Raw genomic sequence first — 55,536 nt, forward strand, 5'->3', positions numbered from 1 at the left:
CCTGGTTGGACTTGTCCTTGCCCGGCTCCACGTTCAGGTTCGAGGTCGACGGACGCTTCGCCGGGTCCGGGTAGGCGATCACGTGCGCCTGCTCCCTCGCACCGGTGCCCGTCAGGTTGAGGGCGACCGCCGTCGCGTCCGCCGGGATGCCGTTGACGCCCGCGACCTTGACCGTACGGGTCTGGCCTCCACCCAGCACACCACCCGACGTACGGGTGTCCAGGACACGGGTCGGGGCGAGCGGGGAGAACCGCTGCCCGATGTTCGGCTGGTAGTAGCCGACGAAGTCCACGATCAGCGAGGCCTTGCCCGAGTTGAGCTGGGCCGAGAGCTTGCGGTCCGCTCCCACCGGCACGGTGACCGTGTTGGCGGAGGTACCGCCCGCCTGAACGTTCACGTTCGAGGTCGCCGGACGCGGCTGGCCGGACGGCCAGACGGTGAGGTGGGTGTCCTCGGTGGCCCCGGTGACCGTCACGTTGACGACGGCGACGGCCATGCCGCCCGAGAGCGCGTGCCCCGGTACGGAGGTTCCGTTGGGCAGGTCCACCGGAACCTGGCGCCCGCCCTGGACGGGGATGTTGGTGGTGCGGGTGTCGAGCAGCCGGAACGGCTCGGTGGCCACGTACCCCGACGGGGCGTAGTCGACCTTCACGTTCCGGGCGGCCGTGGACTTCGCGCCCGTGGAGTCCTGCAGCGTCAGCGTCACCTTGTAGTCGCCAGGCAGCTCGTAGTCGTGCCCGAACCCGCTCAGGTCCTGGCCGTGGGCCGTGCTGCCGTCGCCGAAGTCCACGTCCACGCTCTTCACCGGCCACGGCGTCGCGCTGCCCTCGGGGGCGACTGAGACGTACAGCGGGCCTTCGCCGCCGATCGGGCTGGACGAGGTCGGCAGGACCCGCTTCGCGGTGAGGGCCGCGGTCAGCGGGCCTGCCGGGGTCACCTTCGTCGACCAGGCGTCGGTGACAGAGTCTCCGACGCCGTTGACCGCTGTCACCTCCACCACGCATTCGCACGGCGAGGCGTACGCGTGCTCGGCGGTGGTCTCCTTGGTGACGACGGGGGCGGTCCCGTCACCGAAGTCGAAGCGGTAGGTCACCCCCGTGGGCCAGTAGTTGTCCACGGCGGCAGTCGCCTTCACCCGCGTGCCGACCGGCGCCCAGTTCTCGCTGACCGACAAGTGGACCGCTCTCAGGAAGTCCTGGGTCTCTTCGGCGCCGCGGTCGATGTACCCGCCGTCCTTGCCGGTGTTGGGCACCCGCGGGTCGTCGGCGGTCGGCTTCCCGTTGTAGTCGACGGGAAGCGCTCCCGGGGCCGTCGGATCACCCGAGTCGACGGTGGGCGAGCCGTCGAACGGGCCGACGCCGTAGGCATCCGTCAGGATGTCGTGGGCGCCCTGCCCGCTGGCGGCCAGGAACGCCGCCGCGCTCTGATGACTCGTGCCGGCCCACTGGTAAGGGGCCAGCCCGACGGCGGGCCCGGCCACGATCAGGTTGTAGTCGGCGCGCGTGCCGGACGTCGCGCTCTGCGCCACCGCGATGCCGGTGCGCTGTTCGGCAGACGTACACGCCTTGGTGGCGGCTGCGGTGAAGAGCAGGTTGTTGAACACCGCCGAGCCGGTCGAGGCACCGCTGACCGAGATGGTCGCCGCACAGCCGCCGGTGAGGGTGTTGTTGGTGACGACGGTGCCGGGCGCGTCCACCACCAGGGCCGCCGGCCGACGGCGCTCATCGATCATGTTGCGGCTGAGCACCGTGCGCTGGGCGCCCTCGATCCGGACGCCCTCGAAGGCCCCCCGGTTGACGTGCACGTCCGTGCTTCCCTCGCCGATCACGAAGGAATCGGGATCGAGCCCGTGGTGGACGTACATCCCTTCCAGCGTGACGTCGTGGGAACGGCCCACGCGCACATCTCCCCCGACCTCCAGTCCGCGGACCACGACGTGGGAGGCCCCGCTGATGGTCAGGCCCTTGTCCATGAAGGCCCGGTAGTCATAGGTGCCCTCGCCTGCGGCAGCGATGGTGATCGGCTTGCCCGGCTCTCCGGAGCGGTCGATGGTGACGGCATCGGAGTAGTCGGTGTTCGGCGCGATCCGCACGGTCTGGCCCGGCAGGACGACCTTGGCGGCCGCGGCGATCGAGCAGAACGGAACGGCCTGCGAGCCGGTTCCGCTGTCGGAGCAGTGGGAGCCCTCGCCGTTGTTCACATAGAGGTTGGCCGGGGTCTCGGCGGCTTCAGCGGCCGGAATTCCGAGATAGGTGACGAGGCCTGCGGTCAGCAGGACCATCGCACGATTGGGTCGCAACAGGGGGATCCCTTCGAGAACGGGCCAGGACCCCGGCCGGGGTCCTGGCCCGTGACTTCGGACTGGTTCGGCTGGACGGCCTAGCTCACGGTGAAGTAGCCGAGGAGGTCGGTGATCACGTGGTTGCCGCCGCCGTAGCTGTTGAAGACGCTGACCTTGCCCGAGGCCACCGGGGTGGTGACGTGGTTCGGGACGGTGGCGCCCGGCAGGGTGTTGAGGCTGCTCGCTCCCGGGAGGGTGCCGCCGAAGGCGTACGCGGTGAGGAATCCGGGGCCGGTGGTGTCCGTGGCGGTGACGTTCAGGACCGCGCCGAGGGCGTTCGCCGGGAGGCCGGAGACGGTCGTGGTCGCGCCCGGTGCGAGCTTGCCGGTGGTGCGGGTGTCGGCGAGGCGCTTGGGGACGACCGGGGTGAAGAGGGCCTTGCCGTCCTTGCCGTAGTAGCCCACCGCGTCCAGCACCAGGTGCGTGGAGCCGGAGTTCGTGTAGAGCGTGATGGTGCCGTTCGGGCCGACCGGGACGATGGCCTGGTTGGACTTGTCCTTGCCCGGCTCCACGTTCAGGTTCGAGGTCGACGGACGCTTCGCCGGGTCCGGGTAGGCGATCACGTGCGCCTGCTCCCTCGCACCGGTGCCCGTCAGGTTGAGGGCGACCGCCGTCGCGTCCGCCGGGATGCCGTTGACGCCCGCGACCTTGACCGTACGGGTCTGGCCGCCGCCCAGCGCACCACCGGCGGTGCGCGTGTCGGCGACACGGGTCGGGGTGATCGGGGAGAACCGCTGGCCCGCATTCGGCTGGTAGTAGCCGACGAAGTCCACGATCAGCGAGGCCTTGCCCGAGTTGAGCTGCACCTGGATCTCACTGGCCGGCGTCGGTCCGCTGCCGACGGGGACCGTGACGGTGTTGGACGAGGTTCCGCCCGCGCGGACGTTGAGGTTCGAGGTGTCCGGGCGGGGCTGGCCCACGGGCCAGACGGTGAGGTGGGTGTCCTCGGTGGCGTCGGTGACGGTCACGTTGAGGACGGCCGAGGCCATGCTGCCCGAGAGCTCGTGCCCCGGGATGCTGAGTCCGCGGGGCAGCATCACGCCGACCGGCGAACCGCCCTGGACGGGCGTGTTGGTCGTACGGGTGTCCTTCAGGCGGAACGGCTCGGTGGCGACGTATCCGGACGCCGCGTAGTCGACCTTCACGCTCCCGACGGCCGTCGACTTCGCGCCCTTGGAGTCCTCCAGAGTGAGCGTCACCTTGTACTCGCCGGACCGGCTGTAGGAGTGCTCGAAGGCGCTCAGGTCCTGGCCGTGGGCCGTGCGGCCGTCGCCGAAGTCCACGTCCACGCTCCGGACCGGCCACGGCGTCGCGCTGCCCTCGGGGGCGACCTTGACGGACAGCGGGGCGACGTGGCTGATCGGGCTGTCCGTGTCCGGCAGGTACAGCTTGGCCGTGACGGCCGCGGTCAGCGGGCCGGCCGGGGTCGCCTTGGTGGGCCGGCCTTCGGAGGCGACCTCCTCACCGATCCCGTTGACCGCCCGCACCTTCACCACGTAGTCGCCCGGCGAGGCGTACGCGTGCTCGGCGGCGGTCTCCTTGGTGACGACCGGAGCCGTCCCGTCACCGAAGTCGAAGTGGTAGGTCACCCCCGTGGGCCAGCGGCTGTCCACCGTGGCCGTGGCCCTCACGCTCGTGCCGACCGGCGCCCAGTCCTCGCTCACCGAGGCCTTGACGCCCCTCAGGGCGTCCTGGAGTTCCACGGCGCCGCGGTCGATGTACCCGCCGTCCTTGCCCGTGTTGGGGACGCGCGGGTCGTCCGCGGTCGGCTTCCCGTTGAAGTCGACGGGAAGCGCTCCCGGCGCCGTCGGATCACCCGAGTCGATGGTGGGCGACCCGTCGACCGCGCCGACGCCCCGGCCGTCCGCGAGCAGGATGTCGTGCGCGCCCTGACCGCTGGCGGCCAGGAACGCCGCCACGCTCGGATATCCGGTGCCCGCCCAGCTGTAGGGGACCTGTGCGACGGTGAGCTGGCCCGCGATCAGGTTGTAGTCGACGCGGGTGCCGGACGTCGCGCTCTGCGCCACCGTGATGCCGGTGCGCTGTTCGGCGGACGTGCACGAGGCGGGCGAGCCCGTGGTGTGGAGCAGGTTGTTGTACAACGCCGAGCCGGTCGAGGCGCCGCTGAGCGAGACGGTCGACGCGCAGGACCCGATGAGGGTGTTGTTGGTGAGGACGGTGCCGGGCGCGTCCACCACCTGGACCGCCGACTGACGGCCGCTGCGCAGCTTGCTGCGGCTGATGACCGTGCCCTGGGCACCGCCCTCGATCCGCACGCCGTCGAACGAACTCTGGCTGACGCGCACGTCCGTGCTTTCCTTGCCGACCACGAGGGCGGGCAGCGGAGCCGCACCGGTGGCCGAGAACCCCTTCATCGCGACGTCGTGGGAGTTCTCGACGCGTACGCCCTTCGAAACGATCAGCCCGCGCACCGCCACGTGGGAGGCGCCGTCGACGGTCAGGCTCGCGTCCAGGAAGGCCCGGGAGCCCCCGTCCGCGCCTTCGACGGCGAAGGTGATCGGCTTGCCCGGCTCTCCGGAGCGGTCGATGGTGACGGCATCGGTATAGATCAGGTCCGCAGCGATCCGCACGGTCTGGCCCGGCAGGACCGCCTTTGCGGCCACGGCTATCGAGCAGAACGGAACGGCCTGCGAACCGGTTCCGCTGTCGGAGCAGTGGGAATCGACACCACTGTTCACGTAGAGGTTGACCGGAGTCTCGGCGGCGAAGGCGGCCGGAACTCCGAGAAGAATGATGAGGCCCGCGGTCAGCGAGGCCGCCGCACGGTGGGAACGCACCAGCAGTATTCCTTCGGGGAAGAAGCGACGTGAATTCAACGCGGGTGCGGCGCCGCACGACTGGTGGAAATGTCCTGTCCCCCCAGAGACAGTCGGGCGCACGCGAACCGCAGAAGCGTTCGACCATCATCCATTGCGCCAAACCCCCCGGTCAACGGCCTGCGCGACGGGCCGGCGCCACCGGAACGTGGAATCCCACGTTCCCGCGCGTCCTGCCCGTGGACCGTGTTCGCGGACCCCGTTGGGGGCCATGTCCGACATCGGGACCACACCTGTGCAAATCCACCCGCGCGGAAGGGAAATCACGTACGAGGAAAAGCGCCCGCCGGATCGTGGGTCGCCGCGACCCGGTGACCCACGATCTTTCTTTTTGCTGCGCAGTACCGGGGAGAAATTACCCACCAACCCCCTCCAAGCCTCCCGCTGCGGCCGCGTCACTCGCACGGGTGACAAAGCCGAACTGGGGTGGATTTCACCGGGGTTGGCTGGCATATGCTCTGGCCCACAACCACAGACATGAGACGGCCCCCGCCGGGACGGCAATCCCGGACGAGGGCCTGACCAACAAGGAAGCAACACCTTCCCCATGGCTCCTGAGCACCCTAACGCGCGCCCGGTCTTCCCGTCCGGGGTACGCCACGCCAATGTCCCCCACACGTCGCACTTCACGGTGATCGGCAACCACCTCGCCCAGCACCGCGAGTTGTCACTGACCGCGATCGGCCTGGCCGTGCACATCCAGTCGCTGCCCGGCGGCTCCCAGGTCGGCATCAGGGAGCTCAACAAGTGCTTCACCGAGGGTGAGATCCGGATCGCTTCGGCGTTGCGGGAGCTGGAGCACCACGGGTACCTGAGCCGGACCCTGGAGAAGCTTCCGGGCGGCAAACTCATCACCCGAACGGTGTCCTACAACCACCCCGAAGCCCGCCCGGAAGCCCGCCCCGAGCCGGACCACGCACCGCCGCTGCCGCCGTTGCCTCCGCCGCCGCCCGCACCGCGGCGACCGCGGCCGCGGCAGTCACCGCCCCCGCAGTCACCGCCCCCGGCGTCACCGCCGCCGTCGCGCCCCGGTGTCCGTACCGAGGAGCCGCCCGCGGCGCCCGATCCCGTAGCCGAGCCCGCGTTCTGGTACGACCCCGCGGCGGAGCCCGAGTTCTGGCACGACCCCCCGGCGGAGCCCGGAGCAGAGCCCGGCCTCCGCCGCGACCCCGAATCCGAGACCGAGTTCTGGTACGACCCCGCGGCGGAGCCCGAGGCCGAGCCCGAGGCGGAGCCCGACCGCGCGGCGGAGCCCGGCCGCGACCCCGAGTCCGCTCCCGAGGCCCCGGCACCCGTACGGGTACCCGCGGCGCCGACCCTCCTGTCCCCGCTGCCCGCTCCGGAGGAGGTCATCCCCTCGCGCCGCGCGGCCGCGAAGGCCCTCCTCGGGCGGCTGCGCCGCATCGACCAGCGCCTCCTGCTCGGCGAGCGGGACATCCACCGGCTCGCGGGCGGCGTCGAGGCCTGGTTGGAACGGGGGGCCTCGACGGACGCCGTGATCACCGCGCTCACCGCGACCCTGCCGGAGAGGCCCCGCAATCCGGCCGGTCTGGTCGCTCACCGGCTGACCGTGCAACTGCCACCGGTCCTCGGACCCGTCTACCGCGAACAGGCCTACGTCGCCCCGGCCCCGTTCCTGAACTGCGAGGACTGCGACCTCGCCTTCCGCAGCCACACCCCGGGCAAGTGCCCCGGGTGCGCCAGAGAATCCGCGGCCTGAGCGCGCGGGACGGCATCAGGCCGTCGCGAGGCTGATCTCGGTGGACTTGATCAGTGCGACGACCGAGGACCCGGCGGCCAGCCCGAGCGCCTCGACGGCGTCCTTGGTGACGGCGGCGGTCAGGGTGCCGGCGTTCACGACCAGCTTGACGGAGGCCATCGCGCCGCCCGTGGTGATGTCGGCGATCGTGCCGGCGATCTGGTTGCGGATGGAGATGCCCTCGACGGCGCCGGTGGCGAGCGCGACCTCGGTGGCCTTGACCAGGGCCTGGACCGCGGAGCCCTCGGTGAGGCCGAGGTCCCTGACGGCCTCGGTGGTGATGGCCGCCGTGATCTCCTCACCGCCCTCCAGGCGGACCTTGACCGTCGCCATGGCCTCGCCGGCGGTGACAGCGGTGACGGTGCCGGCGAGCTGGTTGCGGATGCTCAGGGTCATGAGGGGTTCGACCTCTTCCGTGGACGCTTCGTACGGGCCGGGGGGAACCGCACACAGGCGACGCTATGCGCGGCGCGCCCGAGGTGACCCCAGGGCGTCGCGTCCCCCGGCCGGAACCACCCGGGCGGCTGGCCGACGGCCTCGAAAAAAGAAATCTCCGGGAAGCCGTCACATCCGCCGGGCGGCGCGGGTCAGTGCGGTGAGGAACAAAGAACACCGGCCGGCCACCGGCCGGCCCACCGACCGAGGAGCACCTCATGAACACCGCCGCCACCATCGTCGCCGTCCTCGCCGCCGCCATGTCGGGCTTCTCGGGCTACTCGCTCCTGAGCCGCGCCTCGTGGGTCGTGGAGGCCATGGAGGAGTACGAGGTCCCCCAGGCCTGGTGGACCCCGCTCGGCGCTGCCAAGGCCGCCGGAGCCGTGGGCCTGCTGATCGGCCTCTTCGTCCCGGTCGTCGGCATCGCGGCCGGCGTCGGCCTGGTCCTGTACTACGCCGGAGCCGTCATCACCGTGATCCGCGCCCGCTCGTACAAGCACATCCCCTTCCCGGTGATCTACATGGCCCCGGTCGTCGCGGCCTTCGCCCTGGGCTTCGGCTTCGCCGCCTAGGCTTGCCGTCGACCCGGGTGGCAGGTGGCTCCCGCGCCGTTCGCAGACCGTCAGGAGGGCGCCGCCGTGCACCCCGAACTCCCCGACCCCTCGGTGCTCCACCCGGTGCCCGGGCAGCCCCGCGTGGTGCTCCTCCAGCCGCTGGTGACCTCGCCCCTGATCGAGGTCGGCGCGTACTCCTACTACGACGACCCGGACGACCCCACGGCCTTCGAGACCCGCAACGTGCTCTACCACTACGGGCCGGAGAAGCTGGTCATCGGGAAGTTCTGCGCGCTGGGCACCGGGGTCCGGTTCATCATGAACGGGGCCAACCACCGCATGGACGGCCCCTCGACCTTCCCGTTCCCCATCATGGGCGGCCGATGGGCCGAGCACTTCGACCTCATCACCGGCCTCCCGGGGCGCGGGGACACCATCGTCGGCAACGACGTATGGTTCGGCCACGGCGCCACGGTGATGCCCGGAGTCCGCATCGGCCACGGCGCGATCATCGCCTCCGGCGCCGTCGTCGTCGACGACGTCCCCGACTACGGTATCGTCGGCGGCAACCCGGCCCGGCTGATCCGTACGCGTTTCACCGCGCCGGACATCGCCCGCCTCCTCGCCCTCGCCTGGTGGGACTGGCCGCCCGAACACCTCACCCGCCACGTGCGCACCGTCATGTCCGGCACCGTCACGGCCCTGGAAGCAGCGGCCCCACACCCCTGAGCTCCGGACGCCGTTCGGGCAGGACTCCGGGAGATCCCGGAGCCCTGCCGTCGGACGATCGGGCCCCGTTACGCGAACTTCGGCATCTCGCCCACCGTCTTCGACATGTCGATCACCGCGAACGCCGCGCCCTGGGGGTCCGCGATCGCCGCGAAGCGGCCGAACGGGCTGTCCATCGGGCCGAAGTGCAGCTTGCCGCCGCGGGCCTTGGCCTTCTCGACCGCCTCGTCGCAGTCCGGGACGCCGAAGTAGATCTGGATGTAGGACGGGATCTCCGGCGGGAAATCCTCACCCATGTTCATCCGGCCCAGCACCGGATTCTGCGGACCGCCCAGGCTGAAGACCTTGAAGTCCATCCCGGCCGCCTCGGGAGAGTCGCCGAGGTCCATCTGCTGGGACTCGTACGGGAAGACCTTCGGCAGGAAGGCGTCCGCCTTCGCCACGTCGCGCGTGAACACCTCCGCCCACGCGTACGAACCGTTCTCGCCGATCTTCTCGAAGCCCTTGTGCTCGCCCGGCTGCCAGACGCCGAAGACCGCGCCGCTCGGCTCCTTGGCGATGGCCATCGTGCCGAAGGTGCCGACCTGCATCGGCTCCATCAGCAGTTCGCCGCCGGCCGCCTTGACCTTCTCCGCCGTGGCCGCCGCGTCGGCCGAGGCGAAGTAGAGACACCACTGCGACGGCGCGTCCGCACCGGGCATCGGCGGGACCACGGCCGCGACGGCCTTGCCGTCGGAGTAGGCCTGCGTGTAGTTGCCGTACTCGCTGCTGGCCTCTCCGAACGTCCAGCCCAGCACGTCACCGTAGAAGGTCTTCGCGCCCTCCACGTCGGAGAACATCGCGTCCACCCAGCAGGGTGCGCCTTCCGGGAACTCAGCCATGATCGATCGACTCCTGTGTCGCCGTATCTGTCGGTTCTCACGCTAGGCGCGGGGTCTGACAATCGCGCGGGGAGCGCCGCCGCGCGGGACCCTGGAGGCATGGACAAGGACAAGGACACGGGCGTCGCCATCCGGCTGGCCCAGCAGCCGGAGGCCGACGAACTGCTCGGCCGCAGCCCGCTCGCCGCGCTCGTCGGGATGTTGCTGGACCAGCAGGTCCCCATGGAATGGGCGTTCTCGGGGCCGTACACGATCGCCCGCCGGCTGGGCTCCGACGACCTGGACGCGCACGCGATCGCCGCCTACGACCCGGAGGCCTTCGCCGCGCTGCTCTCCGGGAAACCGGCCGTGCACCGCTACCCGGGAGCGATGGCGAAGCGGGTGCAACAGCTCTGCGCCTACCTGGTGGAGCACTACGAAGGGGACGCGGCGGCCGTGTGGGCCGACGCGGCGACGGGCGCCGAACTGCTCGGACGGCTCAAGGCCCTGCCCGGCTTCGGTGAACAGAAGGCGCAGATCTTCCTGGCGCTGCTGGGCAAGCGGTTCGGGGTGCGGCCCGAGGGCTGGCGGGAGGCTGCCGGCGGCTACGGAGCCGCGAACGTCTACCGGTCGGCGGCCGACATCACCGGGCCGGAGTCGCTGGCCAAGGTACGGGCGCACAAACAGGAGGCCAAGGCGGCGGCGAAGGCCGCCAAGGGGGCTCCCCCCAAGCGGAATTGACCGTTCGGGGGAATGTTCCGGGCTTTGTCAGACCCGGCGTCTAAGCTCGTGATCATGACTGAGAACCTGACGCGCGCCGCCACTGCCGAGTCCATCTCCGACGGCCCCGGCAGCCTCATCACGCTGCTCACCGACACCCCTGATCTCACCTGTAACACGGCGAGCTTCGAGGTCGGCGCCGCCGGCGCCCCCGTGCACTTCCACACCAAGGCGACCGAGTTCTTCCACGTCACGGACGGGCGACTCGACGTCCTCGTGGGCGACGAGATACACACCCTCGCCAAGGGCGACTTCCTCGCCGTGCCGCCCGGCGTGAAGCACGCCTTCGCCCCGGCCGCGGACAGCACGGCCGAGGTCTTCGTCGGCTTCACCCCGGGCATGTCCCGCTTCGACTACTACCGCCTGCTCGGCCGGGTCCGGGCAGGCGAGGCGACGGTGCAGGACATCATCGACAGCCAGCCCGTCTACGACAACCACTACGCGGAGAGCGACGCCTGGGCCGGCCGCCTGAAGCGCAGCGCCGAAGCGTAGATCTCGTCGGCATCGAGCCTTCGCAGCTCCTCCGCGATGAGCTCGGCGCTACTGCGGATCTTCAACGCCACCTTGCGGTCGGGACTGCCCGGCAGGAGCAGCGTGGCCAGGACACCGTCCGGGCGGTCCACCCGTATCTCGCCGCCCGTGGTCTCCAGCCGGACCCGGGTGATGACCGGGCCATCGGTGGCCAGGCGCGCCACGGGCACACCGAGCCGGTCCTCCAGCCAGCGGGCCAGCAGCTCGGCGCTCGCGTTGCCGGGCTCGCTCTCCACCGCCGCGCCCGTCACCGGGAGCGGCTTCTGGTCCAGAGCGGCGGCGAGCAGGGACCGCCAGGGCGTGAGGCGGGTCCAGGCCAGGTCGGTGTCCCCGGGCGCGTAGGAGCCGGCCCGGACGTCGAGCACGCCGACCGGGTCGGCGGCGGCCTCGGCGTCCGTGATCCGCCGCTGCGCGAGGGCGCCCAGCGGATCCAGGGCGGGCGCGTCCGGGGCGTCGGCCGGCCACCACGCCACCACCGGTGCGTCCGGCACCAGCAGCGGGAGCACCACGGAGCCCGCGTGCTCGGACAGCGACCCGTGCAGCCGCAGCAGCACGATCTCCCCGGACCCGGCGTCGGAGCCGATGCGCAGCTCGGCGTCGAGCCGGTTCTGCCGCAGCCGCTGCGAGCCGCGCGCGGTGCGCTTGATCACGGCGATGATCCGGCAGGGGTGCTCGCGCGAGGCCTCTGAGGCGGCGCGGACGGCGTCGTAGGCGTTCTCCTCGTCCGTGGCGATGAGGAGGTTGAGCACGAGACCCATGGTCGGGCTCCCGATGGCCCGTCGTGCGTCGAGCAGGGCCAGGTTGACCTTGCTGGAGGTCGTATCGGTGAGTTCGGTCCGCATACTCCGAGTCTCGCAGCCCGGGCGCGTTCGCGGGTACGGGTTCCCGGCCCGGGGATCCGCCGCGGACCGTCGCCCCGGGCGCCGGTGGCCGGGTGGCGCCCTCGGATTCAGCGGCGGCGCCGGGCCGTGCCGAAGACCGAGCGGGAGATCTCGCGGCCCAGCTGGGTGCCGATCGACTTCGCCAGGGAGCGGAAGAGGCCGCTGCCCACGACCTGTTCCGCCAGCGAGGCGTCCGGCTTCGGTGCGCTCCGGCCACCCGCCGCCGCGCTCTTCCGCGCTTCCTTCGCCTGCTTCTCGGCTTCCGCCCCGGCCGCCGCCGCCTCGGCCTGCGCCTCTGCCGCGGCCTGCTCGGCGCTGATCTTCTCGTAGGCCGACTCGCGGTCGACGGGCTCCGCGTAGCGCGGGTAGAGCGGGGAGGACTTCACGGCCCGGTCCAGCGCCGCCGCGTCGATCGGGCCCATCAGCGACCGCGGGGCCCGCAGCCGGGTCGCCGCCACCGGGGTCGGCGCGCCCGTCTCGCTGAGCACCGTGACCACCGCCTCGCCCGTCCCCAGCCCGGTGAGCAGCTCCTCCAGGTCGTACGGGGAGTTCGGGAAGGTCTTCACCGTCGCCTTCAGCGCCTTGGCGTCGTCCGGGGTGAAGGCGCGCAGCGCGTGCTGCACCCGGTTGCCGAGCTGCGCCAGTACGTCCCCCGGAACGTCCTTCGGGGTCTGCGTGACGAAGAAGACGCCGATGCCCTTGGACCGGATCAGCCGGACGGTCTGCGTGATGGCCTGGAGGAAGGCTTTCGAGGCCCCGTTGAACAGCAGGTGCGCCTCGTCGAAGAAGAAGACCAACTTGGGCTTCTCCAGGTCGCCGACTTCCGGCAGGTCGGTGTACAGGTCGGCCAGCAGCCACATCAGGAAGGTGGAGAACAGCTGCGGTTTGTCCTGGACCGCGGGGAGTTCCAGGACGGAGACCAGCCCGCGCCCGTCCGCCGCCGTCCGGAGGAATTCACTGGTGTCGAATTCCGGCTCCCCGAAGAATTCCGCCGCGCCCTGCTGCTCGAAGGCGGTGAGCGCCCGCAGGATCACCCCGGCGGTCACCGTGGACAGTCCGCCGATGCCCTTGAGCTCGGACTTCCCCTTGTCGGAGATGAGGAAGGCGACCACCGCCCGCAGGTCCTTGAGGTCGATCAGCTCCAGGCCCTTGGCGTCGGCGTAGTGGAAGATCAGCCCCAGCGACTGTTCCTGCGTCTGGTTGAGCTGGAGCACCTTGGACATCAGGACGGGCCCGAAACTCGTGACGGTGGCCCGCAGCGGGATCCCGGTGCCGATCCCGCCCAGCGAGTAGAACTCGCTGGGGAATCCCGTGCCCTCCCACTTCTGGGCCACTTCCTCGGCCCGCGCCTCGATCTTCCCGTTGGCCGCGCCGGGCGCGGAGATGCCCGAGACGTCGCCCTTGATGTCCGCGAGGAAGACGGGAACGCCGTTGGCCGACAGCTGTTCGGCGATGAGCTGAAGCGTCTTGGTCTTGCCCGTGCCGGTGGCGCCCGCGACCAGTCCGTGCCGGTTGAGCATCGACAGCGGGATGCGGATCTGCAGCTCCGGCAGGCAGGTCCCGTCCCAGAGCAGGGCCCCCAGATCGAGCGCTGGTCCGGTGAAGGCGTACCCGGCGGCGATCTGGCCGGCCGGGGACGCGGGGTCGGTGCTCTGGCTCATGTATCACTCCCGAAATAGCACTATTCGCCACCTTTGCACCGCCGTCGCAAGGCTGCGCCCGCAGGCCCCTGCCCGGTAGGCTTTCCGTGTGATCTTCAAGCGCATCGGAAATAGGCGGCCGTATCCCGACCACGGCAGGGAAACCACCCGGCAGTGGGCGGATGTCGCCCCGCGCCCGGTCCGGCTCGACCAGCTGGTGACGACCAAGGGCCAGCTCGATCTCGAAACGCTGCTCGCCGAGGACTCGACCTTCTACGGCGACCTCTTCGCCCACGTCGTGAAGTGGCAGGGCGACCTCTACCTGGAGGACGGGCTGCACCGCGCCGTCCGCGCCGCGCTCCAGCAGCGCCAGGTCCTGCACGCGCGCGTCCTCGAACTGGGCTGACCCACCCCGCCTCCCCACCCCGCCTCCCCACCTGCCGCGCCACCCGTCACGCCGTCACGGCGCCGCGCCACGCGCCGCGCAGCCGACACGCCGTCGCCGCGGGGTCCGGGCGGGCAGTGCCGGGCTCCCACCGGGTGCCGGTTGCGTCCCGGTTGCGCCTTTCGGGTCACGCTTGCCCTATCAACAGATGATTCAGTGGGCATCGGCAGCGGTCGGCATTACGCTGCGCACATGAGCATGCTCACACCCCCTGGCATGGGCGGAAAGTACCGCGTCACGGGAGCGGCCTACCCCCGCATGTCCCGCCCGCGGCGTCGCCGCAGGATCGTCCTCATCGTGCTCGGATCGATCGTCGGGCTCGCCCTGATCGGTTACGGGGCCATGCAGCTCATCGACGTGTTCCGCGGCGACACGGGCAAACGCAACAGCGCGGCCGCGGGCAAGGACTGCGCCACTCCCGCGCCCAAGGCCGGTGCGGCGGCGGCGTCCACCGCACCGCAGGTCGCGCTGCCCCAACCCGGTCAGATCACCGTCAACGTCTACAACGCGACACCGCGCGCGGGCCTGGCGAAGGCGGTCGGCGACGAGCTGAAGAAGCGCGGCTTCGTCATCGGCCAGGTCGGCAACGCCCCAGCCGACTTCGACAAGAAGGTCCCGGGCGTCGGGATACTGGTCGGCGCCCCCCAGACCGACAAGGCGGCCTTCTCGGTACTGGGCACCAACCTGGCCGGCTCCACCCAGCAGACCGACGCCCGCGAGGGCGCGGACATCGACCTGATCCTCGGCGACGCCTTCACGGAGCTCACTGCGAAGCCGGACGCGGACAAGGCACTGGCCGCACTGGCCAACCCCCAGCCCGCACCCGCCAAGAAGTGCTGACCGACTGAACCGGATCGGCCCGCGGGCCGATCGAGAATTCCGGCCGGGACTACTCGGCCGAGCCGTACATGCGGTCGCCCGCGTCGCCCAGCCCCGGCACGATGTAGCCGTGCTCGTTGAGCCGCTCGTCGACCGCGGCCGTCACCACCGTCACCGGCGTGCCCGCCAGCTCGCGCTCCATGATCTCCACGCCCTCGGGCGCGGCCAGCAGCACCACCGCGGTCACGTCGTCCGCGCCGCGCTTGATGAGCTCCCTGATCGCCGCGACGAGCGTGCCGCCGGTGGCGAGCATCGGGTCCACCACGTAGACCTGGCGGCCCGAGAGGTCCTCCGGCATGCGCGTCGCGTACGTGGAGGCCTCCAGGGTCTCCTCGTTGCGGACCATGCCGAGGAAGCCCACCTCGGCGGTCGGCAGCAGCCGGACCATCCCGTCGAGCATGCCGAGACCGGCGCGCAGGATCGGTACGACCAGCGGGCGCGGGTGGGACAGCTTCACACCGGTGGTCGGGCCGACCGGGGTGAGGATGTCGGCCTGCTCCGTGCGCACGTCCCGGGTGGCCTCGTACGCGAGCAGGGTCACCAGCTCGTCGGCGAGGCGCCGGAAGGTGGGGGAGTCGGTGCGCTTGTCGCGCAGAGTGGTGAGTTTGTGCGCCACCAAGGGGTGATCGACGACCTGCAAACGCACAACATCCTCCAAGACTCAGCTGCCGGGTCCACCGCGACCTGCGACCGCGCTACCTGCGAAAATGGCCGCAAATACGCGACCCACGCCCAAAAGGCTACGCGCTGCGGCCGCCCCTTCGTGCCCGAAGCGGCGCCCGCGCCGGGAAAGGCCCGGAGATGCGCCCCGCCCGGACCCCGACCAGGATTGACTGATGAGCGACCCCCTGGTGATCGCAGCCGTCGACGGATCCGAACACAGCCTCAGGGCCCTGGAGTGGGCGAGAGCCGCGGCCGTGCGCCACGGCACGGGCCTGGTCGTCGCCCACGTGCTGCCCGACAGCGTCCAGCTGTACGCGGCACGGCGTTCCTCGCTGCACGACGCCTCCGAGCCGGAAGATCCCGCAGACCCCGTCAGCGAGCGGATACGGGCCCTGCTGGCCGCCGGGGGCCCGCTGCCCTCCCCGGTCCTCTACGAGTCCCTCGAGGGCTCGGTGCCCGAAGCCCTGCGGAGCATCGGGGCGCACGCCCGCATGCTGGTGATGGGCTCGCGCGGCCGGGGCGGCTTCGCCTCGCTGCTGCTCGGCTCGAACAGCCGCGCCGTGGCCACGAGCGCCCCGTGCCCGGTGGTCGTGGTCGCGCACGAGGCACGCGGCGTGGAGGCCGCCGCCGAGCCCTCGGCCGGCCGGGTCGTGCTCGGGCTGCACGCCTCGGAGACAGCCGACGACGTACTCGACTTCGCGTTCACGGAGGCCGCCGCGCGGGGCACGACCCTCCAGGTGGTCTCGGCGTACAGCGTCCCGCCGACGCCGACGCCGCTGGTCGACAGCCCCTTCGCCGTGATCCCGCCCGAGGCACTGGTGGGGGAGGACGAGGACGCGGTGCCGGCCGAGCGGGAGATGCTGCGCTCCCAGACGTCGCGCCTGGCACCCTTCCGCGCCACGTACCCCTCGGTCCCCGTCGAGCAGGCCGCCGTGCCCGGGGACGCGGCGGGACGCCTCGTCGCCACCTCGAACTCGGCCGCCCTGGTCGTCGTCGGCCGCCACCACCCGCGCCGGCACGTCGGGTCCCTGATGATGGGCTCCGTCGCGAACGCCGTGCTCCAGCACGCGCACGGGCCGGTGGCGGTTGTACCCACATTGTCGGAATCCGACTGAATTCTCGCTGAACGGGGATCGGGTCGCGGTCGAGGCTGGCATCAAACGGCTGGTCCGGGGGAAGGTGGGGGTGCGGGGGCGGACCGGACCGGACCATCCAGGGGCGGTGACCCATGCCCGAAGACGACCACGAGACGACGGAGACCACGGCGCAGCGAAGAGCCCGACGCGCGCAGTTCCTCCGCGACCTGCACGAGGCCCGGGAACTGCGCGACCGCGTCCAGCCCAGACGGGCCCGAGCGGCCCGCATGCGCCAGCAAATGCGCATGCGCACCTTCCGCTGGTGAGCACTCCGGGCCGCCCGCGAGCGGCCCCGCCGGAGCCCCGGACAACACGCGCGGCCAGCGCCACGGCGCGGAAGACCTCTCGCAACGCCTCCGTTTCTGCCACGATGCCGATTGGGCGGGGTACGGAACGGCGAGCACGACGGCCGTCCCACCCCCCACCCACCTCCGGCCGGGGGGACCTCCAACCGGCACGCCTATGACCAGTGGGAGAGTCACGGTGTATTTCGCCGCACTGCTCGCGCGCACCGAAGACGGGTGGGAAGCGAGCGACCTGGAACTCGACGACGTCGAGTCTCTGAGTGATCTGATCGATCTCGCCCGCTCCGCCGCTGTCGACGACGACACGGTGGTAGCCCTCATCGAACAGGAGGACGCCTGGTTCGGGGTCGTCCGCGTGGACGGCGAGGAGGACCCGCGCTACTTCGTGTCCAGCGCCTCCGCCGCGTCCCGCAGCTCGTACGGCTCGATGCTGACCGACGAACTGCTCGGCAAGGAGGACGAGGACGACGAACTCGACGAACTGGACCTCGACGGCACCGAGGACGGTGAGGACGAAGTGGCCGCGTCCTACTCGGACGACGGGACCGAGGAGGAAGACGACACGGACGACGAGGTCCTCGTCGGCGCCGAACCGGTGCCCTCCGGCCCGCTCGGCGACCCGAGGCTCCTCGACGACCTCGGGGTGAGCCACAAACAACTGATGACGATCGACGGGGAGGCCCTCTCCGAGATCGCCGACTCGCTCGGCGCCACCGAGGTACTGGAGGGCGTGCGGTAGTGGTCTTCGCGCACCACCCCCACGACACCACCACGCACGCACCCGATCCCGTGCGGGACCCGTGGCGGGACTCCATGCGCCTGGCGCTCCAGGAGGCCGCCCGGGCGGTGCCGGCCGGCGACGTGCCGGTCGGCGCCGTGGTGCTCGGCCCGGACGGGGAACTCCTCGCCACCGGGTACAACGAGCGCGAGGCGACCGGCGACCCCACGGCGCACGCCGAGGTACTGGCGCTGCGCCGGGCGGCCGCCGCGCTCGGGGAATGGCGGCTGCCGGGGTGCACCCTCGTGGTGACCCTGGAGCCGTGCGTGATGTGCGCGGGCGCGCTCGTGCAGTCGCGGGTCGCCCGGGTGGTCTACGGGGCGTCCGACGAGAAGGCGGGCGCGGCGGGGTCGCTGTGGGACCTCGTGCGGGACCGTCGGCTCAACCACCGGCCCGAAGTGATCGCCGGCGTGCTCGCGGGGGAGTGCGCGCGGCAGCTCACCGACTTCTTCCGCGAGCTCTGACCCAGGGCTCCGACTCCCCCGGCTCCACTCCCGAGGGAACGGATTTCAGAGCACGGGTCTCCTTGGGCTAAGCTCTCTCTCGGTAGCGTGTCCGAGCGGCCGAAGGAGCACGCCTCGAAAGCGTGTGATGGTGCAAGCTATCCGTGGGTTCAAATCCCACCGCTACCGCTCTGATCGAGAGCCCCGCCCCGCAAGGGTCGGGGCTCTCGGCGTTTCCCTTGTCTGCCCTCCGGGGGACAAGCGCGTGACCGCCCGCCCCCTCGGCCGTTGTCACGGCATGACCAAGACCCAGCGCATGCTCGCCGCCTTCGCCCTCGCGGGGGCCGCCGCGGGCCTCGCCGCTCCGGCCGCGTCCGCCGCCCCGATCGCCCCGCTCACCCTCCCGGACCTGCCGACGGCCGCCCCCGGCATGCCGCAGGGCGCCATGCCGACCTCGGTGCAGGACATCGGCGGACAGGTGAGCGGCGGCCTGAACCAGCTCAACCAGCTGATGGAACTGCCGAACCAGCTCGCGCCCGTGATCGCCCCGGTCCAGCCGATCACCGACCTGGCCGGCGGCCTGGAGTAGGAGCGACCGGCTCAGCGGCGGGCCCCGGTCTGCGGGTGGCCCGGTCAGCGGGCGGCCCGGTCAGCGGGCGGCCCGGTCAGCGGGCGGACAACGCGAAGAAGGCCCCGACCGGAGTCGGGACCTTCGACGGTGGGGACGGGGGAAGTGGCATCGGGGGGACAAGCCACTTCCCCCGACGCGGACGGAACCTGCCAGTCCGAGCCGCAGTCAGGGGGGAAGCTTGCGGCTCGGACCCCGCAGTGAGGTCCTGTCCCAGCTCACCGATTTCCTGCCAGAACCGGTGGGCTCGTGTTCAATCCTGCGCCCTGACGGGCGCTCGGCGCACCGGCAAAGGGCCCGGGACACCGGGTCATTGGTCCTTAAAGGGCAGGTGAGGGTTCGAACGCGACCGGTTAGACTCCACCGACCTGCAGGACCGGTTGGGGAGGCCGACGCCCACGTGGAAACCAAGAAGCTGATCTCGGGCGCCCTCATCGTCTTCGTCCTCTTCGTCATCATCACTCAGCCCATAAAAGCCGCCGATATGGTCCAAATAGGCTTCCAAGGAATCTCGGATGCCGCGACGGCCATCGGCGAGTTCATGACCGAACTGGTGCGCTGAACCCGTACGCTGAAGCGGTTTCCGGACTCCCCGGCCCCCCACTCCGACGGGTGGGGGGCTTTTTGCGTTCCCATGAGCGAGCAAGTTGTGACGATATGACCAACTTGCCGCCAACACGTGGTTATACGGTGCTTGCACACAGTGCACATCTCTTGTGATGCTATGACCGCTTTTGACGGATGAGTCGACGACTGACGTGAAGGGGTGGCGTGACCGTGCCGGCCAGTACTGCGCCTCAGGTGCCGCCCCAGCAGGACCCGCAGCAAGAACCGCGGCAGGACCCGCGGGAGCACCCGAAGGAGCACCCGAAGCAGGGGCATCCGCAGGAGGGGCACCCGCAGGCGCGGCAGCACCAGGCGCCCCAGACGCCCCATCAGGCGCAGCCTCCGGATCCTCAGCAGGCCCCGCCGCAGGAGTCCCACGTACCGCCCCAGCAGGAGCCCCCGCAGGAGCCGCCGGCCGCCCCGAGGCCGCCGAGCCGGGGCGCCGACACCCGGGCCCTCACCCAGGTGCTGTTCGGGCAGCTGAAGGGCCTGGAGCCGGGCACCAGCGAGCACACCCGGGTGCGCGGAGCCCTCATCGAGGCCAACATCCCGCTCGTCCGGTACGCGGCCGCCCGCTTCCGCAGCCGCAACGAGCCGATGGAGGACGTGATCCAGGTCGGCACGATCGGCCTGATCAACGCGATCGACCGCTTCGACCCCGAGCGCGGGGTGCAGTTCCCGACCTTCGCGATGCCGACCGTCGTGGGCGAGATCAAGCGGTACTTCCGCGACAACGTCCGCACCGTCCACGTCCCGCGCCGCCTCCACGAGCTGTGGGTGCAGGTGAACGCCGCCACCGAGGACCTCACCACCCTGCACGGCCGCACCCCGACCACCCCCGAGATCGCCGAGCGGCTGCGCATCAGCGAGGACGAGGTGCTCTCCTGCATCGAGGCCGGCCGCAGCTACCACGCGACCTCACTGGAGGCCGCCCAGGAGGGCGACGGGCTCCCGGGACTGCTCGACCGCCTCGGCTACGAGGATCCCGAGCTGGCCGGCGTCGAGCACCGCGACCTCGTACGCCACCTCCTCGTACAACTGCCCGAGCGCGAGCAGCGGATCCTCCTCCTGCGGTACTACAACAATCTGACCCAGTCGCAGATCAGCGCCGAGCTCGGCGTCTCCCAGATGCACGTCTCGCGGCTGCTCGCCAGGAGCTTCGCCCGGCTGCGATCCGCAAACAGGATCGAGGCTTAACCGGATCGAGTGGAGATCATTCTCCGCGTTTCCTGACAGACCGGCGACATTCCGCCCTAGAGCAGGCCTTTCGCGTTCTGTCGCTGGAGATACATGTCGACATGGCGCTACAGCGTGTTGCCGACATGTGACATTCTGCTGGAACCGCGTTTGCCGCAGCCCCGCCTCCGGTATTCAGGTGGAGGCTGCGTTCCTCCGACGGGCGCGCAGAGAAACGCGACCGTCCGCGACCTCAAGGGGGTGGCATGTCCGTAGACCAGGGCAGCTCCAAGGTGCTCACGCTCGTCAAGCAGCGTGAAGTGCCGGCAGTGACCCACCGCTCGGAAGCCATCGACACCCGGATCGACACCCGCACCCTCTCCCGCTCCCTCTTCCACCGACTCGCCGCCCTCGACGCGGACAGCCCCGAACGGGTGTACGTACGCGACACCCTGATCGAGCTGAACCTCCCGCTCGTGCGGTACGCCGCGGCCCGCTTCCGCAGCCGCAACGAGCCGATGGAGGACATCGTCCAGGTCGGCACGATCGGCCTGATCAAGGCGATCGACCGGTTCGACTGCGAACGCGGCGTGGAGTTCCCGACCTTCGCGATGCCGACGGTCGTGGGCGAGATCAAACGATTCTTTAGGGACACCTCCTGGTCCGTGCGCGTCCCGCGCCGTCTCCAGGAGCTGCGGCTCGCCCTCACCAAGGCCAGTGACGAGCTCGCCCAGAAGCTCGACCGCTCGCCGACCGTGCCCGAACTCGCGGCCGTGCTCGGGGTCTCGGAGGAGGACGTCGTCGACGGCCTCGCCGTGGGCAACGCCTACACCGCCTCCTCGCTCGACTCGCCCTCTCCCGAGGACGAGGGCGGCGAGGGCTCGCTCGCGGACCGGCTCGGGTACGAGGACACCGCCCTGGAGGGCGTCGAGTACCGCGAGTCGCTCAAGCCCCTGCTGGCCAAACTCCCGCCCCGGGAACGTCAGATCATCATGCTGCGGTTCTTCGCGAACATGACGCAGTCGCAGATCGGCGAGGAGGTCGGCATCTCCCAGATGCACGTCTCCCGGCTGCTCACGCGCACGCTCGCGCAGCTTCGCGTCGGCCTGATCGGCGAATAGTCCGGCCGCCGATCCGGCCCTCGCGCTTCACAATTGACGGTACGTCAGGAAAACTGCCGGGATGCGAAAGGCATCCCCGTCAGCCGCCCTGCTCCTCCTGTGCGCCACGGCTGCCGCCGCCGCCCTGACCGGCTGCGGCGGCCCGGCGCGCGAGGGCTACGTGGCCGTGGGCGCGGTGGGCCCCGGCTCGGAGCCGGGCGCCGGCGCGAATGCCGCGCCGAAGGGCGGGATCGAGTTCCAGCCGCTGCCACCGGCCGCCGGCGGCCCGTCGGCCTCCTCGACCTCTTCCGACTCCCCTGCGGGCGCCCCGCAGGGCACCCCGGGATCGCCGTCCCCGGGCGGGACCGCGGCCAGCGGTCGCGGCGGCTCCGGCGGCCCGCCCTCGGGCGGTCCCGGATCGGCGTCGCCCAGTACCCCCGGCGCCCCTGGCGGCACGCCCGGCGCCGGACCGGAGCCGTCCACGAAGCCGGGTACGACCGCGCCCTCACGGCCCGCGGACACTGCGGCGAAGCTGAGCGTCGGCGCGCCCGTCCGCAGCGCGGCGGCGGACCGCTGGTGCGAGAGGGTCACCGTGTCCTTCAGCAACACGGGAACCACGGCGGCCCGTTCGGGGACGGTCGGGTTCGCGACGCACATCATCGGCGCCCTGGGCGTCGACTGGGCCACGATCACCTCGACCCAGCCCCTGCCGGCCCCCATCGCGGGCGGCACGACGAAAACGCAGACCTACGAGGTCTGCGTCGAGTCCTGGCGCGTGCCCCTCGGGATGCGCGTCGAGACCCAGAAGGTCACGGCCACCTGGAGCTGACGCCCTGACGGCCCGACGCCGCCGACCCGACGCCGGAGCGGTCCTGGCGACGGAGGGTCCCGGCGTCGGAGCGGTCCTGGCGGGTCCCTGCGTCAGCGTTCCGGCGACGCCGGGCGTCCTGCGGGCGGAGGGTCCCGGCATCAGCGTCTCGGCGACGCCGGGCGTCCTGCGGGCGGAGAGTCCTGGCGTCAGAGCGCCAGCCAGGCCACCACGGCGATCAGGACCACCACGCCGACGCCGAGGCCCACCCACAGGCCCGCGCCCGGTCCGGACTTGCGCGCGGCGCGGTTCTGCATCCGTGACCCCGGCACTGCCGGGGCCGGGACCGGCTCGTCGACGAACGCCCGGAACATCTGGGTGCTGCCCGCGGGGTCGTAGTCACCCTCGGGGGCCGGTGAGTTGTGGTTCGAGTCGTGATTCGCAGCCATGCGCAGGACCCTAGCGGGTTTTCCGATTCCTTTACCGCCCGCCCCCCCGATTCATTTGCCTGTAACAACCATCCGCTTCTATGGTTGCCCGAAGCAACGACATTCGGAGGGAGGCAGCCGTATGACCACACCGACCGCACCGGGCCCGCTGAGCGCACCCGCCACGCCCGCCACCCGCTACGCGGAACTGGCCCGCCAGCTCACCGGCATCGGCGCCGTCCGGCGCGACCTCGCCCGCACGCTGCCCCACGACTGCCCACCCGGCCCGGCGGCCGTCCTCACCGTGCTCGACCGGCACGGCGAGATGCGGCTCGGCCGGCTCTCCGAGTACCTGGCCATCGACATCTCCGTGACCAGCCGGCACGTCGCGCACACCGCCGAACGCGGCTGGATCACCCGTGACACCGACCCCGGCGACGCCCGCTGCCGGATCCTGCGCCTCACCGCGGCCGGCCGCGCGCTCCTCACCGAGCTCGGCGTCCGCCACACGACCGCGCTGGAGAAGGCCCTGGCCGACTGGTCCGACACGGACATCGACCACCTCAACATCCTGCTGGCCCGACTCCGATCGAGCTTCTAGTACCGAAGGAAACACATGGCTACGACCACACCCACCGGTGTGCGGGAAGGCGGCCGGTCGGAGACCACGTCCGACAGCACGCCGATGACCCACCCGCAGATCATGAAGGCGCTCTCCGGGCTGATGCTCGGCATGTTCGTGGCGATCCTGTCCTCCACGATCGTCTCCAACGCCCTGCCCCAGATCATCGGCGACCTCGGCGGCACGCAGTCCTCGTACACCTGGGTGGTCACGGCGGCCCTGCTCTCGATGACGGCGGCGACCCCGCTGTGGGGCAAGCTCTCCGACCTCTTCAGCAAGAAGCTGCTGGTCCAGATATCCCTGGTGATCTACGTCCTCGGCTCGATGGTCGCGGGCATGTCCCAGAACACCGGCATGCTCATCGCCTGCCGCGTGGTCCAGGGCATCGGCGTCGGCGGGCTCTCCGCCCTCGCCCAGATCGTGATGGCCGCCATGATCTCCCCGCGCGAGCGCGGCCGCTACAGCGGCTACCTCGGCGCGGTCTTCGCCGTCGCCACCGTCGGCGGCCCGCTGCTCGGCGGGGTCATCACCGACACCAGCTGGCTGGGCTGGCGCTGGTGCTTCTACGTCGGCGTCCCCTTCGCGGTCATCGCCCTGGTCGTGCTCCAGCGGACCCTGCACCTGCCCGTCGTCCGGCGCGAGGTCAAGGTCGACTGGCTCGGCGCCTTCCTGATCAGCGGCGCCGTCTCGCTGCTGCTGATCTGGGTGACCCAGGCCGGCGGCTCCTACGCGTGGATCTCCTGGCAGACCTGGGCGATGACCGGCGGGGCGCTCGCCCTCGGCCTGCTCTTCGTCCTCGTCGAGTCCAGGGCGAGCGACCCGATCATTCCGCTGCGGCTCTTCCGCAACAAGACCATCAGCCTGGCGTCTGCGGCCTCGCTGTTCGTCGGCATCGCGATGTTCTCGGGGACCGTCTTTTTCAGCCAGTTCTTCCAGCTGGCCCGTGGCGAGTCCCCCACCATGTCCGGAATCCTCACGATTCCGATGATCGGCGGGCTCTTCGTCTCCTCCACCGTTTCCGGTCAGGTGATCACCAAGACCGGAAAGTGGAAGGCCTGGCTCGTATCCGGCGGCGTCCTCCTGACGGCCGGCCTCGGCCTGCTCGGCACCCTGCGGTACGACACCCCGTACTGGCACATCGCGATCTTCATGGCGCTGACCGGGCTCGGCCTGGGCATGATGATGCAGAACCTCGTCCTCGCCGCCCAGAACCAGGTGGCCCCCGAGGACCTGGGAGCGGCCAGCTCGGTCGTCACCTTCTTCCGGTCCCTCGGCGGCGCGATGGGCGTCTCCGCACTCGGAGCGGTCATGGCCACCCGGGTCACCCACTACGTCCAGGACGGCCTCGCCGCCCTCGGCCCGAAGGCCGCGGCCATGGGCCACGGCGGCACCGCCGGAGGCGCGATCCCCGACCTCGCCAAGCTGCCCGCACCGTTCCGCGAGGTCATCGAGAGCGCCTACGGGCACGGCGTCGGGGACGTCTTCCTCTACGCCGCCCCCACCGCGCTCCTCGCACTGGTGCTCGTGGTGTTCATCAAGGAGGTCGCCCTGAAGTCGAAGCCGGCGGCCGACGCCCCGACCGCCGCCGGAGCCACGCCGGCCGCCTAGTGCTGTGACCGGAAAGGTTCACCGGGTCACGACGCCCGGCACGGCACCTCGCCGCGTTGTCGGACCACGGAAGTACGTCCAGTACGAGCCGCGGCCCTCCGCCTTGCGCTGCACCGCACCGGACGCCGCGTCCCGGCAAACCTTTCCGGCCACAGCACTAGGTCGTCTATTTCGGAGCTTGTCGGCCGAGCCCGCGGCGTCTGGCGCCGTGCATGGCAAGGCGGAGGGGCGCCCGTGTACTGGAGTACTCGGGCGCCCCGACAATGCGGCCAGGTGCGGTGCCGGCCACCGCGGGCCCGGCAAGATCCGAAAGAGACGACCCTAGGCCTTACGGAGCTGCGGGCGCGGACGGTCCGGCGGGCCGGCCGCAGCGGGCGTACGCCTCGATGCCGGCGATCAGGACGTCGAGCGCGAGGCAGAACTCCCCGTCGGGCGGCCGCCGGACCGTGCCGCAGCAGCCGTGCAGGAACTGCGAGACGGCCAGATGGGCACCGGTCCTGGCGGGGTCCGTCAGGCCGGTGGCGTCCAGCATCCGCTGCAGGGCGGCGTCGAAAGCCCGCGCGTGCGGGCCGATGTTCGGATACGCGGCGGTGAGCGGGGCCACCCACGGATGGTCGCCCAGCAGCCCCCGGTAGCCGTGCGCCAGCGTCCGCAGCCGGCCGGGCCAGCCCTTACCGGGCGAGCCGGGCGGCCGGGGGAGCTCAGCCAGGGCACTGTCCAGAGCGAGCTCGAGCAGATCGTGCTTCGTGTCCACGTACCAGTACAGGGACATCGCGGTGACCCCGAGCCCGGCGGCGAGCCGTCGCATCGAGAACCGGGCCAGCCCGTCGGCGTCGAGCAGCCTCACCGCCTCCGCCGTGATCCGCTCCCGGTCGAGCCCCGAGGGGTCCTCGCTGCGCCGCCTGGGGGGTACCGCGGGTCGCGCGGCCAGCCAGACACTGGTCCGGGCCCTGCCGGGATCGGCCGCGGTCACCATGGAGGCACCCTCCTCACGACAACGGGACCAGCCCGGAATGCCCGGTCCGCCCCCTTGATGCTAGTGCTGTGACCGCAGCGAAGCGCCGGAGAAGCGCGGTGTCCGGTGCGTTGCGTCGAACGGCAGGGGGCGCCCGAGCACCGAGGTGCTCGGGCGCCCCGACAGGGCCCTGCGGGCGGCCCGGAAGTCCGGGAGGGCCGGGAAGGCCGGGCGGTTCCGGAAGTCCGGGCGGGCCGGGAGGGCCGGGAAGTCCGCGTGGTTCGGAAGTCCGGGTGGACCTAGCGGGCCGGGGCGGACCGGGCGGTTTTCTGGGTTCAGGACCGCCCGGACGTCGGCGCCGTCAGGTCGTAGAAGGTGGCGCCACCGACCGTCGAGGCGGCGAAGGTGGCCTTGACCCAGCTCTCGATGGCGCTGCTGACGCCCCCGCCCGGTCCGCCTCCGCCCCGGGCCTGGGTGGCGCTCTCGCCCGCGCCGTCCGCCGCGCCACCGGTTCCCGCGCTGCCCTGGCCGATGAAGTAGTGGATCTCGCCGGCCGCCACGTACTCCTTGAACCGCTCCAGCGTCGGGGAGGGGTCGCTGCCGTTGAAGCCGCCGATCGCCATCACCGGCTCTTGCGACGCCAGCTGGTAACTCGCCGCGTTCTGCGAGCCGACCGCGGCTGCCGCCCACGTGTACCGGTCCGCGTCGGCGCGTAGCGCTGCCGTCGCCTCGGCGCTGGTCCTCGTCCCGCCGAGCAGACCGCCCATGCCGCCGCCCATGCCTCCACCCGGAGCGCCACCGGTCCGCCCGGTCTGGCCGCCGCCGTCGGGCTGGTTGCCGCCCGGAGTCCGGCCGCCGGGGGCCTGGCCGCCCTGCGGGCTCCCGCCCTGGGGCATGCCCTGCGGTGCGGCGCCGCCGCCCGGCATCGCGCCCCCGCCCCGCATCTCGAAGGCGCGCATCCCGCCGCCCGGGCCGCCTCTGCCGCCCGCGACCGCGGGACCGGCCGTGACGATCGACCCCGAGTGCGAGGTGGTCACCGTGGTCAGGGTGTAGGCGAGGGGTCCGGCCAGCGCCGCGGCCAAGCCGACTGCCGCCACACCGAGTGCGACACGGCGGCCCAGCCGCGCCGCGAACGGCAGGAGCACGGCGCTGCCGAGTCCCAGGGCGAGCAGCCCCCAGCGCAACCACGGCACGTACCCGGCGGAGCGCCCGAGCAGCACGAACGCCCAGTACACGGTGATGGCGAGGGCGCCTGCCAGGGTGAGGGAGGCGGCACGGGCGCCCCGCTCCTCCCACAGGACGGCGATGCCCATGCCGACGAGCGCGGCCACGAAGGGGGCCAGGGCGACCGTGTAGTACTCGTGGAAGATGCCCTGCATGTAGCTGAAGACGACCCCGGTGATCAGCAGGGCGCCGCCCCAGGCGAGGAATGCCGCCCGGGCCATGCCCTCCAGGGAGTCGGTGGCCCTGCGGGCCCGCCAGGTGACGACGAGGCCGGCGATGAAGAGGATCAGCGCGGCGGGCAGCAGCCAGGAGATCTGCCCGCCGATGTTGGACGAGAACAGCCGGTCGATGCCCGTCTCCCCCCAGCTCATCCCGCCACCGCCACCACCGCCGCCGCCCGGGGTGCCTGGGGCGCCCTCCACTGCGGCGCGGCCACCGCCGCCGACGCTGCCGGTCTCCTCGCCGTTGATCCGGCCGAGCCCGTTGTAGCCGAGGGTCAGCTCCAGGAAGGAGTTGGTCTGAGAGCCGCCGATGTACGGGCGGGAGGCGGCGGGCCACAGTTCGACGATCGCCACCCACCAGCCGCCGGCCGCCACCATCGCGAGTGCGGAGAGCAGCAGCTGCCCGAGGCGCCGGCGCAGCCGGGTCGGCGCGCAGACGGCGTACAGCAAGGCCAGCGGCGGCAGGATGACGAAGGCCTGGAGGGTCTTGGTCAGAAAGGCGAAGCCGACCGCGACCCCCGCCCACACCAGCCACCGGGTACGCGCCCCGTCGAGGGCCCGCAGTACGCAGTACACGGTGACGGTCATCAGCAGCGCCAGCAGGGCGTCGGGGTTGTTGAAGCGGAACATCAGCGCGGCGACGGGCGTGAGCGCGAAGACCGCGCCGCTGATCAGGGCGGCCGCGGGGCCGAACTGGCGGCGTACGGCGGCATGGAGGACGGCTGTGGTGGCGACTCCCATGAGCGCCTGGGGCACGAGGATCTGCCAGGAGCCGAGCCCGAAGAGCCGGACGGACAGCATCATCGGCCACAGGGCGGCCGGGGGCTTGTCGACGGTGATGGAGTTGCCGGCGTCGGAGGAGCCGAAGAAGAAGGCCTTCCAGCTCTCGGCGCCCGCCTGGGCGGCGGCGGAGTAGAAGGAGTTGGCGTAGCCGGAGGAGCCCAGGTCCCACAGCATCAGGACGGCCGTCGCGAGCAGCAGACCGGCGAGGGCGGGGCGCTCCCACCGGGCCCGGGCGGTGTGCGCCCCGGCCACCGTGGCGGACGGGGGGCGCGGGTGGAGGGGCAGTGCGGCCGTGGTCATCAGAAGTGGTCCTTCGCGGGAGGGGTCCGCCGTTCCGGGAAGACCCAGGCGCGGAAGAGCAGGAACCGCAGCACGGTGGCGGCGAGGTTGGCGGTGACCAGGACGGCCAGTTCGGTGCCGTGCGCCGGCCGGCCGCCCGCGGCCGCGAGGGCGGCGAGCGAACCGCTGGTCAGGGCCAGCCCGATGCCGAACACCACCAGCCCCTGGGCCTGGTGGCGCGCGGCGTGCTCGCGGCCCCGGACACCGAAGGTGAGCCGGCGGTTGGCGGCGGTGTTGGCCACGGCGGAGAGGAGCAGCGCGGCCGCGTTGGCGAGCTGCGGACCGGCGGCGGACCGCCCGGCGGAGTAGAGGAGCAGGTAGAGCAGGGTCGACAGGGCCCCGACCGCGCAGAAGCCCAGCAACTGGCGGGCCAGCCCGCGCGGCACCCCGGGCAGGGCGGTGCGGTCGCGGGGGTCGTCGCCGAAGGGGCGGGCGAGCCGGTCGAGCGGGAGCGCGCCGACGGCCAGCGCCCGGCCCACCCGCCAGACCCCCTTGAGGTCCTCGGCGGCGGTGCGGGCGATGTGGACGGTGGAGTCGGGGTCGTCCACCCAGTCCACCGGAACCTCGTGGATCCGCAGCCCGGCCCGCTCGGCGAGGACCAGCAGTTCGGTGTCGAAGAACCAGCCGGAATCCTCCACGAGCGGGAGCAGCCGCTCGGCGACCTCGCGGCGGATGGCTTTGAAACCGCACTGGGCGTCGCTGAACCGGGCGGACAGCGAGGAGCGCAGGAGCAGGTTGTAGGCGCGGGAGATGAACTCCCGCTTCGCTCCCCGGACCACTCGCGAGGAGCGGGCGAGGCGGGTGCCGATGGCGAGGTCGGAGTGGCCGGAGATCAGCGGGGCGACCAGCGGCAGAAGCGCGTTGAGGTCGGTGGAGAGGTCCACGTCCATGTACGCGAGGACGGGCGCGTCCGAGTCCCCCCAGACCGTGCGCAGCGCCCGGCCGCGGCCCTTCTCCTCCAGCCGGGTGCTGCGTACCCCGGTGACGGAGGCGGCGAGGGCGGCCGCGACCTCGGGGGTGCGGTCGGTGCTCGCGTTGTCGGCGATGGTGATGCGGAAGGGGTACGGGAAGGTCCGGGTGAGGTGCTCGTGCAGCCTGCGCACGCACGGCCCCAGATCCGTCTCCTCGTTGAAGACCGGGATCACCACGTCGAGTACGGGTTCCCCCGGTACGGCTGCGAGGGGCGCCCGCACCGGGAGGGCTCCGGGAGAGGTGTCGGTTGGCATGCTCCGACCCTCCCGGCCGGGCCTGTCAGCGCTGTGTGCTGACCCTGTGCCCCGTCTGTGAGTCCCCGGCGCCGCTACCGCCGGACGGAGCGCGCGCTGCGGGAGTGCTCGCTGCGGGGGTGCTCGCCGCGGCAGCGCTCGCTGTGGGGGTGCTCGCTGCGGCAGCGAGGGGGAGGCGGACCTCGAAGGAGGTGTGGCCCGGGGTACTGCGGACGTCGACGTGGCCGCCGTGGGCCGAGACCACGGCCTGGACGATGGCCAGACCGAGGCCCGTGGAGCCCGCCGACCGGGAGCGGGAGGCGTCCCCGCGGGCGAATCGCTCGAAGACGTGGGGCAGCAGCGCGGGCGCAATTCCGGGGCCGTCGTCCTCGATCCGGAGCCGGACGGCGGATGTTTCACGTGAAACACGAGCCGTGACGGTGGTGCCGGGAGGCGTGTGGGTCCGGGCGTTGGCCAGCAGGTTGACCAGGACCTGCTGGATGCGGGCCGGGTCGGCGCGCACGGGCGCGGGCTCGTCGGGGAGCTCCAGGCGCCAGTGGTGCTCGTGGCCGGCGGCGCGGGCGTCACTGACGGCGTCCACGACCAGCGGGGCCAGGTCGGTGTCCTCGGTGGACAGCGGACGGCCCGCGTCGAGCCGGGCCAGCAGCAGCAGGTCCTCCACCAGGCCGGTCATCCGGGTGGCTTCGGACTCGATGCGGCCGAGGGCGTGCCGGGTGTCGGGGCCCGGCTCCTCCCGGCCCCGGCGGGTCAGTTCTGCGTAGCCGCGGATCGAGGCCAGCGGGGTGCGCAGCTCGTGGCTGGCGTCGGCGACGAACTGCCGGACCCGCGTCTCGCTCTGCTGGCGTGCCGTCAGGGCCGAGGAGACATGGCCCAGCATCCGGTTGATGGCGGCGCCGACCTGCCCGACCTCGGTGCGGGGGTCGGCTTCGGCGTCGGGGACCCGCTCGTGCAGGGCGGGTTCGCCGCTGTGCAGGGGGAGTTCGGACACCCGCGTGGCGGTGGCGGCGACCCTGCTGAGCGGACGCAGGGCGACACCGACCAGGGCCTGGCCGGCGAGCGAGGCCGCGATCAGTCCGGCGAGGGTGACGCAGACCTCCACCGCGATCAGCGTGTGCACGGTGGAGTCGACCTCGGTGAGCGGGAAGCCGAGGACGATGCTCCCGTCGGGCGCGGTCAGCACCCGGTAGCCGCCGAGGCCGGGCAGCCACAGCTCGACCGGGCCTCCGGGACGTCCGTCGGCTGCTTCACGGGCGGCCCCGGCGAGGGTCGCGGCCTGGTCCGCGGTGAGGGGCGGGTGGCCGCTGGGCCCGGCTCCGCCGACGGCGGCACTGCGCTCGCTGCGGACACTGTCGAGGACCTTCCCCGAGGCATCGAGGCGGACGCCGGTAGCGCCCAGCGGAGATCCGGGGGCCAGCACGACGCCGAGGTTGTTCTCCCGGGCGAGCTTGCCCGCGTTGGGTCGGCCGGCCATCTCGACGGCGACGCGGAGCTGTTCGTCGACCTTGTCGACCAGGTACGAGCGCAGCGCGAGGGTGGTCACGGTGCTGATGGCCGCGCCCACGACGGCGATGAGGACCACCGCCGACACGACGAGCCGGGTCCGCAGGGACCACGGCCGGTGGGTCCGGCGGGGGCGGCGGGGTCCGGCCGGGCGCGCGGGGCGGCCCGGCCGCCTGGGCCGCCGGGAGAGCACGGGAGTACGGAAGAGCGGGAGGTGCCGGAGGAGCGGAGGGACCCGGGGGGAGCCGAGCACCACTACTCGGCCGGCTTGATCAGGTATCCGGCGCCGCGCCGGGTGTGGATCATCGGCGGGAGGCCGGTGCCGCTCTCCAGCTTGCGCCGCAGGTAGGAGATGTACAGCTCGACGACATTGGCCTGCCCCCCGAAATCGTAGGACCACACGCGGTCCAGGATCTGCGCCTTGCTGAGCACCCGGCGGGGGTTGCGCATCAGGTACCGCAGCAGCTCGAACTCGGTGGCGGTCAGGTGGACCTCCCGGCCGCCCCGAACCACCTCGTGGCTGTCCTCGTCGAGACGCAGGTCGCCGACCTGCAGCACCGAGCCGCCGCGCGCGGCCTGTGCCGCGCCGGAACGCCGCACCAGGCCGCGCAGCCGGGCCACGACCTCCTCCAAGCTGAACGGCTTGGTGACGTAGTCGTCGCCGCCCGCCGTCAGGCCCGCGATGCGGTCCTCGACGGAGTCCTTCGCGGTCAGGAAGAGCACCGGCACCTGCGGGAGCTCACGGCGCAGCCGGCCCAGGACGGCCAGCCCGTCCATGTCCGGAAGCATGATGTCGAGGACGACGACGTCCGGGCGGAACTCCCGTGCCGCCCGCACCGCGCCCGCACCGTCACCCGCGCTGCGGACCTCGCAGCCTTCGTAGCGCAGGGCCATGGAGAGCAGTTCGGAGAGGGCGGCCTCGTCGTCCACGACGAGGACCCGGCAGGGTCCGCCGTCGGGCCGTACGAGGGCCGTGGGATTGCCGGTGGACGTGGACGCGTGGGAGGTGGTCGTCGCAGTCATGCCTACAAGCTGGCCGCCGCCTCTGAGAGCGTTCTTGCCTGAACCTGTGAATTACCTGAGAAACCCCGGCCGCCGCACCTCAGGCCAGGTGGAAGAGCCGCGCGCCGTTGTCGTGGCAGACGGCGCGCAGCCAGGCGTCGCCGAGGCCGAGCCGTTCGAGGGCGGCGAGCTGGTGCTCGTAGGGGTAGGGGATGTTCGGGAAGTCGGTGCCCAGCAGGATCCGGTCGCCGAGGGCGGCGAGCCGGCCCCGCTCCCCCTGAGGGAAGCCGCTCAGCTCCTCGGAGAAGTCGGTGAAGGCCATCGTGGTGTCGAGGCGGACCTCGGTGTACCGGTCGGCGAAGTCCAGGAAGTCGGCGTACTCCGGCATCCCCATGTGCGCGACGATCAGCGGTAGCCGGGGGTGGCGGGCCAGCACCCGGGCGATCGGCGCGGGGCCGGTGTACTTGCCCGGTGCGGGTCCCGAACCGCAGTGGACCACGGTCGGGATCCCGGCCTCGGCGAGCAGCCCCCAGACCGGGTCAAGCCGGTCGTCGGCGGGGTCGTACCCGCCCACCTGGAGATGTGCCTTGAAGACCCGGGCCCCCGCCTCGACGGCCTGCCCGACGTACGCCGCGACCCCGTCCTCCGGGAAGAAGGTCGCGGTGTGCAGGCAGTCGGGCGTGCGGGCGGCGAAGTCCGCGGACCAGGAGTTGAGCCAGGCCGCCATGGCCGGCTTGTGCGGGTAGAGCATGGCGGTGAAGGCCCGGACCCCGAACCCCCGCAGCAGCGCGACCCGCTGCTCCTCCTCGTGCCGGTAGGTGATGGGCCACTCGACACCGGTCAGCGGACCGACCGCGTCGAAGTAGTCCCACACCTTGTCCAGGACGCGCTGGGGCATGAAGTGGGTGTGTACGTCGACCAGTCCCGGCACACCGAGCCGCTCCCGGAAGGCACGGACGGCCTCAGCCGTCGTCGCGGACAAAGCCGTGGCTCCGCTCGACGGTCGCGACGTGCAGCGTGTAGCTCTCGTACCAGTCGGCGCGGCCCTGCCTCATGGCCGCCTGGTGCTCCAGGTCCTGGCGCCACAGGGCGAGGGAGTCGTGGTCGCGGAAGTACGCGACGGTGATGCCGAGTCCGCCGGGGGTGCGCGCGGACTCGTAGCCGAGGAAGCCCGGATTGGCCCCGACGAGCTCGGTCATCCGCTCGAGGGTCTCGGGGTATCCGCCGTCGTCAGCGGTCCGGACACTGGTGAAAACACTCATGACGTAAGGCGGTTCGAAAGCCTGCACGGGCTGGATGCTCATGCCCACCACCCTCTGCGGCACCGGCCTGGCGTGTCCACCAGAAAGGGCCTCCGGAGGGCAAAGGGATCCAAGTTTTGACCTTGGACCCGGTCGGGTGCAGTGGTCAGAACAGCCCGTCCTGCGTGGCGGGCGCTCCGGGCTCGGCAGAAGGGATCTCGGCGGTCGGGACGTCGCTCCGAGGCCCCTCGGCCGGTGCCACCAGTTCCCACCCGGCGAGCAGCCGGGTGTCCACGACCAGCCCCTCGGCGAAGTGCAGATCGGGACCGGCGGCTGCGACGAGCCGCCCGGAGACCGTCCCGCCGGTCACCATCTCGGTGATCACCCGTTGCGGGCCGGGCAGCTCACCGAGTCCGAAGGGGCCGCCGTGATCGGCCACCACGCAATCCAATCGCCCCAGCGACTCCGGCCACCCCTCCAGCCCGACCGCGCGCGCGTGCAGTGCGGCGACCTCCGCCGCCCGCTGCGGCTCGGGCGGCAGGTGGGCCCGTACGGCCCGCTTGCGCGCGTAGGCGATCCGGTCGGGCACGCCGAGCGCGCTGCGCAGCAGTTCCTCCGTCCGTCGTGCAGCCATCAGCGGGCCGCGCCCCAGCCAGGTCCAGGTCACCGCTCCCTGCTCCAGCAACCGGACGGAGCCGCGTTCCTCCGCGGTGATGCCGACCTTGACCAGGTCGGGCCCGAACCAGGCGAGGTACACCCGATAGGTGCGCGGATCGGCCGCATTGGTGTCCGCCGCCACCGAGAAGGAGCGGTCCAGCCGCGCGCACTCCGGGCACTGGGCGTTGCCCGTACGCCCGGACACGGTCCGAGCCGTCGGGCACGGCGTCCGCCGGCCGGCCCGCCGGACGCCGAGGCAGTGGCGCTCCCCCCGCGCGGCGAAGGCCAGCGGCTGCCCGTACACGAGGAGGCTGCTGCGCTCCCCTCCTACGGACCGGCCTTGGACAGCCGCCCGTCCCGGCTGCCCCGGCTGGTACCAGCCGATGGCGGGCCGGCCGTCGCTCCACCGGATCCCGGTGCACCACCAGGTCACAGCGGGAGCCGCCGTACGAAGAAGGTCCCCGGGACGGCGGTGGCCCGCGTCCCGCCGACGCCGATGCCGATGCCGATGCCGAGCCCGATGCCGGTGCCGGTGCCGGTGCCGGTGCCGGTGCCGGTGCCGCAGGGATGGAGCAGCACGCCCTGCCGCGGGCACCGGACCCGTGCCCCATGGATGTCTTCCACGCGATCTTCCTCCCATGCCTTCCCGAACGGCTTGGGCCCAGACGCTGGCGCTGTGACCGGAAAGGTCCACTGCACCAGCCACCACACGCCCGCCGCCGCCCGCGCGGCTACCGGGTGACGAACTGCGTCAGGATGGCCTGGACCTCGTAGATGTCGACGCCCTTGGTGAAGGTCTTCGCTATCGGCTCCGCGCTGCCGGAGAGCCATATCTTCAACTCCGCGTCCAGGTCGAAGTGACCGGCGGTCTCCACCGAGAAGTGCGTGATGCTCCGGTACGGGATGGAGTGGTACTCCACCTTCTTCCCCGTGAGCCCCTGCTTGTCGATGAGCACGAGCCGCCGGTCGGTGAACAGGATCGTGTCGCGGATCAACAGATACGCGGCATGCACCTGCTCCCCCTGCCCCAGCAGCCGCGCGTACTCGCGGTGCGCCGACGCCGGATCCACGGCGTGCGCGTTTCCGAACAGTCCCATGAGAGTCCCCCCTGCCTACCGGTGAATCGATCCCGATCGAGACCGCGGTCTCGATCTCCAAGAACCGTATCGGGGACCCCCGTCACAGGGCGTCCCCCGCCGGAGCCATCTCTCCCCGTAGCTCCCCGGAGCCAGCCCTCCTCCCTGAGGAGGACGAGCGGAGCCTCAGGTCGAACCGCCGGCGCGCGTACGAGCCCTGTTGCGCCACAACACCACGCATCCCCAAGCTTCGACGACGCAGCTAATGACCATCACCACGACTCCGACGCCAAGTTGGTAAGTGGTGGAGCTGTGATCGGCCAAGACGCCGAAGACAAAGCTCGTATACCAGGTGGTCAGCAGGGTCACGGCGACGTACCACCAACACACCAGGACGTGACGAAGGTGCACGGATCCACGCCATGCGAGTGCCGCCAGCACCGCACTCGTGGCCAGCCCCACCATCAGCACCGGCCAGACCTGCCCGTAGGACCCGCTCCATATCCATGGGTTGAAGACCATGTAGCGGTAGAAAGCGTCGTCGTTGTTCAACAGCGGCGTGAACAGAGCGATCACTGACAGCACCAACGCGAGGAGGAAGGGGATGGCCTTCCTACGCGTCTTGCCCGGAGGCGTTTTGCCCGGAGGCGTCTTGGCCGGAGGCGTCTTGGCCGCGCGTGTCTTGGCCGCCGTTGCCGTCAACGAGACTATTCCGCCCGATGTCTTGCGTTTTGCCGGCAGCGCGTCCACTACGACTTTGACCGGCACTTCCCCTGCTGCGGTACGAAGTACGACACTGCCCTCGTAGTGGCCCCCCCACCCATCCACCACATCCGCACACAGCTCGATTCCGCCGTCCACACGACGGGCTTTCAACCATTTGTCCGCCGCCGCCTCCACCTCGGCTTCCACGGTCTCTCGGACGATCAGCAGACCTTCAAGAGAGATGACGGTCGGCCTTCCCGGGGTGCCCGCAGTGACCGTGCCGAGGTGGTACTCGGTCTTGGAGACCCGAGGCAATGCCTTGCGCAGTGCTTGGTCGGCAGCATCCCTGACCCGAAGGCTGTCGTCGTGAACCATCATGGTCAGCCCCTCCGCGCCCGCCAGCGCCATCCCCAGATCAGCGCCGCACAGCAGGCCTTCGAGTTCCAGCACCGCCATCATCCGTCGCTCAGGATTTCTCGACTTCATGCGAGCCAACGTCTTCGCAGGAATCTTGGCCTTCTTGCGTTTGGTATAGGCGATGGGAAGGTCGCCTCCGAGACCACCGAATACCCAATAGTGCGGCGTCTGAAGGGGAGTCACCTGTTGGAGAATGTAGTCCGCCAACTCGACCAGGCCGATCTCACCATTGCCGTCCCTGTCGGCATCACCCGTAGTCAGGCCTTTCACCAGGGAGCGCGTGAACAGCGACGGTTCACTCACCGGCCCCTTGTCAACGTCCAAACCCGGCTGCCCCGCGACGGGACGATCACCCTCGAAGACCCACTCGATCGCGCTCGACGCCGTGATCACCCCACGCCCCTGCTGCGCTTCTACTTCCTTGAGCTGCTGGAAACTCTCCAGCACGTGCACATCCGCGTCGCCCCGCGTGAACAGCTCGCGCCCGAATGCTCCCGCATAACAACAGTCGAGGAAGACCGCAACGCGTCGCGCCTTGCTGTCCTGCATCCGTTCGCTCAAGTACCTGGCATCGACCGCCGTGGAGGCCAAGCGATTGCGCTTGGTGTCACTCGCGGCCAGGAACAGTCTTCCCCTGGCGTCCTTAATCCCGTGGCACGAGAAGTGCAGGAGCAGGGTTTGATCGGCTACTGCCCGGCCTTCGAAGAACTCTTGTATCTCCTCGCGAAGTTTCTGGCACGTCGGGTTAGGCAGCACTTTCACGTCGAAGGCACCAATGTGTGGATCGCCGAGAACTTCGCGAAGCGCGGCAGCATCCAGATCCGGAGCGTGCAGCCTGCTGAGGCCTGGGTCGTCATAGTGGCTCGTCGCGACGACGAGCGCGCGCCTATTCGACTCGGTCAATGCCACCCGCCCCCTCACGGTCAGCGGCGGCGGAAGCCAGGCGGATCAGCTGTCGTCGCTCCGCGGGGGTGGCATCCGACAAGTCGATCCGGATGCCATTGAACTCGACGACAACGCGGTGTGGCGTTTCCGGCCGGTTGCGCCACTCGTCGACGACGTGCAGTACCAGCTCCAGGAGTGGAGTCACCGCGGGCAGTGTCACCACGAGGACGTTCGCCAGATCGAAAGCGGCGGATCGGGTACCCGGCGGAGCCGGACCGGCTGCAGGATGGTCCACCTGCTCCACATCCAGGACCAGAAGATCCTCACGCAGGGCGTCCACGCTCTGCTGCACTGACTCGACGTCTCCGTCGACCTGCTCGACTTCAATGCGCAACTGTTCGATCATTGCCCATCGCCCCGCAGGCTTGGCGTGCGGTATGGCCGTCTCCTACCAGTCTGGTACCGGTGATTCCATACCGCACTCGCGGAGGCCGGCGCACTGGCTCGGCTCGATCTTCATGGCCCTCTCCGCACCGTGAGCCGAAGATCGAGGAAGATCCGCTCGGAGGCGGCCTTCGCGTCCTTCGGCAACGAGATACGCAAGAGGCCCCCCGGTGAACCGGGGGGCCTCTTGGGCTGTGCACTCGGCAGGATTCGAACCTGCAACCTTCTGATCCGTAGTCAGATGCTCTATCCGTTAAGCTACGAGTGCTTGGCTGGCCGGGGTTTTGCGCCCCGTTGGCCTTGCGAGAACAACAATACATGGACCTCGCCGGGACGCGAAATCCATTAGCTCCACCCATGCTGACCTGCACAAACGGCCTGGAAGAAGATCATCCGATTGGCCCCGGGGCGCGGTCGGCGCGGGCCTTCGCGGCCTGTTGCGGGGAGCTCCCGCCGCCGCCCGGACCCCGAACGCACCGAAGCCCCGGTCCGCAAGGACCGGGGCTTCGTGAAGTGCGGAGGCGGAGGGATTTGAACCCTCGATGGGGGGTAAGCCCCAAACCGCATTAGCAGTGCGGCGCCATAGACCGGACTAGGCGACGCCTCCAGCACACCCTCGCGTACGAAGGTGCGTGCAGATGATGACACAGGCCAGGGGCCGGTCACCAATCCGCTCCCACGGTACAAGGAGGGCGGCCCGCAGGGCAAAGCCTTAAGCCTCCCGACACGGAACGTCGCGGGCGGCCCGTCGTTGGTCTGTCGTACGACGTACGGACGACCTGGAGTGCCCCATGCTGCGTCTCGCCGCTTTCGCCGTCACCTCCGCCCTGGCCGTCGCGGCGGCGGGGCCCCTGCCCCCGCTGCCGCCCCTGGGGCGGTTGCTGGCGGCTCCCGACCGGCTCACGATCGCCGTCTCCGACACCGGCAACCCCCTGGCGGACGGCGAGTACCGGCTGGAGTGCAACCCGCCCGGCGGGAACCACCCCCGCGCCGAGGCCGCCTGCGACCGCTTGGAAACCCTCACCCGCGAGGGCAAGAACCCCTTCGCCCCCGAGGAGAAGCGGCAAATGTGCACCATGGTGGACGGCGGCCGCGCCACCGCCCGCATCACCGGAACGTGGCACGGCCGCAGGGTCGAATCCGAGTTCCGCCGGACGAACGGATGCGAGATCAGCAGGTGGAACGACTTGGAACCTGTGCTTCCGCGTGGGCGTTCCTGACCTGGGAGGATGCGGGGGTCAAGCGGTATCCGCCGGACATCCGCCCTCTCGCCGGGGGCCCGTGCCCTTAGACTCCTCCCGTGACATGCCGGTAGTTGTGGTCAGGGAGGAAGCTCGTCGTGAGCAGCAGGCCATCCCGAGGCGCTGCTCGCCTCGCAGCAATACTCGACGCTCTTCCGGACGCGCTGTTGCTCGTCAACGCCAACGGCACGGTCGTGAACGCGAATTCGATCGCCCTCGAGGTCATGGAGAGCCCCGGTACCGGGCTCGTCGGCCGCGGCGTGCTCGACCTCCTGCCCGAATTCGACTCCAAGCTGATCCCCGGCTCCATGCGCCGGCCCGGTGAGGACGAAGGCGGCCGGGCCCGGCCCAAGCGGATGGTCGCGCGCCGCACCGACGGCAGCGAGTTCCCCGTAGAGGTCACCGCTGCCCATCTCGACGGCCGCGACGCCTACCGCGAGCCGCAGCCCTCCTACACCGGCGACGAGCTGCTGATGCTCGTCGTCCGGGACCTCTCGCAGACGGTGGACACCGAGGCCGAGCTGGCCCGCTCCCAGCGCCAGACCGAGATGATCCTGCGTGCCGCCGCGGAGGGCGTCGTCGGCACGGACACCGACGGCCGGGTCGTGCTGGTCAATCCGGCCGCCGCCCAGATCCTCGGCTACCGCGCCACCGACCTCGGCAACCGCGAGCTGCACGGCCTGGTCCAGCACTCGCGCGCCGACGGCTCCCCGTTCCCCTTCGAGGAGTCCCCGCTCGCCGACACGCTGCGCAGCGGCCGCAAGCACCGGGTACGCGGCCAGGTGCTGTGGAACAAGGCCGGCCAGCCCGTCGCCGTGGACCTGACGACCTCGCCCGTCCGGGACGGGGAGCAGCTCGTCGGCGCCGTCATGACCTTCACCGACCGGCGCTCCTACGACGCGCTGGCCGCGCGCCACGCCCAGCTGCTGGCCGTCCTCGGCGACTCCCTGCGCGGACCCCTGGAGGAGCTGCGCGGTGAACTGGCCACCCTGGCCGCCGACGACGCCGGACAGCTGTGGCCCGAGGCCAACCAGCTGCTGCACCACCTGGCCGCCGGCTACTCCCGGATGACCACGCTCGTCGACAACGTGCTCGGCTTCCAGCTCCTCGACTCCGGCACCGACAAGCTCACCAAGAAGAAGGTCCTGATCGACGGGGTCGTCGCGGCCGGCGTCGACGGAGCCGTCGAGCTGATCGGCCCCGGGCGGGCCCAGTTCGCGGTACACGCCCCGACCATCGAGGCCGAGGTCGACGCCGAACGGATCGCGACCGCCCTCGCGCACCTGGTCGCGGACGTCGCCGGGGTGGACGCCACCGGCAAGACCCGCCAGGGCAGCGGGTACATGGATTCGACGATCGTGGTGGCCGCCGCGCAGCGCGGTGACGTCGTACGCATCGAGGTGCGCGGCCCGTACGAGGGCGGGAACCCGGTGCACGAACCGATCGTGCGGGGCATCGTGGCCGCGCACGGCGGTGTGCTGCAGACGGTCGAGGTGCCGGGCGCGCCCGGCGGGGCGTACGTGCTGGAGCTGCCGCTGGGCGCGGGAGCCGGGACGGTCACCCTGCCCGAGCCTGCGGCGGCTCCGGCGCAGGAGCCCGGGACCGAGGGCGGACCGGGGCAGGTCTCCGGCGGCCGACGGGCCCGGCGCGGCGTGGACGCCTTCCTCGACGACGCGGACCCGGCCCCCGAACCGGGTACGGGCGCGGCCCCCGGCTCGGGTCTGGCCAAGGCGGATCCGGCGGCCGACGGCGGGAGCGCGCTCGCGCTGCCGTCCGGTCGGCGCCGGGGCGGCGAGGCCGGTCCCGGCGACGGCGGTCCCGCGGAGCTCGCGCAGTCCCCGGTGAACCCCGCCGGCCTGGGCGGATCCGGCACCGGGCGGCGCCGCGGCCAGAACGGTGACGGCAGCGGCAACGGCCAAGTCCAGGTTCGTGGTGGCGGCGCCGACGGCGGTCCCGGGCAGCCCGTGCCCCCGCAGGGCACCGCCGTGCCCGCGCTCCCGCCCATGCCGGTGGGCCCCATGCCCGTGCCGCCGGTTCCCGTACTGCCGGTTCCGCTGACCGAGCACCCCGCCGGGCGGCGGCGTGCCTTGGGCGCGGCAGGACCGGCGCAGCCCGGGGGTCCGGTTCCGGCGGCCGGGCTCACCGCTCCCGTTCCGCAGCGGCCCATCGCCCCCGAGGGCGGCTTCGCGCTGCCCGCCGGCCCGACTCCGGGCCCGGCGGCGCAGCCGCAGGGTCCGGCCGCGGCCGGACCCGCCCCCGCTCCCGGTGAGGCCGACGGCGAAGCCGCGGGCGGGCGTCGTGGGCGCCGGGTGCTGGGCGCGCCGCCCGCCGAGGCCGAAGCCCCCGCCGGGCTGCCCGACGCGGGCGCGCAGGGCCCCGTAGACCCCGAGACGCACCCGACCGGGCGGCGTCGGGCGCTGCCCGCCACCCCGGCCTGGCCGGTTCCCTCGGCGCGCACCGCTCCGGAGGACGAGGCCGACGGGCAGATCGCCCTACCCGGGGCACGGCAGCCGCAGGACTCCCCGGCGGAGCCCGGAGCGCCCATCAGCGTGCGCGCGCTCGGCACCCTCGGCCAGGGCAGTTCGACCGACACCAACGGCTCCGGCCGCCGGCGCCGCCTCGCGGAGCCCGCACCCCAGGGCCGCGCCTTCGCCATAGGGGCCCCCGAGGCGGGCTCCGCCGAGGGCCCCGAGCCGCTGGACGGACCCGGCGGCGCCGTCGAGGTGGTCAACCGGCCCGTGCCGCGTCCCGTGGACGACGAGTTGCCGCCCGAGCCGCTGGACAACCCGCGCCGGCTCCTGGTCTGGCCCGCTCCCGACGTGCAGACGCAGGCCGCGCTCAGCGACCGCGGCTACCGCCCGGTGATCGTGCATTCCCGCGAGGAGGTCGACGCGCAGATCGCCGCGTTCCCGGCGGCCCTGTTCGTGGACCCGCTGACCGGGCCCATCACCCGGACCGCCCTGCAGTCGCTGCGCCAGGCCGCGGTGGCCGCCGAGGTACCGGTACTGGTCACGGCCGGGCTGGGGCACGCCACGCGCGAAGCCGCGTACGGCGCCGATCCCGCGGTCCTGCTCAAGGCGCTCGCGCCGCGCGACAGCGACCAGCACCCCTCGCGGGTCCTGCTGATCGAGGAGCACGACGAGATCGCGACGGCGCTGACCGCCGCCCTGGAACGGCGCGGCATGCAGGTCGCGCGGGCGGACGCCGACACGGACGCCGTGGAGCTCGCGACCCGGATGCGGCCCAACCTGGTGGTGATGGACCTGATGCAGGTGCGCCGCCGGCGGGCCGGGATCGTGGACTGGCTGCGTGCCAACGGACGCCTGAACCACACCCCGCTGGTCGTCTACACGGCCACCGGGATCGACGCGGCCGAACTGCCGCGGCTGGCCTCGGGCGAGAGCGTGCTCTTCCTCGCCGAGCGGTCCACCACACCCGATGTACAGGGCCGCATCGTGGACCTGCTGGCCAAGATCGGCACCAACTAGTCATCCTGGCCGCATGGCCGTCACCGACACGACTGAGCAGCCCGTCCCGGCAGACAACGGGGAGGTCAGCCTGCTGATCGCCCGGCAGGTGGAACCGGGGCACGAGGAGAATTTCGAAGCCTGGGCCCACGGCATCCTGGAGACGGCCGCGACCTTCCCCGACCACCTCGGGTACGGGCTGTTCCGACCGGCCGTGGCGGGCGGGCCGTGGTTCCTGGTGCACCGCTTCCGCGATCAGGCGGCCTTCCAGCGCTGGCAGGACTCCCGGGAGCGGGCCGCGTGGTTCTCGAACTGCCTCGGCCACCACCACACCGAGATAGCCCGGCGCGAACTGCACGGCATGGAGACCTGGTTCGCGAAACCGGGTACGGCCCGGCCCGCGCCGCCGCGCTGGAAGATGGCGGTGAGCTCGGGGCTGGCCATCTTCCCGATCTCGCTCGCGGGCAACGCGCTGCTCGGGCCGTACCTGGTGAACCTGCACTTCGTACTGCGCACGGCCGCCTGCGCCGTCGTCTTCAGCACCCTGATGACCTACGTGGCCATGCCCGCGATCAGCAAGATGCTGCGGCCCTGGCTCACGCGGGGCCAATAGCCCCCGGGGGACTCAGTCGAGCTTGGTGACGTCGAGGGCGCCGTCCGCGTACTGCTTGCGGATCACCTTCTTGTCGAACTTGCCGACGCTCGTCTTCGGCACCGCCCCGACGACCGCCCAGCGCTCCGGCAGCTGCCACTTGGCGATCGACCGGCCGAGGAAGGCCCGAAGTCCCGCGTAGTCCACGGAGGCGCCCTCCTTCAGGACGACGGTGGCCAGCGGACGCTCGCCCCACTTCTCGTCGGGTACCGCGACGACCGCCGCCTCGGCGACCTCCGGGTGGGCCATCAGCGCGTTCTCCAGCTCCATGCTGGAGATCCACTCGCCGCCGGACTTGATGACGTCCTTGGACCGGTCGGTGAGGGTGAGGTAGCCGTCGGGGGTGATCACGCCGACATCGCCGGTCTTGAGCCAGCCGTCCGCGCTGAACTTGTCCTCGGGGCTGGACGGCTCGCCGGACGCACCGCCGTAGTAGGCGCCCGCGATCCATGTGCCGCGGACCTCCAGCTCGCCCGCCGACTCGCCGTCCCAGGGCAGGACGTCGCCTCCCGGACCGACCAGCCGCGGCTCGACACCCGTCGGGAAGCGGCCCTGGGTGAGGCGGTACGGCCACTCCTCCTCGGCGCTCAGCCCCGCCGGCGGGTGCGCCATCGTGCCCAGCGGGGAGGTCTCGGTCATGCCCCAGGCGTGGCAGACCCGGACGCCCAGCTTGTCGTACGCCTCCATGAGGGAGGGCGGACAGGCGGAGCCGCCGATGGTGACCTGCTTCATCGAGCTGATGTCGCGCGGGTGGGCGGTGACCTCGGCGAGCAGTCCCTGCCAGATGGTGGGGACGGCCGCCGCGTGCGAGGGCTTCTCCCGCTCGATCATCTCGGCGAGCGGGGCGGCCTGCAGGAAGCGGTCGGGCATCAGCATGTTGATGCCGGTCATGAAGGTGGCGTGCGGCAGGCCCCAGGCGTTGACGTGGAACTGGGGGACGACGACGAGGGTGGTGTCCTTGTCGGTCAAACCCATCGACTCGGCCATGTTGACCTGCATCGAGTGCAGGTAGATCGAGCGGTGCGAGTAGACGACGCCCTTGGGGTCCCCGGTGGTGCCGGAGGTGTAGCACATGGCCGCGGCCTGGCGCTCGTCCAGCTCGGGCCAGGCGTAGGTGTCGGGGCGGCCCGCCAGGAGCTCCTCGTACTCGTGCACGCGCACGCCGAGTCCGTCCAGCGCGGAGCGGTCGCCGATGCCCGCGACGACGACGTGCTCGATGGTCGGGAGGTGCGGCAGCAGCGGCGCGAGCAGCGGCAGCAGGGTGCCGTTGACCAGGACGACCCGGTCGGCGGCGTGGTTGACGATGAAGACCAGCTGCTCGGGAGGGAGCCGCAGGTTCAGCGTGTGCAGGACGGCCCCCATGGAGGGGATCGCGAAGTACGCCTCGACGTGCTCGGCGTTGTTCCACATGAGGGTCGCGACGCGGTCGTCCTGCCGGACTCCGAGCTCGTCGCGCAGGGCGTTGGCCAGGCGGGTGGCGCGCAGGCCGATCTCGGCGAAGGTGCGCCGGTGCGGCTCGGGTTCTCCCGTCCAGGTCGTGACCTGGGACTTCCCGTGGATCGTCATCCCGTGCTGCAGTATGCGGGTGACGAGGAGTGGTACGTCCTGCATGGTGCTCAGCAAAGCGTCCTCCCGGTGAGCGCTGCGGCGCTGCGGCGGCTACGGATGCTGCCGATTCTGCGCACGTACCGGTCGGCATGTCACTACCCAGCGGTAGAAACGGGGCCAGAAAAACGGAAGGCACGGGACGCTCCGCGCCGGCGCTCGGTGCCCGTCGGCGTGCTCGTCGATGTGCTCGTCGATGTGCTCGTCGATGTTTCACGTGAAACATCGACCGGGTGACGTCAGCGTTTCACGTGAAACATCACGACGGCGGCATCAGCGGACCGGGGTCAGCTCCGGGTCCTCCCGGAGCTTGACCAGCGCCCGCGAGACGGCGCTCTTGACCGTGCCGACGGAGACGCCGAGCAGTTCGGCGGTCTGAACCTCGCTCAAGTCCTCGTAATAGCGCAGGACGACCATCGCCCGCTGCCGGTCGGGCAGCCTGGTCACCGCGCGCCACATCGCGTCGCGCAGGGCCTGCGCCTCGGCGGGGTCGGCGGCAGGCGGCTCGTCGGCCTCGGGGAGCTCGTCACAGACGAACTCGTCCACCTTGCGCTTGCGCCACTGGCTGGTGCGGGTGTTGACCAGGGCCCGCCGGACGTAGCCGTCCAGGGCGCGGTGGTCCTCGATGCGGTCCCACGCGACATAGGTCTTGGCCAGCGCGGTCTGGAGGAGGTCCTCGGCGTCGCAGGGGTTGGCGGTGAGCGACCGCGCGGTCCGCATCAGGACCGTGCCGCGGGTCCGGACGTACGCCGAGAACGACGGGTAGGGCGTCGGATTCGAGGCGAGCGTGCACACAGGCGTGGTCATGACTCCACGCTAGGAGCGAGCCGGCGTCGTGGGATCGGCCGCAAGTGCCGAAGAGGGGTCCGCCTCAGGTTGTAGGGGTGGGGCTGGCCCCACCTCCTGTAGGTGGAGGAGGTGGGGCTTCCGTAAGGACGTTCCTGTGGGTCGGGTCAGCCGTCCGCGCCGAGGATCAGACCGGAGGTCGGGACCCCGGTGCCGGCCGTGACCAGGGCGAGCGCGGCGCCGTCGACCTGGTTCACGGAGGTGCCGCGGAGCTGACGGACCGCCTCGGCGATGCCGTTCATGCCGTGCAGGTACGCCTCCCCGAGCTGGCCGCCGTGGGTGTTGAGCGGCAGCGCGTCCGCCGCCACGAAGTCGGCGGCCTCCCCCGGCGCGCAGAAGCCGAACTCCTCCAGTTGCATCAACACGAACGGCGTGAAGTGGTCGTAGAGGATGCCGACGTCGATGTCCGAGGGCCGCAGGCCGCTCGTCCGCCACAGCTGGCGGGCGACCACGTCCATCTCGGGAAGCCCGGTGAGGCCGTCGCGGTAGAAGGAGGTCATGCCCTCCTGGCGGCGCCCCGCGCCCTGCGCGGCGGCGGTGATCAGGGTCGGCTTCTGGCGCAGGTCCCGGGCCCGCTCGGCGGTCGTGACGACGATGGCCTGGCCGCCGTCCGTCTCCTGGCAGCAGTCCAGCAGCCGCAACGGCTCCACGATCCAGCGCGAGGCGGCGTGGTCGGCGAGGGTGATGGGCTTGCCGTGGAAGTAGGCGGCCGGATTGTTCGCGGCGTGCCGGCGGTCGGTGACCGCGACGTGGCCGAAGGCCTCGGGGGTCAGGTTGTAGGTGTGCAGGTAGCGCTGGGCCGTCATGGCCACCCAGGAGGCCGGCGTGAGCAGACCCCAGGGCAGCGACCAGCCGAGCGCCGCGCCTTCCGCCGAGGGTTCGCGTTGCTGGACGCCCGAGCCGAAGCGGCGGCCGGAGCGCTCGTTGAACGCCCGGTAGCAGACGACGACCTCCGCGACACCGGTGGCCACGGCGAGGGCTGCCTGCTGGACGGTGGCGCAGGCGGCACCGCCCCCGTAGTGGATGCGGGAGAAGAAGGACAGGTCGCCTATGCCTGCCGCCTGGGCGACGGTGATCTCGGGGCTGGTGTCCATCGTGAAGGTGACCATGCCGTCGACGTCGGCGGGGGTGAGCCCGGCGTCGTCGAGGGCGGCGTGCACGGCTTCGACGGCCAGCTTGAGCTCGCTGCGGCCGGAGTCCTTGGAGAACTCGGTGGCGCCGATGCCGGCGATGGCGGCGCGGCCGCCGAGCTCGTCGCGGGTGCGGACGCTCATGCGGCGGCCTCCGGGGTGCCCAGGGTCACGGTGACCGTGCCGGTGACGTGGTGGCCGATGCCGTTGGCTCCGACCACGCGGATCTCGGCGGTGTTCCCGTCGAGGGCGGTGACGGTTCCGGTCAGCGTCATGGTGTCGCCGGGGTAGTTGGGGGCGCCGAGGCGGATGGCCACCTTGCGCAGCACGGTGGCCGGGCCCAGGTGGTCGGTGATGTACCGGCCGACGAGGCCGTTGGTCGTCAGGATGTTCATGAAGACGTCGGGGGAGCCCTTCTCCCTCGCCAGCGCCGCGTCGTGGTGCACGTCCTGGTAGTCGCGGGAGGCGATCGCGCCCGCGACGATCAGGGTGCGGGTGACCGCTATCTCCAGCGGCGGCAGTGTGTCGCCGATGTTCATGCCTGCTCCTCTTCCGCTCCGCCTGCCGACATTGCCGCGCCCGGAGCGCCCGGAGCCCCCGGAGTTCCCGCTGCCCCCGGAGTGCCCGCCGAGAGGTGCGCGCCCAGCTCGTCCAGCAGTTCGCTGCCGCAGCCCAGGTACGCGTCCAGCTGGCGCCCCCACAGGAAGTGCCGGTGGACGGGATGGTCGAGATCGGCGCCCATCCCGCCGTGCAGGTGCTGCCCGGCGTGGACGACCCGCTTGCCCGCCTCCGAGGCCCACCATGCCGCCGTCAGCACGTGGTCGTCCGCCGGGAGCCCCTCGTCGACGCGCCAGGCCGCCTCGTACGCGGTGACCCGTATCGCCTCGGTGTCCATGTACGCGTCGGCCGCGCGCAGCATGACCCCCTGGTTCGTGGAGAGCGGCCGGCCGAACTGCTCGCGAGTGCAGGTGTACTCGACGGCGCGGGCCAGCGAGCCCGCGCAGACGCCCGCCTGGAGACCGGCGAAGGCGGTGCGGGCGACGGCCAGCACGTCCGCGGAGGCACCCCGCGCACCGATCCGTTCCGCCTGGGCCCCGGTCAGGGTCAGACTCCCGGCGGACCAGGGCGCGGTGGTCTCCACCGGCGAGGTGAGCACCCCCGGCGCGTCCGTCCGTACGAGCCACAGGGCCCCGGCTGTGTCCGGGACCAAGACGTGCGTGGCCTCGCGCAGCCAGGGGACGGCCGGAGCGCTCCCGGTGAGGCGGCCGTCGGCCGACGCCGTGATCCGGCCGCGGTCCGGGAAGGCTCCGGTGGCGACCGCGTCGCCGGAGCCCAGCGCGGGCAGTAGCCGGGCGCGCTGCTCGGCGCTGCCGTGACGGGCCAGCGCGAGGACCCCGTACACGCACGTGGCGGCGTACGGGACCTGCGCGGTGGTGCGGCCCTGCTCCTCCAGCAGGAGCACCAGGCCGAGCAGGCCGACGTCCTCGACCGCGGCGATCAGGCCGGCGGTGGTGAGGGCCTTCCACAGCTCGGCGTCACCGCCGGTGCCCGCGGCGGCGAGGCGGTCGTGGGTGGCGAGGTCGCCGAAGATCTGCGCGGCGAGCCCGGCCGCGGCGGCCTGTTCATCGGTGGGACGGAAGTCCATCAGCCCTCACTCCCCCGGAAGACGGGCAGTTCGAGTTCCTCGTCCACGCGCAGGAACTCCAGTTGGACGGGCAGTCCGATGCGGACCTTGTCGTACGGGACGCCGGTGATGTTGCTGACCATCCGGACGCCTTCGGCGAGCTCGACGAGCGCGACGGCGTACGGCGGGTCGAAGGCCGGGAAGGGCGGGTGGTGCATGACGACGTAGCTGAAGACGGTCCCCGCGCCGGACGCCTCGACGGTGTCCCACTGCGGGCTCGCGCAGGCGTTGCAGCCGGGCAGCCACGGGAAGCGGAGCGTCGCGCAGGCCGTGCAGCGCTGGATCAGCAGCTTGTGTTCGCCCACTCCGTCCCAGAAGCCCTGGTTGTCGCGGTTGACGACGGGGCGGGGGCGCTGGGCCGCCTTCTTCGGGGGCCGGGCCGGCTGGGCGGGCTTCTGCGCCGCCGGGGCGTACTTGAGGATCCGGAAGCGGTGCGTCCCGGCGAGTTCGCCGTTCGCGCGGACGTCCATGCGGGTGGTCACGAAGTGGCCGGTGCCCAGCTTGGTCATCTTGCGCGGCGACACGGACTCGATGACGGCGTCGAAGGTGATCGCGTCGCCGGGACGCAGCGGACGCAGGTACTCCTGCTCGCAGTCGGTGGCCACGACGGAGGTGCAGCCCGCGCCGTCGAGCAGCGCGAGGAGCTCGTCGTAGCCGCCGGAACGCTCGCCGTGACCGGAGAGTCCGCCCATCGTCCAGGCCTGGAGCATGGTGGGCGGGGCGATGGCGTCCGGCCCGGTGTAGGCGGGGTTGGTGTCGCCCATCGCCTCGCACCAGTGGCGGATCATCGGCTCGTTGACCACGTCCTTGCCCTGTCCGGCGGTGGCGGCGGGCTGCCCTTCGAAGGCTGTGAGCAGCGCGTGGAACCGGGCTGCGGCCACGGCCTCGGCCGCCGCGGCCGTGGCTGCTTCGACCGGCGCGGCCGTGGCTCCTTCGGCCGGCGCGGCCGTGGCTGCTTCGGCCGGCTCCGCCGTGGCTGCTCCGTCCGTGGCGGTCATCGCTTCCTCCCCTTCATGCCGAGCCGCATCATCGCGACGATCTCCCGCTGGACCTCGCTGACGCCGCCGCCGAAGGTGTTGATCTGGGCTGCCCGGTTCATCCGCTCCAGCTCGCCGCCGGCGAAGGCCCCGGTCCCCGGCCCCCGTACGAGCGCCTCCTCCCCCACCACCTCCTGGCAGATCCGGTACACCTCGACGGTGGACTCGGTGCCCAGGAACTTCACGCCGCTCGCGTCTCCCGGCGCCAGGGTGCCGGCGCCGACATCCTGGACGAGGCGCCAGTTGAGGAGACGGACGGCGGCGAGGCGCGCGTGCGCCTCGGCGAGCCTGGACCGCACCCAGGGGCGGTCGGCCGGGCGCTCGCCGGTGACCGGGTCGGGGGTGCGGGCGTGGCCGAGCGCGACCTCGTAGAAATCCTCGGCCTGCATGCCGATGGCGGCGAGGGCGACGCGCTCGTGGTTGAGCTGGTTGGTGATCAGGCCCCAGCCGCCGTGTTCGGGGCCGACGAGATGGCCGGCCGGTACGCGGATGGAGTCGTAGTAGGTGGCGGTCGTGGTCAGGCCGCCGACCGTCTCGATCGGGGTCCACGCGAAACCGGGGTCGTCGGTGGGCACCAGGATGATGGAGATGCCCTTGTGCTTGGGGGCATCCGGGGCGGTGCGGCAGGCGAGCCAGATCCAGTCGGCGTTCTGGGCGTTCGAGGTGAAGATCTTCTGTCCGTCGATCAGCCAGTCCTGGCCGTCCCTCACGGCTTTGGTACGGAGGGAGGCGAGGTCGGTGCCCGCTTCGGGCTCCGAGTAACCGATGGCGAAGACGAGTTCGCCCTTGAGGATGCGGGGCAGGAAGTAGTCCTTCTGCTCCTGCGTGCCGTACTTCATCAGGGTCGGGCCGACGGTGTTGAGCGTGACCATGGAGACGGGGGCTCCGGCCCGGTAGGCCTCGTCGAAGAACACGAACTGCTCGTCGGGGCCGCGGCCCTGACCTCCGTACTCGACGGGCCAGCCGAGGCCGAGCAGTCCGTCGGCGCCGATGCGGCGCAGTAGTGCGCGTTGCGCGGCGGGGTCCTCGGGCAACCCGTCCGGCAGCAGATTTCCGAAGTACTCACGCAGTTCGGCGCGGAGCCGCAACTGGCCTTCGGTCGGAGCGAGGTGCACGGCGCTGGCCTCCCGGCATCACATCATCGAGTAAACCTGACTGTCCGTCAGATTCCTGGTGGATGTCAAGGCCGGGGCGCGGTGACGGGCAGCGGGAGACACCCGAGGGCGCCTGCGCTACCGGACCCCAGCCGGTCCGGTCGCGCGGGCGCCCTCCACAGTCGGTGCGGCTTGAGCCGCGGTCACCACCAGGGGTGGAGGTTCACCGCGACATTGGAGTTGTGCTGTTCGATCGCGATCGCGATCGCGGTGAGGGCCGAGCCGTTGACCTGCGCGGTGTTGTTCCGATGGACGCGCCGGAGCCGGTGGCCACCTGCTGCGAGGTGGAGGAGTTGCCGAGGTCGGCGCCGCCTACGCCGCTGCCGATGACGCCGATGACGCCGGCGACGCTCGTATTCGATCCGCCGTTCGCGAAGGAGTCGTCGTCGGCCGCGGCCACGCCTCCGCAGAGCGCGACGGCGAGGGGCAGAGCAGCGAACCACCGCCCCGCAAGAGGCGAAGCGTTCCGCCAAACCGCCCCCGCCCCGCTCACACCCCGGGCACACCCTGGGCACGCCCCGGGCACGCCGAAAAGAGCCGCGCCGTCCGGGAACCCCAAGGTCTCCCGGGCCTGCGGCCCTGCCATACCAAGCTTCACGCCCCCTGCACGCCCCCGGCGCCTGCCGGGGCCATCCCACTGCGCCCCGCTCCGGGGCACCCATGCGGCGCGATCCGCGGTCGCGGCCTTCACACACCGACCGACCGGGCTCCAGCGCCTGCTGTCCTGCTGTCCTGTTCCTGTTGTCCTGTTCGAAAGTCCGCGGCTCGTACGACCTCGTGAGCCCCGGTCCAGCACGGCCTCGTAAGCCCGCGTCCTCTACTGCCTCGTAAGCCCGCGTTCTCAGCGGCTCGTGGATCCATGTCCGCAACTGCTCGTAAGTGCGTGTCCGCAACTGCCTCGTAGCGCGAGTCCCTCAAGGGCGGCTACGCGGCGAGTGCCATCTCCCGGCGGGCGGCTGCGACACGGCCCGCGGCGGCGAGTACGGCCGCACGGCCGCCGCTCTCGGCGGCACCGGAGGCGAGTCCGGAAGCGGACCCGAGGTCGGTCCCGAGGTCGGTCCCGAAGCCGGTCCCGAAGTCGCTCCCGGCAGCAAGGGCGGCGGCGGTGGTCGAGCGGCGGACGGTCGGGGTCTTGCCGTGCGCCTCGGCGCGGATGCGCTGCTTGATGGTGGGCGGGAGCGAGCCGCCCCGCATCATCGCCCGCCAGGTCCGCCGGGCCATGAAGGCGGGCCGGGCCGCGGGGGCCGCGGGGACGGTCGAGGCGGAGGAGGGGGAGGCGGCGGCCGGAGCGGCCTTGCCGACGAGGCCGAGGCCGAGGCCTGCGAAGAAGGCAACGAGCGCTGCGAGGAAGGTGGTCCAGATCGACGTGGTGGTGCTGCGGTGAGCCATGACGGGTCCCTCATTTCGCGATGTTCCGACGGGCGGATCTGAATACATTCGTCATGATGCGAGCGCAACCGGAACGACTCCATGCCCCGCGCCGATCTTCCGACAAACACCACCCAAAGGGACCAATAGCCTGGTTTTCGCCCCTGGTAGACCCCTCACGAGGAGGGCGGGGCGGAGCCCGAAATCCCTTCGCGCACCCTCCTCCGGTCGGGAACACTGCCGGGCATGGGGACGGACATCTACGGGTTCATCGAGTGCCGCTGGGATCGCTGGCTGGACGAGGACGACCGCAGCTGGAACAAGGCGGCCGACATCGACCACCTCTACAACGGCCGGTCCTACCTCGCCTTCGGGTCCCTGTTCGGCGTGCGCGACACCGGGTCCTTCCGCCCGCTCGCCGATCTCCGCGGCCTGCCCTCGGACGCGTCGCCGGAGAGTCGCTCCACCGTCGAGTCGCTGGGCCCCGACTCGCGCGGCGCGTCCTGGATCACCTGGGCGGAACTGATGGCCGCGGACTGGGACGAGGTCGCGAACGAGGTCGACGACAGTGTCCACGAGTACCGCCGGGGCCCCGACGGCGCCTGGGAGCTGTGGGGCCAGAACACCAGCCTCACCCGCTTCGCCGAGCTCTCGGGAATCACCGATCCCCGTGTTCTCCACCGGGCGGGCCGCGCCCATCCCGAGGGCACCGAGTGGCCGGACGGCGACCGCGTCTTCCGCATCGGGCGCCTCACCCGCAGACAGGCCGTGCCCGACAGCGACTGGGGCGCCCTCTGGTCGGTCATGCGCACACTGGCGGGCCTGCACGGCGACGAGGGCGTCCGCCTGGTCGTCTGGTTCGGCTGACCCCTGCCCCGCGTGTTGGCGGCGGGCCGCGCGAAGGCCCACGACGAAGGGGCGCCCCTGACCCGGGACACCCCTTCTGACCTGCACATACTCTGACCTGGCGGTGGGTGTGGGATTTGAACCCACGGTGACTCGCGCCACGACGGTTTTCAAGACCGTTCCCTTAGGCCGCTCGGGCAACCCACCTGGCGGGTACAGAGTACCGGGCGGTGGCGGTGTGCGGCGCTGGGGAATTCGGGGAGGTCAGGCGGTCTGGGCCTTGTCGTACGCGGCTTTCGCCTCGTTGCCGAAGTACGGGCCGTACATGCGGTTGGGCAGGAAGGTGTAGCCGAAGCTGTTCACCGAGGCCTGCGTGCCCAGACCCGTGGCCTCGTTGAAGTCCTGGAACCAGGGGCCGCCGCTCGAGCCGCCGGTCATGTTGCAGGACATGCCGTGGTCCTTGGTCAGCAAGAAGTCCTTGCCGGTGTTGCCGCTGCAGTAGACGAGCTTGGTGCCGTCGTACGGCGCTGCCGCGGGGAAGCCGAAGGAGTACATCTTCTTGTTGTAGCCGCCGTTGAACACGATGCCCTGGGCGCCGACGACCTGGCTGAGCTTCTGGCCGTTCAGCGGGGCGACGACCGCGAGGCCGACGTCCATGTTCATGTCCTCACTGGCCGCCCACTGGTCGGTGGCGAAGGTCTTGGTGGCCGACCACTGGCCGTAGGGCGCGTTGCCGTTGTCGTACGCCGGGACGAAGACCCAGTTGGTGTGCCAGGTCCCCTGGTACTTCACGCAGTGGCCGGCGGTGATCACCGTGCTGCCGTTGGCACTGGTGATCGAGTCACCGGAGCAGGAGGCGGTGCGGTCGCCGAAGGTGAAGAAGACCCGGCCCGAGGTTTTGACGACCGCCCCGCCGCCCGTCCAGGCGCCGCCCGCCTGCGGGAACGCCGTGGGGGAGGCGCTCGCCGGCGTCGGGGCGATCGTCGTGGCGCGGGCCGCGGCGGTGGGTGCACGGCGACCGGTGCCCGGAGCCGCCGTGATGTCCAGCGGGGTGGCGGCCCGCATGCGCTCCGCGGTCCAGAATCCCTGGGTCTGGTGCTGCCGGAACGAGGACGGGCTCTCCCCGGAGGTCGAGGCGGTGACCGAGCCGGTGACCGAAGCGGAGGCCGAAGCGGAGGCCGAGGCCGAGGTCGACGTCAGGGCGCCCGCGATCAGGACGCCCGCCGCGAGTAGGACCGATACGGCTGTGCGATGACGATTCACGCAATGACTCCTTCTGCCGTGCCCGGATGAAGAGTGGTCGGTGCGGATCGGGGGCAGAGTGGCACGCCGGAGATGAGATGTCAGGCAGCAGTCGGAACGTTCGGTCGGTTCCGGCCAGGATTTGGCCAACTCCGTTCCGTTCAGCGCTCACGCGGTGAGCATGACCCCCGCGTACGAGGCTCCGGCCACCATGATCCAGGCCCCGAGGCCCAGGAGGGCGGCCCGGCCGCCGGTACGGGACAGGGTGGGCAGGTGGACCGCGCTGCCCAAGCCGAACAGGGCGGCGGCCAGCAGCAGTTCCTGCGCCGTGTGCGCCCATTCCAGGGCGGCGTCGGGCAGTACCCCCGTGGCGCGCAGCGCGGCCGCCGCGAGGAAGCCGGCCACGAACAGCGGCACCGGGGCGGGCCTGCGGCCCGAGGCCGTGCGCACCCCGCGCCGGCGGGCCCGTACCGAGAAGGCCACCGCGGCCACGAGGGGGGCCAGCAGGGCCACCCGCATCAGCTTGACCAACACCGCTTCGCCGAGAGCTCCCGGGCCGGCCGTCTGGGCGGTCGCCACCACCTGGCCGACGTCGTGGACGCTCGCTCCCACCCAGCGGCCGAACTCCGGGTCGGAGAGGCCCAACGGGGACTGCAGGAGCGGGAGTACCGCGATGGCGAGGGTGCCGCACAGGGTGACCAGGGCGACCGAGGAGGCCACGTCCTCCTCGTCGCTGCCGGACACTTCGCTCACCGCACCGATGGCCGAGGCGCCGCAGATCGAGTAGCCGGTGGCGATCAGCAGTGGCTGGTCACCCGGGAGTCCGAGCCTGCGGCCGAGCCAGAGGGTGCCGAAGAAGGTGGCCGCCACCACGCCGGCCACCATCGCCACCGTGGCCCAGCCCAGGCGGAGCACCTCGTCCAGCCCCAGGGCCAGGCCCAGCAGGACGATGCCGATCCGCATCAGCCGTCTCCCGGCCAGCGAGAGGCCCGGGCGCGCGGTTCCGCGTACGAAGCCCCGTAGCCGGGGGAGGTGCGACGCGGTGATGCCGAGCACCACCGCGGCCGTCAGCATCGGCACGCCCGGCACCAGCCGGTGCAGCGACCAGGCCACCAGCACTCCGGCCGCGGCGAGGCCCAACCCGGGCCACGGTGACGATGTTTCACGTGAAACAACGCGCGGACCGGGCGGTCCCGCCGCCCTCACCGGGCGGTTCAGCAGGGCCATCAGTCGGAGGTGAGCGTGTAGACACGGCGGACGCTGCTGCCCAGGCGGGCGACGTCGGCGCCGTATACGTGGAGGGATATCGCCTTCGTGGCACAGGAGTTGCGGACCTTGTGGATGTCCCCGGGCGGGGCGAAGCCGCAGACGTCGCCTACGCCGTTGACCACCTGCTCGGTCGCCACCAGCCGGGCGTCCCCGGTCGACGTGGCGGGGGCGAGGCGGTAGCGGAGCTCACTCTCCTCGCCCTCGTGGACCCCGGCCACGCACCACGAGACGTGGTCGTGGATGGCGGTCTCCTGCCCCGGCAGCCACACCAGGGCGACCACCGAGAAGCTGCCGTCCGGCTCCGCGTGCAGGATGTGCTGCCGGTAGCGGTCGGCGTGGCCCTCGCGC

The 55,536-nt window shown here is 71.6% G+C and carries 54 protein-coding genes, 4 tRNA genes and 1 pseudogene (1 of these 59 only partly in view); 24 read left to right on the plus strand and 35 right to left on the minus strand.

What is annotated here, in order from left to right:
* Together ACFWBY_RS25955 and ACFWBY_RS25960 are read right to left on the minus strand one after the other, a co-directional pair.
* Window positions 1–2,299 (minus strand): PKD domain-containing protein (locus ACFWBY_RS25955; RefSeq protein WP_385333149.1); only part of this gene is annotated, 2,299 nt, incomplete at its 3' end.
* Window positions 2,300–2,379: 80 nt separating this feature from the next.
* Entirely contained in the window at window positions 2,380–5,139 is a 2,760-nt protein-coding gene (locus tag ACFWBY_RS25960) for a PKD domain-containing protein (RefSeq protein WP_385333151.1), read from the minus strand.
* 586 nt (window positions 5,140–5,725) lie between these two features.
* Here ACFWBY_RS25960 and ACFWBY_RS25965 point away from each other — a divergent pair.
* On the plus strand, window positions 5,726–6,898 hold the full coding sequence (locus tag ACFWBY_RS25965) for a hypothetical protein (protein ID WP_385333154.1): 1,173 nt from the start codon (window positions 5,726–5,728) through the stop codon (window positions 6,896–6,898).
* A 15-nt stretch (window positions 6,899–6,913) separates the two neighbouring features.
* Here the strand turns inward: ACFWBY_RS25965 and ACFWBY_RS25970 are convergent, their stop codons facing one another.
* Window positions 6,914–7,333: a molybdopterin-binding protein gene (locus ACFWBY_RS25970; RefSeq protein ID WP_385333157.1), complete on the minus strand. Its 420-nt coding sequence runs from the start codon at window positions 7,331–7,333 to the stop codon at window positions 6,914–6,916.
* 257 nt (window positions 7,334–7,590) lie between these two features.
* Between ACFWBY_RS25970 and ACFWBY_RS25975 the strand changes: the two genes are divergently transcribed.
* Window positions 7,591–7,944: a DoxX family protein gene (locus tag ACFWBY_RS25975; RefSeq protein WP_385333159.1), complete on the plus strand. Its 354-nt coding sequence runs from the start codon at window positions 7,591–7,593 to the stop codon at window positions 7,942–7,944.
* Between the two features lie 66 nt (window positions 7,945–8,010).
* A complete protein-coding gene (locus tag ACFWBY_RS25980) occupies window positions 8,011–8,655 on the plus strand; it encodes a CatB-related O-acetyltransferase (RefSeq protein ID WP_385333161.1) in 645 nt (214 codons plus the stop codon).
* 68 nt (window positions 8,656–8,723) lie between these two features.
* Here the strand turns inward: ACFWBY_RS25980 and ACFWBY_RS25985 are convergent, their stop codons facing one another.
* Window positions 8,724–9,536 carry a VOC family protein gene (locus ACFWBY_RS25985; RefSeq protein ID WP_385333163.1) on the minus strand — a complete coding sequence of 271 codons (813 nt, stop codon included), beginning with the start codon at window positions 9,534–9,536 and terminating at the stop codon, window positions 8,724–8,726.
* A 99-nt stretch (window positions 9,537–9,635) separates the two neighbouring features.
* On the opposite strand from ACFWBY_RS25985, the gene ACFWBY_RS25990 reads away from it, so the two are divergent.
* Window positions 9,636–10,256 (plus strand): HhH-GPD-type base excision DNA repair protein, encoded by a 621-nt coding sequence (locus tag ACFWBY_RS25990; RefSeq protein WP_385333165.1) that lies wholly within the window; start codon window positions 9,636–9,638, stop codon window positions 10,254–10,256.
* 54 nt (window positions 10,257–10,310) lie between these two features.
* Window positions 10,311–10,787, plus strand: a complete 477-nt coding sequence (locus ACFWBY_RS25995) for a cupin domain-containing protein (protein WP_385333167.1) — start codon at window positions 10,311–10,313, stop codon at window positions 10,785–10,787.
* Here the strand turns inward: ACFWBY_RS25995 and opcA are convergent.
* Window positions 10,733–11,668, minus strand: coding sequence for a glucose-6-phosphate dehydrogenase assembly protein OpcA (gene opcA, locus ACFWBY_RS26000; protein ID WP_385333170.1), 936 nt, complete (start codon window positions 11,666–11,668; stop codon window positions 10,733–10,735). The two genes, ACFWBY_RS25995 and opcA, sit on opposite strands and share 55 nt — an antisense overlap.
* Window positions 11,669–11,775: 107 nt before the next feature.
* Complete coding sequence (locus ACFWBY_RS26005; protein ID WP_385333172.1) at window positions 11,776–13,368, minus strand: helicase HerA-like domain-containing protein; 1,593 nt, start codon at window positions 13,366–13,368, stop codon at window positions 11,776–11,778.
* A gap of 88 nt (window positions 13,369–13,456) precedes the next feature.
* On the opposite strand from ACFWBY_RS26005, the gene ACFWBY_RS26010 reads away from it, so the two are divergent.
* On the plus strand, window positions 13,457–13,753 hold the full coding sequence (locus ACFWBY_RS26010; RefSeq protein WP_112446725.1) for a type II toxin-antitoxin system VapB family antitoxin: 297 nt from the start codon (window positions 13,457–13,459) through the stop codon (window positions 13,751–13,753).
* Between the two features lie 231 nt (window positions 13,754–13,984).
* Entirely contained in the window at window positions 13,985–14,632 is a 648-nt protein-coding gene (locus tag ACFWBY_RS26015; protein WP_385333175.1) for a LytR C-terminal domain-containing protein, read from the plus strand.
* Window positions 14,633–14,681: 49 nt separating this feature from the next.
* Here the strand turns inward: ACFWBY_RS26015 and upp are convergent, their stop codons facing one another.
* Complete coding sequence (gene upp, locus ACFWBY_RS26020; protein WP_385333178.1) at window positions 14,682–15,317, minus strand: uracil phosphoribosyltransferase; 636 nt, start codon at window positions 15,315–15,317, stop codon at window positions 14,682–14,684.
* A 190-nt stretch (window positions 15,318–15,507) separates the two neighbouring features.
* Here upp and ACFWBY_RS26025 point away from each other — a divergent pair, with 190 nt between their 5' ends.
* From ACFWBY_RS26025 to ACFWBY_RS26070, 10 genes are all read left to right on the plus strand, one after another.
* Window positions 15,508–16,449, plus strand: coding sequence for a universal stress protein (locus tag ACFWBY_RS26025; protein ID WP_385333181.1), 942 nt, complete (start codon window positions 15,508–15,510; stop codon window positions 16,447–16,449).
* 113 nt (window positions 16,450–16,562) lie between these two features.
* The gene (locus ACFWBY_RS26030; RefSeq protein ID WP_385333183.1) at window positions 16,563–16,736 is read left to right on the plus strand and encodes a hypothetical protein; all 174 of its coding nucleotides are present in this window, start codon (window positions 16,563–16,565) and stop codon (window positions 16,734–16,736) included.
* A gap of 217 nt (window positions 16,737–16,953) precedes the next feature.
* Complete coding sequence (locus ACFWBY_RS26035) at window positions 16,954–17,514, plus strand: hypothetical protein (RefSeq protein ID WP_385333185.1); 561 nt, start codon at window positions 16,954–16,956, stop codon at window positions 17,512–17,514.
* A gap of 74 nt (window positions 17,515–17,588) precedes the next feature.
* On the plus strand, window positions 17,589–18,017 hold the full coding sequence (gene tadA, locus ACFWBY_RS26040; RefSeq protein WP_385333446.1) for a tRNA adenosine(34) deaminase TadA: 429 nt from the start codon (window positions 17,589–17,591) through the stop codon (window positions 18,015–18,017).
* Between the two features lie 81 nt (window positions 18,018–18,098).
* A tRNA-Ser gene (locus tag ACFWBY_RS26045) sits at window positions 18,099–18,185 on the plus strand.
* 109 nt (window positions 18,186–18,294) lie between these two features.
* A complete protein-coding gene (locus ACFWBY_RS26050; RefSeq protein ID WP_385333188.1) occupies window positions 18,295–18,585 on the plus strand; it encodes a hypothetical protein in 291 nt (96 codons plus the stop codon).
* A 439-nt stretch (window positions 18,586–19,024) separates the two neighbouring features.
* On the plus strand, window positions 19,025–19,186 hold the full coding sequence (locus tag ACFWBY_RS26055) for a hypothetical protein (RefSeq protein ID WP_385333190.1): 162 nt from the start codon (window positions 19,025–19,027) through the stop codon (window positions 19,184–19,186).
* Window positions 19,187–19,425: 239 nt separating this feature from the next.
* Window positions 19,426–20,427, plus strand: coding sequence for an RNA polymerase sigma factor SigF (locus ACFWBY_RS26060; RefSeq protein WP_385333192.1), 1,002 nt, complete (start codon window positions 19,426–19,428; stop codon window positions 20,425–20,427).
* A gap of 245 nt (window positions 20,428–20,672) precedes the next feature.
* A complete protein-coding gene (locus tag ACFWBY_RS26065) occupies window positions 20,673–21,527 on the plus strand; it encodes an RNA polymerase sigma factor SigF (RefSeq protein ID WP_385333195.1) in 855 nt (284 codons plus the stop codon).
* A 61-nt stretch (window positions 21,528–21,588) separates the two neighbouring features.
* Window positions 21,589–22,335, plus strand: a complete 747-nt coding sequence (locus tag ACFWBY_RS26070; RefSeq protein ID WP_385333198.1) for a hypothetical protein — start codon at window positions 21,589–21,591, stop codon at window positions 22,333–22,335.
* Window positions 22,336–22,523: 188 nt separating this feature from the next.
* On the opposite strand, the gene ACFWBY_RS26075 is transcribed toward ACFWBY_RS26070, so the two are convergent.
* Complete coding sequence (locus ACFWBY_RS26075) at window positions 22,524–22,763, minus strand: hypothetical protein (RefSeq protein WP_385333201.1); 240 nt, start codon at window positions 22,761–22,763, stop codon at window positions 22,524–22,526.
* A 121-nt stretch (window positions 22,764–22,884) separates the two neighbouring features.
* On the opposite strand from ACFWBY_RS26075, the gene ACFWBY_RS26080 reads away from it, so the two are divergent.
* Complete coding sequence (locus tag ACFWBY_RS26080; protein WP_385333203.1) at window positions 22,885–23,343, plus strand: MarR family winged helix-turn-helix transcriptional regulator; 459 nt, start codon at window positions 22,885–22,887, stop codon at window positions 23,341–23,343.
* 15 nt (window positions 23,344–23,358) lie between these two features.
* Complete coding sequence (locus ACFWBY_RS26085) at window positions 23,359–24,972, plus strand: MDR family MFS transporter (RefSeq protein WP_385333206.1); 1,614 nt, start codon at window positions 23,359–23,361, stop codon at window positions 24,970–24,972.
* Window positions 24,973–25,300: 328 nt separating this feature from the next.
* Here ACFWBY_RS26085 and ACFWBY_RS26090 read toward each other — a convergent pair whose 3' ends face one another.
* From ACFWBY_RS26090 to ACFWBY_RS26155, 14 genes are all read right to left on the minus strand, one after another.
* Entirely contained in the window at window positions 25,301–25,948 is a 648-nt protein-coding gene (locus ACFWBY_RS26090) for a TetR/AcrR family transcriptional regulator (RefSeq protein WP_385333209.1), read from the minus strand.
* 314 nt (window positions 25,949–26,262) lie between these two features.
* The gene (locus ACFWBY_RS26095) at window positions 26,263–28,455 is read right to left on the minus strand and encodes an ArnT family glycosyltransferase (protein ID WP_385333212.1); all 2,193 of its coding nucleotides are present in this window, start codon (window positions 28,453–28,455) and stop codon (window positions 26,263–26,265) included.
* Window positions 28,455–29,720 carry a glycosyltransferase gene (locus ACFWBY_RS26100; protein ID WP_385333214.1) on the minus strand — a complete coding sequence of 422 codons (1,266 nt, stop codon included), beginning with the start codon at window positions 29,718–29,720 and terminating at the stop codon, window positions 28,455–28,457. The genes ACFWBY_RS26095 and ACFWBY_RS26100 overlap by 1 nt, the downstream gene beginning before the upstream one ends.
* A 25-nt stretch (window positions 29,721–29,745) precedes the next feature.
* Window positions 29,746–31,308, minus strand: a complete 1,563-nt coding sequence (locus ACFWBY_RS26105) for a sensor histidine kinase (protein ID WP_385333217.1) — start codon at window positions 31,306–31,308, stop codon at window positions 29,746–29,748.
* A 167-nt stretch (window positions 31,309–31,475) separates the two neighbouring features.
* Window positions 31,476–32,243, minus strand: a complete 768-nt coding sequence (locus ACFWBY_RS26110; protein ID WP_385333219.1) for a response regulator transcription factor — start codon at window positions 32,241–32,243, stop codon at window positions 31,476–31,478.
* A 79-nt stretch (window positions 32,244–32,322) separates the two neighbouring features.
* Window positions 32,323–33,204, minus strand: coding sequence for an amidohydrolase family protein (locus ACFWBY_RS26115; protein ID WP_385333221.1), 882 nt, complete (start codon window positions 33,202–33,204; stop codon window positions 32,323–32,325).
* Complete coding sequence (locus ACFWBY_RS26120; protein WP_385333223.1) at window positions 33,185–33,526, minus strand: antibiotic biosynthesis monooxygenase family protein; 342 nt, start codon at window positions 33,524–33,526, stop codon at window positions 33,185–33,187. Before ACFWBY_RS26120 ends, ACFWBY_RS26115 begins: the two co-directional genes overlap by 20 nt.
* 103 nt (window positions 33,527–33,629) lie before the next feature.
* Complete coding sequence (locus ACFWBY_RS26125) at window positions 33,630–34,553, minus strand: DUF2797 domain-containing protein (RefSeq protein WP_385333226.1); 924 nt, start codon at window positions 34,551–34,553, stop codon at window positions 33,630–33,632.
* Window positions 34,550–34,744 (minus strand): hypothetical protein, encoded by a 195-nt coding sequence (locus ACFWBY_RS26130; RefSeq protein ID WP_385333229.1) that lies wholly within the window; start codon window positions 34,742–34,744, stop codon window positions 34,550–34,552. The genes ACFWBY_RS26125 and ACFWBY_RS26130 overlap by 4 nt, the downstream gene beginning before the upstream one ends.
* Window positions 34,745–34,851: 107 nt before the next feature.
* The gene (locus tag ACFWBY_RS26135; protein ID WP_385333232.1) at window positions 34,852–35,217 is read right to left on the minus strand and encodes a PH domain-containing protein; all 366 of its coding nucleotides are present in this window, start codon (window positions 35,215–35,217) and stop codon (window positions 34,852–34,854) included.
* A gap of 165 nt (window positions 35,218–35,382) precedes the next feature.
* The gene (locus ACFWBY_RS26140) at window positions 35,383–37,227 is read right to left on the minus strand and encodes a caspase domain-containing protein (RefSeq protein WP_385333234.1); all 1,845 of its coding nucleotides are present in this window, start codon (window positions 37,225–37,227) and stop codon (window positions 35,383–35,385) included.
* Window positions 37,205–37,609 (minus strand): hypothetical protein, encoded by a 405-nt coding sequence (locus ACFWBY_RS26145; RefSeq protein WP_385333236.1) that lies wholly within the window; start codon window positions 37,607–37,609, stop codon window positions 37,205–37,207. Before ACFWBY_RS26145 ends, ACFWBY_RS26140 begins: the two co-directional genes overlap by 23 nt.
* A 233-nt stretch (window positions 37,610–37,842) precedes the next feature.
* Window positions 37,843–37,915, minus strand: a tRNA-Arg gene (locus ACFWBY_RS26150).
* 248 nt (window positions 37,916–38,163) lie between these two features.
* Window positions 38,164–38,254: transfer RNA gene (locus ACFWBY_RS26155), tRNA-Ser, on the minus strand.
* A 184-nt stretch (window positions 38,255–38,438) separates the two neighbouring features.
* Here ACFWBY_RS26155 and ACFWBY_RS26160 point away from each other — a divergent pair.
* The 3 genes from ACFWBY_RS26160 to ACFWBY_RS26170 all read left to right on the plus strand — a co-directional run bounded on the left by ACFWBY_RS26160 (window position 38,439) and on the right by ACFWBY_RS26170 (window position 42,968).
* Window positions 38,439–38,867, plus strand: a complete 429-nt coding sequence (locus tag ACFWBY_RS26160; RefSeq protein WP_385333238.1) for an SSI family serine proteinase inhibitor — start codon at window positions 38,439–38,441, stop codon at window positions 38,865–38,867.
* A 119-nt stretch (window positions 38,868–38,986) separates the two neighbouring features.
* Entirely contained in the window at window positions 38,987–42,376 is a 3,390-nt protein-coding gene (locus tag ACFWBY_RS26165; protein ID WP_385333241.1) for a PAS domain-containing protein, read from the plus strand.
* 13 nt (window positions 42,377–42,389) lie between these two features.
* Window positions 42,390–42,968, plus strand: coding sequence for an antibiotic biosynthesis monooxygenase (locus ACFWBY_RS26170; protein ID WP_385333243.1), 579 nt, complete (start codon window positions 42,390–42,392; stop codon window positions 42,966–42,968).
* A gap of 12 nt (window positions 42,969–42,980) precedes the next feature.
* Here ACFWBY_RS26170 and ACFWBY_RS26175 read toward each other — a convergent pair whose 3' ends face one another.
* Complete coding sequence (locus ACFWBY_RS26175; protein ID WP_385333245.1) at window positions 42,981–44,630, minus strand: long-chain fatty acid--CoA ligase; 1,650 nt, start codon at window positions 44,628–44,630, stop codon at window positions 42,981–42,983.
* Between ACFWBY_RS26175 and ACFWBY_RS26180 the strand changes: the two genes are divergently transcribed.
* The gene (locus ACFWBY_RS26180) at window positions 44,577–44,849 is read left to right on the plus strand and encodes a hypothetical protein (protein WP_385333467.1); all 273 of its coding nucleotides are present in this window, start codon (window positions 44,577–44,579) and stop codon (window positions 44,847–44,849) included. The two genes, ACFWBY_RS26175 and ACFWBY_RS26180, sit on opposite strands and share 54 nt — an antisense overlap.
* 36 nt (window positions 44,850–44,885) lie before the next feature.
* Here the strand turns inward: ACFWBY_RS26180 and ACFWBY_RS26185 are convergent, their stop codons facing one another.
* The 8 genes and pseudogenes from ACFWBY_RS26185 to ACFWBY_RS26220 form a co-directional block, all read right to left on the minus strand.
* Window positions 44,886–45,419, minus strand: a complete 534-nt coding sequence (locus tag ACFWBY_RS26185) for a SigE family RNA polymerase sigma factor (protein WP_385333248.1) — start codon at window positions 45,417–45,419, stop codon at window positions 44,886–44,888.
* Between the two features lie 146 nt (window positions 45,420–45,565).
* Window positions 45,566–46,732, minus strand: a complete 1,167-nt coding sequence (locus ACFWBY_RS26190; protein ID WP_385333250.1) for a lipid-transfer protein — start codon at window positions 46,730–46,732, stop codon at window positions 45,566–45,568.
* Window positions 46,729–47,127, minus strand: a complete 399-nt coding sequence (locus tag ACFWBY_RS26195) for an acyl dehydratase (RefSeq protein ID WP_385333252.1) — start codon at window positions 47,125–47,127, stop codon at window positions 46,729–46,731. Before ACFWBY_RS26195 ends, ACFWBY_RS26190 begins: the two co-directional genes overlap by 4 nt.
* Window positions 47,124–48,233 (minus strand): acyl-CoA dehydrogenase family protein, encoded by a 1,110-nt coding sequence (locus tag ACFWBY_RS26200; RefSeq protein WP_385333255.1) that lies wholly within the window; start codon window positions 48,231–48,233, stop codon window positions 47,124–47,126. Before ACFWBY_RS26200 ends, ACFWBY_RS26195 begins: the two co-directional genes overlap by 4 nt.
* Window positions 48,233–49,270, minus strand: coding sequence for a bifunctional MaoC family dehydratase N-terminal/OB-fold nucleic acid binding domain-containing protein (locus ACFWBY_RS26205; protein ID WP_385333258.1), 1,038 nt, complete (start codon window positions 49,268–49,270; stop codon window positions 48,233–48,235). Before ACFWBY_RS26205 ends, ACFWBY_RS26200 begins: the two co-directional genes overlap by 1 nt.
* The gene (locus tag ACFWBY_RS26210; protein WP_385333260.1) at window positions 49,267–50,424 is read right to left on the minus strand and encodes an acyl-CoA dehydrogenase family protein; all 1,158 of its coding nucleotides are present in this window, start codon (window positions 50,422–50,424) and stop codon (window positions 49,267–49,269) included. Before ACFWBY_RS26210 ends, ACFWBY_RS26205 begins: the two co-directional genes overlap by 4 nt.
* A 182-nt stretch (window positions 50,425–50,606) precedes the next feature.
* A pseudogene (locus ACFWBY_RS26215) lies at window positions 50,607–50,956 on the minus strand (hypothetical protein).
* 431 nt (window positions 50,957–51,387) lie between these two features.
* Complete coding sequence (locus ACFWBY_RS26220) at window positions 51,388–51,852, minus strand: DUF6344 domain-containing protein (RefSeq protein WP_385333263.1); 465 nt, start codon at window positions 51,850–51,852, stop codon at window positions 51,388–51,390.
* 225 nt (window positions 51,853–52,077) lie between these two features.
* Here ACFWBY_RS26220 and ACFWBY_RS26225 point away from each other — a divergent pair, with 225 nt between their 5' ends.
* Window positions 52,078–52,698: a hypothetical protein gene (locus ACFWBY_RS26225; RefSeq protein ID WP_385333266.1), complete on the plus strand. Its 621-nt coding sequence runs from the start codon at window positions 52,078–52,080 to the stop codon at window positions 52,696–52,698.
* A 98-nt stretch (window positions 52,699–52,796) separates the two neighbouring features.
* Here the strand turns inward: ACFWBY_RS26225 and ACFWBY_RS26230 are convergent.
* The 4 genes from ACFWBY_RS26230 to ACFWBY_RS26245 form a co-directional block, all read right to left on the minus strand.
* Window positions 52,797–52,884: transfer RNA gene (locus ACFWBY_RS26230), tRNA-Ser, on the minus strand.
* Window positions 52,885–52,941: 57 nt separating this feature from the next.
* Window positions 52,942–53,940 carry a trypsin-like serine peptidase gene (locus ACFWBY_RS26235; RefSeq protein WP_385333269.1) on the minus strand — a complete coding sequence of 333 codons (999 nt, stop codon included), beginning with the start codon at window positions 53,938–53,940 and terminating at the stop codon, window positions 52,942–52,944.
* 147 nt (window positions 53,941–54,087) lie between these two features.
* Window positions 54,088–55,146, minus strand: coding sequence for a YeiH family protein (locus ACFWBY_RS26240; RefSeq protein WP_385333272.1), 1,059 nt, complete (start codon window positions 55,144–55,146; stop codon window positions 54,088–54,090).
* On the minus strand, window positions 55,146–55,536 hold the 3' portion of the coding sequence (locus ACFWBY_RS26245; RefSeq protein WP_385333275.1) for a cysteine dioxygenase. It continues 164 nt past the right edge of the window; only the last 391 of its 555 coding nucleotides appear in the window; the start codon falls outside the window, past its right edge; its stop codon occupies window positions 55,146–55,148. The genes ACFWBY_RS26240 and ACFWBY_RS26245 overlap by 1 nt, the downstream gene beginning before the upstream one ends.

Origin of the sequence: Streptomyces sp. NPDC060049, from assembly GCF_042736715.1 — a bacterium.
Taxonomy (GTDB): Bacteria; Actinomycetota; Actinomycetes; order Streptomycetales; family Streptomycetaceae; genus Streptomyces.

Excerpts from the sequence above, each read along its gene's own strand:
- ACFWBY_RS25965 (WP_385333154.1), top strand. The coding sequence starts at position 5,726 with ATGGCTCCTGAGCACCCTAACGCGCGCCCGGTCTTCCCGTCCGGGGTA.
- ACFWBY_RS25970 (WP_385333157.1), bottom strand. The coding sequence starts at position 7,333 with ATGACCCTGAGCATCCGCAACCAGCTCGCCGGCACCGTCACCGCTGTC.
- ACFWBY_RS25975 (WP_385333159.1), top strand. The coding sequence starts at position 7,591 with ATGAACACCGCCGCCACCATCGTCGCCGTCCTCGCCGCCGCCATGTCG.
- ACFWBY_RS25985 (WP_385333163.1), bottom strand. The coding sequence starts at position 9,536 with ATGGCTGAGTTCCCGGAAGGCGCACCCTGCTGGGTGGACGCGATGTTC.
- ACFWBY_RS25990 (WP_385333165.1), top strand. The coding sequence starts at position 9,636 with ATGGACAAGGACAAGGACACGGGCGTCGCCATCCGGCTGGCCCAGCAG.
- ACFWBY_RS25995 (WP_385333167.1), top strand. The coding sequence starts at position 10,311 with ATGACTGAGAACCTGACGCGCGCCGCCACTGCCGAGTCCATCTCCGAC.
- opcA (WP_385333170.1), bottom strand. The coding sequence starts at position 11,668 with ATGCGGACCGAACTCACCGATACGACCTCCAGCAAGGTCAACCTGGCC.
- ACFWBY_RS26005 (WP_385333172.1), bottom strand. The coding sequence starts at position 13,368 with ATGAGCCAGAGCACCGACCCCGCGTCCCCGGCCGGCCAGATCGCCGCC.
- ACFWBY_RS26015 (WP_385333175.1), top strand. The coding sequence starts at position 13,985 with ATGAGCATGCTCACACCCCCTGGCATGGGCGGAAAGTACCGCGTCACG.
- ACFWBY_RS26025 (WP_385333181.1), top strand. The coding sequence starts at position 15,508 with ATGAGCGACCCCCTGGTGATCGCAGCCGTCGACGGATCCGAACACAGC.
- ACFWBY_RS26030 (WP_385333183.1), top strand. The coding sequence starts at position 16,563 with ATGCCCGAAGACGACCACGAGACGACGGAGACCACGGCGCAGCGAAGA.
- tadA (WP_385333446.1), top strand. The coding sequence starts at position 17,589 with ATGCGCCTGGCGCTCCAGGAGGCCGCCCGGGCGGTGCCGGCCGGCGAC.
- ACFWBY_RS26050 (WP_385333188.1), top strand. The coding sequence starts at position 18,295 with ATGACCAAGACCCAGCGCATGCTCGCCGCCTTCGCCCTCGCGGGGGCC.
- ACFWBY_RS26065 (WP_385333195.1), top strand. The coding sequence starts at position 20,673 with ATGTCCGTAGACCAGGGCAGCTCCAAGGTGCTCACGCTCGTCAAGCAG.
- ACFWBY_RS26070 (WP_385333198.1), top strand. The coding sequence starts at position 21,589 with ATGCGAAAGGCATCCCCGTCAGCCGCCCTGCTCCTCCTGTGCGCCACG.
- ACFWBY_RS26075 (WP_385333201.1), bottom strand. The coding sequence starts at position 22,763 with ATGGCTGCGAATCACGACTCGAACCACAACTCACCGGCCCCCGAGGGT.
- ACFWBY_RS26080 (WP_385333203.1), top strand. The coding sequence starts at position 22,885 with ATGACCACACCGACCGCACCGGGCCCGCTGAGCGCACCCGCCACGCCC.
- ACFWBY_RS26085 (WP_385333206.1), top strand. The coding sequence starts at position 23,359 with ATGGCTACGACCACACCCACCGGTGTGCGGGAAGGCGGCCGGTCGGAG.
- ACFWBY_RS26090 (WP_385333209.1), bottom strand. The coding sequence starts at position 25,948 with ATGGTGACCGCGGCCGATCCCGGCAGGGCCCGGACCAGTGTCTGGCTG.
- ACFWBY_RS26095 (WP_385333212.1), bottom strand. The coding sequence starts at position 28,455 with ATGACCACGGCCGCACTGCCCCTCCACCCGCGCCCCCCGTCCGCCACG.
- ACFWBY_RS26100 (WP_385333214.1), bottom strand. The coding sequence starts at position 29,720 with ATGCCAACCGACACCTCTCCCGGAGCCCTCCCGGTGCGGGCGCCCCTC.
- ACFWBY_RS26110 (WP_385333219.1), bottom strand. The coding sequence starts at position 32,243 with ATGACTGCGACGACCACCTCCCACGCGTCCACGTCCACCGGCAATCCC.
- ACFWBY_RS26120 (WP_385333223.1), bottom strand. The coding sequence starts at position 33,526 with ATGAGCATCCAGCCCGTGCAGGCTTTCGAACCGCCTTACGTCATGAGT.
- ACFWBY_RS26135 (WP_385333232.1), bottom strand. The coding sequence starts at position 35,217 with ATGGGACTGTTCGGAAACGCGCACGCCGTGGATCCGGCGTCGGCGCAC.
- ACFWBY_RS26145 (WP_385333236.1), bottom strand. The coding sequence starts at position 37,609 with ATGATCGAACAGTTGCGCATTGAAGTCGAGCAGGTCGACGGAGACGTC.
- ACFWBY_RS26160 (WP_385333238.1), top strand. The coding sequence starts at position 38,439 with ATGCTGCGTCTCGCCGCTTTCGCCGTCACCTCCGCCCTGGCCGTCGCG.
- ACFWBY_RS26170 (WP_385333243.1), top strand. The coding sequence starts at position 42,390 with ATGGCCGTCACCGACACGACTGAGCAGCCCGTCCCGGCAGACAACGGG.
- ACFWBY_RS26185 (WP_385333248.1), bottom strand. The coding sequence starts at position 45,419 with ATGACCACGCCTGTGTGCACGCTCGCCTCGAATCCGACGCCCTACCCG.
- ACFWBY_RS26190 (WP_385333250.1), bottom strand. The coding sequence starts at position 46,732 with ATGAGCGTCCGCACCCGCGACGAGCTCGGCGGCCGCGCCGCCATCGCC.
- ACFWBY_RS26195 (WP_385333252.1), bottom strand. The coding sequence starts at position 47,127 with ATGAACATCGGCGACACACTGCCGCCGCTGGAGATAGCGGTCACCCGC.
- ACFWBY_RS26200 (WP_385333255.1), bottom strand. The coding sequence starts at position 48,233 with ATGGACTTCCGTCCCACCGATGAACAGGCCGCCGCGGCCGGGCTCGCC.
- ACFWBY_RS26205 (WP_385333258.1), bottom strand. The coding sequence starts at position 49,270 with ATGACCGCCACGGACGGAGCAGCCACGGCGGAGCCGGCCGAAGCAGCC.
- ACFWBY_RS26220 (WP_385333263.1), bottom strand. The coding sequence starts at position 51,852 with ATGGCTCACCGCAGCACCACCACGTCGATCTGGACCACCTTCCTCGCA.
- ACFWBY_RS26225 (WP_385333266.1), top strand. The coding sequence starts at position 52,078 with ATGGGGACGGACATCTACGGGTTCATCGAGTGCCGCTGGGATCGCTGG.
- ACFWBY_RS26240 (WP_385333272.1), bottom strand. The coding sequence starts at position 55,146 with ATGGCCCTGCTGAACCGCCCGGTGAGGGCGGCGGGACCGCCCGGTCCG.